This is a genomic window from Streptomyces sp. CG4, from assembly GCF_041080655.1.
Lineage (GTDB): Bacteria > Actinomycetota > Actinomycetes > Streptomycetales > Streptomycetaceae > Streptomyces.
This window is the reverse complement of the sequence record NZ_CP163525.1, coordinates 7,401,976-7,457,958: the sequence shown is the minus strand read 5'-3', so window position 1 is coordinate 7,457,958 and position 55,983 is coordinate 7,401,976. Positions and strand designations below refer to the sequence as shown.

52 protein-coding genes and 1 pseudogene (2 of these 53 cut by a window edge) are annotated in these 55,983 nt (G+C 71.5%); 18 read left to right on the top strand and 35 right to left on the bottom strand.

Features of this window, described 5'->3' with window-relative positions:
- On the top strand, positions 1-3,551 hold the 3' portion of the coding sequence (locus tag AB5L52_RS34075; RefSeq protein WP_369367537.1) for a lipopolysaccharide biosynthesis protein. It extends 301 nt beyond the left edge of the window; the window shows 3,551 of its 3,852 coding nt (coding positions 302-3,852); its start codon lies beyond the left edge, outside the window; the stop codon is at positions 3,549-3,551.
- 29 nt (positions 3,552-3,580) lie between these two features.
- Here AB5L52_RS34075 and AB5L52_RS34070 read toward each other — a convergent pair whose 3' ends face one another.
- On the bottom strand, positions 3,581-4,999 hold the full coding sequence (locus AB5L52_RS34070) for a xylan 1,4-beta-xylosidase (RefSeq protein WP_351022196.1): 1,419 nt from the start codon (positions 4,997-4,999) through the stop codon (positions 3,581-3,583).
- A gap of 127 nt (positions 5,000-5,126) precedes the next feature.
- On the opposite strand from AB5L52_RS34070, the gene AB5L52_RS34065 reads away from it, so the two are divergent.
- Positions 5,127-6,236 (top strand): DUF5925 domain-containing protein, encoded by a 1,110-nt coding sequence (locus AB5L52_RS34065; protein ID WP_369367536.1) that lies wholly within the window; start codon positions 5,127-5,129, stop codon positions 6,234-6,236.
- Between the two features lie 15 nt (positions 6,237-6,251).
- Positions 6,252-7,028: a DUF72 domain-containing protein gene (locus AB5L52_RS34060; RefSeq protein WP_369367535.1), complete on the top strand. Its 777-nt coding sequence runs from the start codon at positions 6,252-6,254 to the stop codon at positions 7,026-7,028.
- Between the two features lie 96 nt (positions 7,029-7,124).
- On the opposite strand, the gene AB5L52_RS34055 is transcribed toward AB5L52_RS34060, so the two are convergent.
- On the bottom strand, positions 7,125-7,493 hold the full coding sequence (locus AB5L52_RS34055) for a GntR family transcriptional regulator (RefSeq protein WP_351022204.1): 369 nt from the start codon (positions 7,491-7,493) through the stop codon (positions 7,125-7,127).
- Between the two features lie 70 nt (positions 7,494-7,563).
- On the opposite strand from AB5L52_RS34055, the gene AB5L52_RS34050 reads away from it, so the two are divergent.
- Entirely contained in the window at positions 7,564-8,493 is a 930-nt protein-coding gene (locus AB5L52_RS34050; RefSeq protein WP_369367534.1) for an N-acetyltransferase family protein, read from the top strand.
- Positions 8,474-8,974, top strand: coding sequence for a DUF402 domain-containing protein (locus AB5L52_RS34045; protein ID WP_351022210.1), 501 nt, complete (start codon positions 8,474-8,476; stop codon positions 8,972-8,974). The genes AB5L52_RS34050 and AB5L52_RS34045 overlap by 20 nt, the downstream gene beginning before the upstream one ends.
- A 74-nt stretch (positions 8,975-9,048) precedes the next feature.
- Here the strand turns inward: AB5L52_RS34045 and AB5L52_RS34040 are convergent, their stop codons facing one another.
- On the bottom strand, positions 9,049-9,765 hold the full coding sequence (locus tag AB5L52_RS34040; RefSeq protein ID WP_369367533.1) for a class I SAM-dependent methyltransferase: 717 nt from the start codon (positions 9,763-9,765) through the stop codon (positions 9,049-9,051).
- Positions 9,766-9,876: 111 nt separating this feature from the next.
- Here AB5L52_RS34040 and AB5L52_RS34035 point away from each other — a divergent pair, with 111 nt between their 5' ends.
- Entirely contained in the window at positions 9,877-10,011 is a 135-nt protein-coding gene (locus AB5L52_RS34035; protein ID WP_351022213.1) for a hypothetical protein, read from the top strand.
- A gap of 108 nt (positions 10,012-10,119) precedes the next feature.
- Here AB5L52_RS34035 and AB5L52_RS34030 read toward each other — a convergent pair whose 3' ends face one another.
- Complete coding sequence (locus AB5L52_RS34030; protein ID WP_351022215.1) at positions 10,120-10,794, bottom strand: helix-turn-helix domain-containing protein; 675 nt, start codon at positions 10,792-10,794, stop codon at positions 10,120-10,122.
- Positions 10,795-10,977: 183 nt separating this feature from the next.
- Between AB5L52_RS34030 and AB5L52_RS34025 the strand changes: the two genes are divergently transcribed.
- From AB5L52_RS34025 to AB5L52_RS34015, 3 genes are all read left to right on the top strand, one after another.
- The gene (locus AB5L52_RS34025) at positions 10,978-12,177 is read left to right on the top strand and encodes a cytochrome P450 (RefSeq protein WP_351022218.1); all 1,200 of its coding nucleotides are present in this window, start codon (positions 10,978-10,980) and stop codon (positions 12,175-12,177) included.
- Positions 12,174-12,413, top strand: a complete 240-nt coding sequence (locus AB5L52_RS34020) for a ferredoxin (RefSeq protein WP_351022221.1) — start codon at positions 12,174-12,176, stop codon at positions 12,411-12,413. Before AB5L52_RS34025 ends, AB5L52_RS34020 begins: the two co-directional genes overlap by 4 nt.
- 146 nt (positions 12,414-12,559) lie before the next feature.
- Positions 12,560-13,561, top strand: coding sequence for a lytic polysaccharide monooxygenase (locus tag AB5L52_RS34015; protein WP_369367532.1), 1,002 nt, complete (start codon positions 12,560-12,562; stop codon positions 13,559-13,561).
- A gap of 51 nt (positions 13,562-13,612) precedes the next feature.
- Here AB5L52_RS34015 and AB5L52_RS34010 read toward each other — a convergent pair whose 3' ends face one another.
- Positions 13,613-14,476 carry a triacylglycerol lipase gene (locus AB5L52_RS34010; protein ID WP_351022225.1) on the bottom strand — a complete coding sequence of 288 codons (864 nt, stop codon included), beginning with the start codon at positions 14,474-14,476 and terminating at the stop codon, positions 13,613-13,615.
- Positions 14,477-14,645: 169 nt separating this feature from the next.
- Positions 14,646-15,092 (bottom strand): MarR family winged helix-turn-helix transcriptional regulator, encoded by a 447-nt coding sequence (locus AB5L52_RS34005; protein ID WP_369367531.1) that lies wholly within the window; start codon positions 15,090-15,092, stop codon positions 14,646-14,648.
- Positions 15,093-15,179: 87 nt separating this feature from the next.
- Here AB5L52_RS34005 and AB5L52_RS34000 point away from each other — a divergent pair, with 87 nt between their 5' ends.
- The gene (locus AB5L52_RS34000) at positions 15,180-15,554 is read left to right on the top strand and encodes a cupin domain-containing protein (protein WP_369367530.1); all 375 of its coding nucleotides are present in this window, start codon (positions 15,180-15,182) and stop codon (positions 15,552-15,554) included.
- A 17-nt stretch (positions 15,555-15,571) separates the two neighbouring features.
- Here AB5L52_RS34000 and AB5L52_RS33995 read toward each other — a convergent pair whose 3' ends face one another.
- From AB5L52_RS33995 to AB5L52_RS33950, 10 genes are all read right to left on the bottom strand, one after another.
- Positions 15,572-16,546: a hypothetical protein gene (locus AB5L52_RS33995; RefSeq protein WP_369367529.1), complete on the bottom strand. Its 975-nt coding sequence runs from the start codon at positions 16,544-16,546 to the stop codon at positions 15,572-15,574.
- Positions 16,543-19,986, bottom strand: a complete 3,444-nt coding sequence (locus AB5L52_RS33990; RefSeq protein ID WP_369367528.1) for a DNA polymerase III subunit alpha — start codon at positions 19,984-19,986, stop codon at positions 16,543-16,545. Before AB5L52_RS33990 ends, AB5L52_RS33995 begins: the two co-directional genes overlap by 4 nt.
- A gap of 188 nt (positions 19,987-20,174) precedes the next feature.
- Positions 20,175-21,257, bottom strand: a complete 1,083-nt coding sequence (locus AB5L52_RS33985) for a S1 family peptidase (RefSeq protein WP_351022233.1) — start codon at positions 21,255-21,257, stop codon at positions 20,175-20,177.
- A gap of 314 nt (positions 21,258-21,571) precedes the next feature.
- Positions 21,572-22,468 (bottom strand): S1 family peptidase, encoded by an 897-nt coding sequence (locus AB5L52_RS33980; protein ID WP_369367527.1) that lies wholly within the window; start codon positions 22,466-22,468, stop codon positions 21,572-21,574.
- Between the two features lie 245 nt (positions 22,469-22,713).
- Positions 22,714-23,496, bottom strand: a complete 783-nt coding sequence (locus tag AB5L52_RS33975; protein ID WP_369367526.1) for a DUF1684 domain-containing protein — start codon at positions 23,494-23,496, stop codon at positions 22,714-22,716.
- The gene (locus tag AB5L52_RS33970) at positions 23,493-24,767 is read right to left on the bottom strand and encodes an NtaA/DmoA family FMN-dependent monooxygenase (RefSeq protein ID WP_369367525.1); all 1,275 of its coding nucleotides are present in this window, start codon (positions 24,765-24,767) and stop codon (positions 23,493-23,495) included. The genes AB5L52_RS33975 and AB5L52_RS33970 overlap by 4 nt, the downstream gene beginning before the upstream one ends.
- A 13-nt stretch (positions 24,768-24,780) precedes the next feature.
- A complete protein-coding gene (locus AB5L52_RS33965) occupies positions 24,781-25,860 on the bottom strand; it encodes an LLM class flavin-dependent oxidoreductase (protein ID WP_351022241.1) in 1,080 nt (359 codons plus the stop codon).
- Positions 25,861-25,903: 43 nt separating this feature from the next.
- Positions 25,904-26,665, bottom strand: coding sequence for an amino acid ABC transporter ATP-binding protein (locus tag AB5L52_RS33960; RefSeq protein ID WP_369367524.1), 762 nt, complete (start codon positions 26,663-26,665; stop codon positions 25,904-25,906).
- Complete coding sequence (locus AB5L52_RS33955; RefSeq protein WP_369367523.1) at positions 26,662-28,422, bottom strand: FAD/NAD(P)-binding protein; 1,761 nt, start codon at positions 28,420-28,422, stop codon at positions 26,662-26,664. Before AB5L52_RS33955 ends, AB5L52_RS33960 begins: the two co-directional genes overlap by 4 nt.
- The gene (locus tag AB5L52_RS33950) at positions 28,419-29,276 is read right to left on the bottom strand and encodes an amino acid ABC transporter permease (protein ID WP_369367522.1); all 858 of its coding nucleotides are present in this window, start codon (positions 29,274-29,276) and stop codon (positions 28,419-28,421) included. Before AB5L52_RS33950 ends, AB5L52_RS33955 begins: the two co-directional genes overlap by 4 nt.
- A gap of 420 nt (positions 29,277-29,696) precedes the next feature.
- Here AB5L52_RS33950 and AB5L52_RS33945 point away from each other — a divergent pair, with 420 nt between their 5' ends.
- Positions 29,697-30,635, top strand: coding sequence for an ABC transporter substrate-binding protein (locus AB5L52_RS33945; RefSeq protein ID WP_369367521.1), 939 nt, complete (start codon positions 29,697-29,699; stop codon positions 30,633-30,635).
- 9 nt (positions 30,636-30,644) lie between these two features.
- Here the strand turns inward: AB5L52_RS33945 and AB5L52_RS33940 are convergent, their stop codons facing one another.
- Complete coding sequence (locus AB5L52_RS33940) at positions 30,645-31,835, bottom strand: DUF5685 family protein (protein ID WP_351022254.1); 1,191 nt, start codon at positions 31,833-31,835, stop codon at positions 30,645-30,647.
- A 267-nt stretch (positions 31,836-32,102) separates the two neighbouring features.
- On the opposite strand from AB5L52_RS33940, the gene AB5L52_RS33935 reads away from it, so the two are divergent.
- The gene (locus AB5L52_RS33935) at positions 32,103-32,540 is read left to right on the top strand and encodes a cell division protein SepF (RefSeq protein WP_351022257.1); all 438 of its coding nucleotides are present in this window, start codon (positions 32,103-32,105) and stop codon (positions 32,538-32,540) included.
- A 36-nt stretch (positions 32,541-32,576) separates the two neighbouring features.
- On the opposite strand, the gene AB5L52_RS33930 is transcribed toward AB5L52_RS33935, so the two are convergent.
- Complete coding sequence (locus AB5L52_RS33930; protein ID WP_351022259.1) at positions 32,577-33,767, bottom strand: acyl-CoA dehydrogenase family protein; 1,191 nt, start codon at positions 33,765-33,767, stop codon at positions 32,577-32,579.
- Between the two features lie 89 nt (positions 33,768-33,856).
- On the bottom strand, positions 33,857-35,461 hold the full coding sequence (locus tag AB5L52_RS33925) for an MFS transporter (protein ID WP_369367520.1): 1,605 nt from the start codon (positions 35,459-35,461) through the stop codon (positions 33,857-33,859).
- A 259-nt stretch (positions 35,462-35,720) separates the two neighbouring features.
- On the opposite strand from AB5L52_RS33925, the gene AB5L52_RS33920 reads away from it, so the two are divergent.
- Both AB5L52_RS33920 and AB5L52_RS33915 read left to right on the top strand, forming a co-directional pair.
- A complete protein-coding gene (locus AB5L52_RS33920; protein WP_369367519.1) occupies positions 35,721-36,998 on the top strand; it encodes a glycosyltransferase family 39 protein in 1,278 nt (425 codons plus the stop codon).
- A gap of 238 nt (positions 36,999-37,236) precedes the next feature.
- On the top strand, positions 37,237-38,265 hold the full coding sequence (locus tag AB5L52_RS33915; protein ID WP_351022266.1) for a phosphatase PAP2 family protein: 1,029 nt from the start codon (positions 37,237-37,239) through the stop codon (positions 38,263-38,265).
- Between the two features lie 127 nt (positions 38,266-38,392).
- Here the strand turns inward: AB5L52_RS33915 and AB5L52_RS33910 are convergent, their stop codons facing one another.
- From AB5L52_RS33910 to AB5L52_RS33900, 3 genes and pseudogenes are all read right to left on the bottom strand, one after another.
- On the bottom strand, positions 38,393-38,608 hold the full coding sequence (locus tag AB5L52_RS33910; RefSeq protein WP_351567619.1) for an I78 family peptidase inhibitor: 216 nt from the start codon (positions 38,606-38,608) through the stop codon (positions 38,393-38,395).
- 297 nt (positions 38,609-38,905) lie between these two features.
- A pseudogene (locus AB5L52_RS33905) lies at positions 38,906-39,791 on the bottom strand (helix-turn-helix transcriptional regulator); the annotation flags it as partial.
- Positions 39,792-39,874: 83 nt separating this feature from the next.
- Entirely contained in the window at positions 39,875-40,573 is a 699-nt protein-coding gene (locus AB5L52_RS33900; RefSeq protein WP_369367518.1) for a transglycosylase family protein, read from the bottom strand.
- 539 nt (positions 40,574-41,112) lie between these two features.
- Here AB5L52_RS33900 and AB5L52_RS33895 point away from each other — a divergent pair.
- Positions 41,113-41,904: a hypothetical protein gene (locus AB5L52_RS33895; protein ID WP_351022274.1), complete on the top strand. Its 792-nt coding sequence runs from the start codon at positions 41,113-41,115 to the stop codon at positions 41,902-41,904.
- A gap of 161 nt (positions 41,905-42,065) precedes the next feature.
- Entirely contained in the window at positions 42,066-42,476 is a 411-nt protein-coding gene (locus AB5L52_RS33890; protein ID WP_351567626.1) for a hypothetical protein, read from the top strand.
- 67 nt (positions 42,477-42,543) lie between these two features.
- Here AB5L52_RS33890 and der read toward each other — a convergent pair whose 3' ends face one another.
- From der to aroH, 5 genes are all read right to left on the bottom strand, one after another.
- Positions 42,544-44,028, bottom strand: a complete 1,485-nt coding sequence (der, locus tag AB5L52_RS33885) for a ribosome biogenesis GTPase Der (protein WP_351022279.1) — start codon at positions 44,026-44,028, stop codon at positions 42,544-42,546.
- A 92-nt stretch (positions 44,029-44,120) separates the two neighbouring features.
- Complete coding sequence (locus AB5L52_RS33880; RefSeq protein WP_369369015.1) at positions 44,121-44,708, bottom strand: lysophospholipid acyltransferase family protein; 588 nt, start codon at positions 44,706-44,708, stop codon at positions 44,121-44,123.
- Between the two features lie 62 nt (positions 44,709-44,770).
- Complete coding sequence (gene cmk, locus AB5L52_RS33875; protein WP_351567632.1) at positions 44,771-45,466, bottom strand: (d)CMP kinase; 696 nt, start codon at positions 45,464-45,466, stop codon at positions 44,771-44,773.
- A gap of 103 nt (positions 45,467-45,569) precedes the next feature.
- A complete protein-coding gene (locus AB5L52_RS33870; protein WP_351022285.1) occupies positions 45,570-46,655 on the bottom strand; it encodes a prephenate dehydrogenase in 1,086 nt (361 codons plus the stop codon).
- The gene (aroH, locus tag AB5L52_RS33865; protein ID WP_351022287.1) at positions 46,652-47,014 is read right to left on the bottom strand and encodes a chorismate mutase; all 363 of its coding nucleotides are present in this window, start codon (positions 47,012-47,014) and stop codon (positions 46,652-46,654) included. The genes AB5L52_RS33870 and aroH overlap by 4 nt, the downstream gene beginning before the upstream one ends.
- Before the next feature lie 143 nt (positions 47,015-47,157).
- Between aroH and AB5L52_RS33860 the strand changes: the two genes are divergently transcribed.
- The gene (locus tag AB5L52_RS33860; protein WP_351567636.1) at positions 47,158-47,634 is read left to right on the top strand and encodes a Rieske 2Fe-2S domain-containing protein; all 477 of its coding nucleotides are present in this window, start codon (positions 47,158-47,160) and stop codon (positions 47,632-47,634) included.
- 22 nt (positions 47,635-47,656) lie between these two features.
- Entirely contained in the window at positions 47,657-48,400 is a 744-nt protein-coding gene (locus AB5L52_RS33855; RefSeq protein ID WP_369367517.1) for a nucleotidyltransferase domain-containing protein, read from the top strand.
- Here AB5L52_RS33855 and AB5L52_RS33850 read toward each other — a convergent pair.
- The 8 genes from AB5L52_RS33850 to ald all read right to left on the bottom strand — a co-directional run.
- Positions 48,326-49,069, bottom strand: a complete 744-nt coding sequence (locus tag AB5L52_RS33850) for a nucleotidyltransferase domain-containing protein (RefSeq protein ID WP_369367516.1) — start codon at positions 49,067-49,069, stop codon at positions 48,326-48,328. The genes AB5L52_RS33855 and AB5L52_RS33850 overlap by 75 nt on opposite strands.
- Before the next feature lie 4 nt (positions 49,070-49,073).
- Positions 49,074-50,081 (bottom strand): ADP-ribosylglycohydrolase family protein, encoded by a 1,008-nt coding sequence (locus AB5L52_RS33845; RefSeq protein WP_369367515.1) that lies wholly within the window; start codon positions 50,079-50,081, stop codon positions 49,074-49,076.
- A gap of 68 nt (positions 50,082-50,149) precedes the next feature.
- Positions 50,150-51,220, bottom strand: coding sequence for a pseudouridine synthase (locus AB5L52_RS33840; protein ID WP_369367514.1), 1,071 nt, complete (start codon positions 51,218-51,220; stop codon positions 50,150-50,152).
- A gap of 12 nt (positions 51,221-51,232) precedes the next feature.
- Positions 51,233-51,883 carry an SMC-Scp complex subunit ScpB gene (gene scpB, locus AB5L52_RS33835; protein ID WP_351022308.1) on the bottom strand — a complete coding sequence of 217 codons (651 nt, stop codon included), beginning with the start codon at positions 51,881-51,883 and terminating at the stop codon, positions 51,233-51,235.
- Positions 51,880-52,932: a ScpA family protein gene (locus AB5L52_RS33830; protein ID WP_369367513.1), complete on the bottom strand. Its 1,053-nt coding sequence runs from the start codon at positions 52,930-52,932 to the stop codon at positions 51,880-51,882. The genes scpB and AB5L52_RS33830 overlap by 4 nt, the downstream gene beginning before the upstream one ends.
- A gap of 18 nt (positions 52,933-52,950) precedes the next feature.
- Positions 52,951-53,496 (bottom strand): hypothetical protein, encoded by a 546-nt coding sequence (locus tag AB5L52_RS33825; protein ID WP_351022314.1) that lies wholly within the window; start codon positions 53,494-53,496, stop codon positions 52,951-52,953.
- Positions 53,481-54,614 carry a ParA family protein gene (locus tag AB5L52_RS33820; RefSeq protein WP_351022317.1) on the bottom strand — a complete coding sequence of 378 codons (1,134 nt, stop codon included), beginning with the start codon at positions 54,612-54,614 and terminating at the stop codon, positions 53,481-53,483. The genes AB5L52_RS33825 and AB5L52_RS33820 overlap by 16 nt, the downstream gene beginning before the upstream one ends.
- Before the next feature lie 424 nt (positions 54,615-55,038).
- Positions 55,039-55,983, bottom strand: the 3' portion of a protein-coding gene (gene ald / locus AB5L52_RS33815; RefSeq protein WP_351022364.1) for an alanine dehydrogenase. It continues 171 nt past the right edge of the window; only the last 945 of its 1,116 coding nucleotides appear in the window; its start codon lies beyond the right edge, outside the window — the gene reads right to left on this strand; it ends in the stop codon at positions 55,039-55,041.

Genomic DNA, 55,983 nt, shown 5'->3' with positions numbered 1-55,983 from the left:
TCATCCCGGTGTCCGGCAGACACACCGGCAGGCTCATCTTCCGTACCTACGCGGGCAGTTCACTGGTGGTCGCGGTCGCGGCGGGTGTCTTCCTGCTGACCCTGGACACCTGGGGGCCGTCGTACCGCTTCCTGCACGGCACGGTCCACGGGCTCGGCTTCATCGCGGCCGTCGTCGCCTGGAACCTGCTCACCCTGCAGGACGGGGTGCTGACCGGGCTGCGCAGCGCGACCTGGGTGCCGGTGGGCAACACCGTGTTCTCGGCCGTGAAGCTGGCCCTGCTCGTCGCGCTCGCGGTCGCCATCCCGACCGCCGGCGTCTTCGTCTCCTGGGTGGCCGCGATCGCCACTTCGGTGGTGCCGCTGGGCTGGCTGGTGTTCCGGCGGCTGGTGCCCCGGCACATCAAGGCGACCGAGGGCCGCGCGAAGCCGCCGACGCTGCACCAGGTCGGCCGGTTCCTGGCCGGGGACTACACCGGTTCGCTGTTCTCGCTCGCCGTGATCTACCTCGTGCCGGTGCTCGTCGCCTCGCAGGTCAGCTCCGCCGAGAACGCCTACTTCTACATCGCCACCACCATCGGCGGTACGACCGACCTCCTCGCCATCAACATGGGCGCCTCCCTCACGGTCGAGGGCTCGCACGACCCGGAACGCCTGGCCGCCAACACCCGTGCCGCGCTGCGGCGGATGGCGCGGATCATGCTGCCGATCGCGGCCCTGCTGATCGTCGGCGCGCCCTGGATCCTCGGCGTGTTCGGCGCGGGCTACGCGGCGGCGGCGACCCCCCTGCTGCGTTGGCTCGCGGTCGGCTCGATGCTGCGGGTCGTCATCGAGACGTACTTCGCGGTGCTGCGCGCCCGCAGCCGCACCGCCGGACTCGCCCTGTTCCAGGGCCTGTTGTGCGTGCTGACGCTGGGCCTGACCCTGCTGCTCCTGCCCCGGACGGGGCTGACCGGCGCGGGCATCGCCGAGGCCGGCAGCCTCGCGGTGATCGCGGCGATCGCCGCGCCGCGGCTCTGGAAGACGATCCGGACCGCGCCCGGCGCCGTGTCCGACGCGGCGCCACCCGACGGGGACCTCGCCGACCTGGGGGCGCGCGAGATCCCCGCCACCGGCGGCGCGGCACGGCGGCCCGGTCCGGCCTGGGCGCTGGACACCGACACCCTGGCCCTCGGCATCCACGTCGACTTCGACCATGTGGAGCGCCGGCCGGACGTCCGCCCGGGCCCCGGCACCCCGCCCGCCGGTACGCCGATGCCCCCGCCGGGACTACCGGTACGGCGCCCGGCGGGGCACCTGGCAGGGCTCCCGGCAGGGCTCCCGGCGGAGGGGCAGGAGCCCGGCAGTGAGGCCTCGTTGGGCCCGGCCGAGGCCGCGCTGCTGCGGGAGGCGGAGGAGGCGGAGGTCGACGCGCCCTTCTCGGCGGAGGAGTTGGAGGCGTCCCTGGCCAGGTCCGAAGCGCCCTCGCCCCGGTCCGCCGTGCCGGACGAGGTGGTGCCCGAAGAACCCGCGGCGCCCGTGTCACTCCGCCTGCGGCTGCTGCCCACCCGTTCCGGTGTCGTCCTCGGCTGTCTGCTGGTCGCCGCGCTGCTGCTGTACTGGGTGCCCGCGCTGCGGCTCGGCGAGGCCGATCTGAACCGGATGGGCGGGCTCGGGCTGATCTCGGTGCTGCCGCTGCCGACCCTCGTCGGGGCGGGCCTGCTGGTCGTCGTGTTCACCGCGCTGCTCTGGCTGCGCCGCGAGCACCGGGCGCTGCTGCTGCTCACCCTGCTGGCGACGGTCGTGTCGCTGCACGCGCTGCCCGCCGTGATCGAGGCCGAGCCGCGGTTCCCGACGGCCTGGCAGCATCTCGGCTTCATCGACTACATCGACCGCACCGGTTCCGCCGTACCGGACCTGGACGCCCGCTGGAGCTGGCCGGGCTTCTTCGCGGTGGCCGCGTTCGCCGGCCGGGCCTGCGGGATCACCGACTTCACCGAGGTCATCCGCTGGTGGCCGACGGCCATCCAACTCGCCTATCTGGCCCCGATGTTCCTGCTGACCCGCTCGCTGCGCGCGAGCTGGCGGGCGAAGTGGACCGGTGTCTGGCTGTTCGTGCTGTGCGGCTGGGTCGGCCAGGACTACTTCTCGCCGCAGGGCTTCACCTACCTGCTGTATCTGATGTTCGTGGCGGTCCTGCTGGTCTGGTTCCGCCCGCCGCGCGTGATCTGGACGAAGTTCCGTCCGGGCGAGGCGGAGGTGGAGCCGACGGACCGGCGCCGGCGTGCGGTTCTGCTCCTGGTGCTGATCGGCCTGTACGTGGCGAGCGTGCCCGCCCACCAGCTCACCCCGTTCATCATGCTCGGCGTGCTCACGGCCCTGGTCCTGCTCGGCCGGTCCGAACTGCGCGGGCTGCCGCTGCTGTTCGGGGTGCTGGTCGCGGTGTGGGTGGGCTTCATGGCCGAGCCGTACTGGTCCGGGCACTTCAACGATCTGTTCGGCGGGGTCGGCGGGGTCGGCAGCAATGTCTCCACGTCCGTCTCCGGCCGGATCCAGGGCGGCAGTTCGACGCACAAGCTGGTGCTGTACACCCGGGTGCTGCTGGCCGGCTCGGTGCTGGCGTTCGCCTGCTGGGGCTGGTGGCGGCGCCGCTTCCACCGCTACCGCGAGCGGTCGCTGCTGGTGCTGACCTTCGTGCCGTTCCTCGGCTTCGGCATGCAGTCGTACGGCGGTGAGATGGCGCTGCGCGTCTTCATGTTCGCGGTGCCGGGCGCGACCCTGCTCGGCGCGCTCGCCCTCTTCCCGCGCACCGGTGTCACCGCGAAGGAGCGCGAGAAGGACCGGGTGAGCCTCGCTCCGCTGGCCGCGCTGCTCGCGGGGCTGCTGCTGATGGGCGGCTTCCTGGTGGCCCGCTGGGGCAACGAGCCGTTCGAGCGCACCCGGCCCGGCGAGGTCGCCGCCATGAACTGGGTGTACGCCCATGACAGGCCGACGGTACGGCTGCTGTGGCTGACCCAGGACACGGTCAACGACGTGACCCCGGCGATGCCGTGGGGCGCCAAGGACATGGAGCGGGTGAACTATGTGCCGACGCTCGCGCCGACCGACCCGGTCCTGGTGTCGGGCCTGGTCAAGGCGTTGAAGGACGCCGGCCCGCACTCGTATCTGATGATCAACCGGAGTCAGATGACCTATCTGCGGCTGGACGCGGGCTACTCCGCGACCTGGGAGCCCCGGCTGATCGAGAACCTCGACAACCGGCAGGAGCTGACGAAGGTCCTGGTCAACGACGACGTCACGGTGTTCGCGCTGCGCCGGCAGCCGTCAGGCGCGGTGCCTCAGCCGCACCCGGGTCCGATCGGGCCGCGGGTGACCTGGACTCCCTGGTCGGTGGTCGGCGCGCTGTCCGCCGTGCTCCTGGTCCTGCTGCTGGCCGCGCGGGAGGTCGTGCGGGTCGCGGTGCGGCCGGGGGTGCGTCAACTGCGGCTGCTCCAGGGCATGTTCTGGTTCGCGCTGCCGCTGCTGGCGGTGGTGCTGGCCTCGCTGGCGCAGCGGTTCCTGACCCTGAAGTGACGATGCCGAAGTGACGGGTGTGGGGTGGCTCAGCGGTCGAGCCACTTCACCTCGTACGGCCCCATGCCGAACCGTTTGCCGTCGACCTGGGCGCTGATCGCCCGGTTCTGTGTGTTGACCACGAGGACGGTCCTGCCGCTCGCCAGGACGCGGACATCGGATACGTCGTCGGCCGCGACGGACACGTTCTGGTAGGCCGTCCCCGGCGGGAACGCCTGGGCGAACCGGGAGACCAGGTCGTACATGGGCAGGGCCCTGCCCCCGCCGGTGCCGTCGGTCGGTGTCCACAGACAGCCGGCGCAACCGGAGCCGGTCTTGTCCTCCGGGTTCCAGTAGAAGCCGGAGCCGGCGCCGCCCCTGACCATGGCGATCATGCCGGTGGCCTGGACGGCGACGCGGTGCGGCTCGGTCCAGCCGGTGCGGTTGCCGTTGCCGTCGCCGGGCTCCACGTAGTACTCGGCCCACCACAGCGGCAGGCCGTGGGTCTGCCGCCGCAGCCACTCGCTGACGGCCGTCAGCTTGTCGGTGGCCGCGAACTCGTTCGGCAGCAGGTCGTCGTCGTGGGTGTAGCTGGAGCCGTCGACGACGGTGAAGTCGGCGCCGGTCTTGTGGGCGTTCCAGTAGGAGAAGGCGTCGAGCACCCGCCGGTCCATGGCGCCCCACGGGCCCTTCAGCGCGCCGGAGGCGTTCTGGTCACGCGGGTCGACACTGTCCATCACCAGATACGGCCCGCCGACCATGATGTCCTTGTCGACCTTTTTCAGCGCCTGGTACACGAGGTTGTACAGCTTGGTGTATCCCTCGTAGTCCCAGCGGGACTCGGCGTCGTTCCAGAAGCCCTTGAACTCGTTCCAGACGATGAAGTGCCTGACGTCCGGGTAGCGGCGGGCGATGGTCGCGGCGAGGTCGGCGAAGTCCTGATAGTGGTCGGGGGTCGGGGCCTTCTCCAGAGCGGCCTGGCTCCAGTCCGTGGCGCCGGCCCCGGCCCTGCCGCCCTTCATCCAGTCCGGGGAGCAGCACAGGGTGATCACGGGGGTGGCGCGGGAGGCGCGCATGAAGTCGATACGGCGGTCGAGGGCGCCGAAGTCGTAGTGCCCCTTGACCGGTTCGGGATTGTCGGCGCCCCAGCCCATGATGTGCTGGTTCTGTGCCAGCCCGCCGTGCTGTCCGAGCAGCCGCTCCACGTTCTTGGTGGCCGCGTCGGCTCCTTCGTCGGCGCTGTACTGGGTGTGGGTGAAGCCCCAGCCGACGTACGGTTCCGGTTTCGCGCTCGGGCTCGCGGGGGTGCCGTGCACCTTGTCGCCGTCGCGTGTGGTGCCGGTGGTGCTGGCGCCGCCGGTCAGCGTGCCGAACAGGGTCACCGCGAGGGCCAGCACGGCCGCGCCGACACCGAGCAGGGCGGTGAGCCGCCACCGCCGAGTATCCGAATCCCACCCATGTCGTCCCATCGAGGACAACGGTAGGGGCGGAGGGGGCCCGTCCGGCGGGTCTTCGGAAGACCCGCGGGCATCGGACCGCCCTTCCGCCGGAGTCAAATGCCGTGCGCGGAGCGCTTGCGTGCCCGATCATGGCGGCATGTCTGCGAACCCACACGACGCTCTGCCGATCCGGCTCCACGTCGACGACTCCGACTCGCCTGCCGACGTCGTCGACGCGCTGTTCCTCGGCCGCTTCGCGACGGGCGAGCAGCCGTATTCGCACGCGGCGAACATCGACCGCGTCCGCTCCGGCGCCACCCTGCTGCCCGACGGCGCCCGCGTGCTGCGGGTCGCCCGCGACGACGACCGCAGCGCGACCCTCGCCGAGGGCGACGGCTGGACCCTGCTGGTCTCCCGCTGGAACCGCGGCGCGGACGTCACGGTGACCGCGACCAGCGCCGAACTGGCCAAGCGGGTCCTCGACCAGGCCACCGACGGCGCGGCCGACGAGCCCGAGCCCCAGCCCGAGAACGTGACGATGGGCTTCTGGTACGTCTCCCCCAGGCGCGGCCCGCACCGCACCACCCGGCAGATCTCCGCCGGCACCTGGGACGAGGTCCGGCCCAACTACACGGCACCGGTGGCGGACTCCATGGACCGCCTGATGAAGACGACCCCGCAGGACATCGCCGGCCGGCTGCTCCTGCTGCACGGCCCGCCGGGCACCGGCAAGACCTCGGCCCTGCGCACGCTGGCCCGTTCCTGGCGCGACTGGTGCCAGGTGGACTGCGTCCTGGACCCCGAGCGCCTCTTCTCCGACGTCGGCTATCTGATGGACATCGCGATCGGCGAGGAGGACGCCGCCGGAAAGGGCCGCTGGCGGCTGCTACTCCTGGAGGACTGCGACGAACTGATCCGCGGCGAGGCCAAGCACACGGCGGGCCAGGCCCTGTCCCGGCTGCTGAACCTGACCGACGGCCTGCTCGGCCAGGGCCGCAATGTGCTGGTCGGTGTCACCACCAACGAGGACCTGGAGCGGCTGCACCCGGCCGTGGTCCGCCCCGGCCGCTGTCTGGCCCGCATCGAGGTGGGCCCGCTGACCCGCCGCGAGGCGGTGAACTGGCTCGGCAACGAGGCCCAGGGCGGGGAGGATGCCATCGGCCGCGAGGGCGCGACGCTGGCCGAGCTGTTCGCGCTGCGCCGGGGCACGGCCCCGACCTCGGTGCCGGGGGCGCGGGACGGTGCGGACGCGGGCCTGTATCTGTAGTGCTTTGATGGTGCTGTGACCTTGTTCGTCGGCACCTCGGGGTGGCAGTACAAGGACTGGCGGGATCTCGTCTATCCGGCCGGGGTCCCGATGCGGCTGTGGCTGGAGGAGTACACCCGGCTGTTCGCGACGGTGGAGATCAACAACGCGTTCTACCGTCTCCCCTCCCGCGAGAACTTCGAGGCCTGGCGGGACCGCGTCCCGGCGGACTTCGTGGTCGCGGTCAAGGCCAGCCGCTATCTGACCCACATCAAGCGCCTGAAGGACCCGGCCGAACCGGTCGACCGCCTGATGACCCACGCGGCGGGCCTCGGCGACCGTCTGGGCCCGGTCCTCCTCCAGCTCCCGCCGACCCTGCGCGCCGACCCTGCCCTCCTGGACACCTGCCTGGCCTGCTTCCCGCCCGGTACGAGGGTCGCCGTGGAACCCCGCCACGACTCCTGGTGGACACCGGAAGTCCGCGAGGTGCTGTCGGCCCGGCGCGCGGCCCTGTGCTGGGCGGACGTCCAGGCCCGCCCGACCACCCCCCTCTGGCGCACCACCGACTGGGGCTACGTCCGCTTCCACGAGGGCCGCGCCACCCCCTGGCCGCGCTACGGCCGGCGCTCCCTGGAGACCTGGGTGGACCGCATCGCGACGACATGGCGGGAGGGGGCCGGGGAGGACGTGTACGCGTACTTCAACAACGACCCGGGCGGGGCGGCGGTACAGGACGCGGTGACGTTCGGGAGGGCGGCGGAGCGGGCGGGCCTACGGGTGACCCGCCTCCCGGAGCCGGTGAAGAGCCGCTGATTCCTCCGCGACCGGCTCTTCTCCGTCGCTCCGGACAGCGCCGCGAACCCTCCTCGGCCGAAGACCGAAAGCCCCCAGCCCCCAGCCCCCAGCCCCCTACCCCCCGTATGCCGCCCGCAGGGCATCCCGCACGGCAGCCCATGCGTCGTCCTCGGTGAGCCCGAGCCGCCTGACACGCTCGACGTAAGCCTGCGCGGCCAAGGACGCCTCACGCTCCGCCGCCGAGCCGGCGGCAGCCACGAACGTTCCGTTGCGCCCCCGTGTCTCGATCACCCCGTCGCTCTCCAGTGCCCGGTACGCCTTGGCCACGGTGTTCACGGCGAGGCCCAGGGACTCGGCCAGCCCCCGCACGGTCGGCAACCGGTACCCCACGGGCAGCGCCCCGGACCGGGCCTGCGCGGAGATCTGCGCCCGCACCTGCTCGTACGGAGGCGCGCTGTCATCGATGCGGATCTTCAGGCTCACGGGCCGATTGTCCCCCACGGGCGGAAAATCAGAGGCACCCCCGGCGCGTATCCCCGTACGGTGCAGCCCCATGACTGTGATCGTGCGCGACCTGCGCCCCGACGTGCCCGCGGACACCGAGGGCTTCGCCCGGGTCCGCCATCTCGCGCTTCCGTACCTCCTGTTCACCTCGGACTCGATCCGCCACGACGCCCTCCACATGCCGCCCGGGGCGCGCTATCGCCCGCTGATCGCGGAGGAGGACGGCGAGGTGATCGGCACGGCCCAGGTCCATCTGGCCCACGACAGCTCCGAGCCGGGCCAGGGCCTGCTGAACATCTACGTCCGGCCGGACCGGACCGGTCGCGGTGCCGGCGGACTCCTGCTGCGGGCGGCCGAGGAGTACCTCGCCGCCCAGGGAGCGACCAAGCTGCTCAGCTGGGTCCTCGACGGACCGGCCAACCGCGCCTTCGCGGAGCGCCACGGCTATCGCGGCAGCCGCTCCGCCCACTTCCTCCGTCTCGATCTGGCGGGCTCCGTCCTCCCGCCCGTCCCCAGGACCCCGCCGGGCGTCGAACTGCGTACGGCCGCGGACTTCGCGGACGACCCGCGCCCGCTGTTCGAGCTGGACGCGGAGACGATGCTGGACGAACCGGGGGACGTCGACTACGAGTTGACCGACTACGAGGCATGGGTCGAGCAGTACTGGAAGCATCCGCTGCTGGACCGCGACCTGACGGTGGCCGCCTGTGTCGAGGGCCGCCCGGTCGCCTTCAGCGTGGCCTACACCGACGGCGGCACCCGGTACACCACCGCGATGACCGGCACCGCCCAGTCCCATCGAGGGCAGGGTCTGGCCAAGCTGGCCAAGATCCACTCCCTGTACCGGGCCCAAGCCGCCGGTATCACCGAGGCCTTCACCGGCAACGACACCGGGAACGACCCGATGATCGCGATCAACAAGTGGCTCGGGTACGAGATCTGCGCGACGGAGGTACGCCATGTCCGTGAACTCGGCTGACGCACCGGCACGGTTGGAGGTGGTCCTGGTCAAGGCCGGCCGGACGAAGATCCGTTATCCGGCCGAGCTGCTCCAGGACGACGGCACGCGCATCGCCGTACGCGCGCCCTGGGCGGGCTCCGGCGTCCGGGACTTCGGCTTCGTCCGCTTCGAGCCGGGTGACCTGTTCACCGAGTACTACTGGCGGGACCGCTGGTACTCGGTGAAGGAGGTCCGCGCCGCGGACGGCACCGTGAAGGGCTGGTACTGCGACATCACCCGTCCCGCGGTGCGCACCGCCGGCGAACTGGTCGTGGAGGACCTCGACCTGGACCTGTGGCGCTCCGCCGACGGCACGGACGTACGGCGGCTGGACGAGGACGAGTTCGCCGAGAGCGGGCTGACGGAGACGGACCCCGAGGCCGCGTCCGCCGCGGTGGCCGCGCTGGCGGAGCTGGAGACGCTGGCCCGGGCCGACGGCTTCGCGAAGCTGCTGGCCTGACCCTCCTCGGCCACGGCATGCACGGCGTGCCCCGCCCACGCCCAGACCCAGGCCCCCGTCCGGCTACGGCCCGCTCACACGGTCGCCACCACCGCGTACCGCTCGTCGGTCACCGCCTTGCCCCACAACACCGGGTCACCGGACAGGGGCTCCACGCGCATGTCCCGGCTCAGCGGCGCCAGCAGCGCGGTGAGCCGGCCGGCGGGTATGCCGACGGGGTGGACGGTGCCCCAGACGCCCTCGACCAGCACGAATCGCCCTCCCGGGCGCAGCAGGTCCCGCCAGTGCCGCAGCACCCGGTCCGGTCCCGGCAGGGTCCAGAGCACATGCCGTACCAGGACGGCGTCGAAGCGCCGCTCCCCCACCGGCGGGGCCGCGGCCTGCCCGCACAGCACCACCGCGTCGCGCCCGGCGAGCTTGGCACGGGCCCGCCCGACCATCGCCGGGGACGCGTCGACACCGGTCACACGGTGTCCCTGGGCGGCCGCGAGGAGCGACAGGCTGCCGGTGCCGCAGCCGAGGTCCAGGACGTCGGCGGGGTGCTCGGGCAGCCAGGAGCGGAGTCTGGCCGCCCAGGCGGCACGGACCTCGGGGTCGCGCAGGCCGTGGTCCGGCTCGTCGTCGAAGCCGTCGGCCGCGGCGTCCCAGTCGATGTCGGTGACGTCCCGGTCGATGTCGGTGGCGTCCCGGTCGATGTCGGTGGCTTCCCAGCCGACGTCGGTGGCGGTCCAGTCGAACTCCAGGGCGCCTGAGGCGACCGGCGCAACCATCTGACCCTTCGCATTCGTCATGCCCACAGAGTGACACCCACCACTGACAATCCGGCTCCGATGAGGAACTCTCCCCGAAAGGGTCTACCTCCGTGACACCACGGGACACGGTAGGCACTGAAGGAGGCAGCCATGCGCCGCGCAACCGTGCAGAAGCCCCTGAAGAAGACGGACAGCCGCCGGATCCGCGAAGAGGCGGAGGAGCGCCCCACGGTCCGTCCCGAGGTGCGCAAGGACATCGCGCGCACCTGGTGGCCGGACGGCTGAGCGCCGCCGGGGCCGTCAGCCGGTCCAGCCGCTCGCGGCACTGAGCCCTCCCCCGACCGGAGCAGGGGAATTCATCCGCGCCCACGGCACTCCGGGCCAGGAGGCCCGTCACGCCAGGAGGGTGCGCCAGCGGTCGGCCGACTCCATCATGTCCAGGGTGACCCGCTCCAGGAACGCGCCCGCCCTGGCCATCCGTTGTGCCTCGGGCCTGTCGAGCCCGACCGTCTCCGTCGCCGCCATCGCGGCCTGCGCCACTTCGAGCGTCTGCCGCGCGCTGGTCATGACCGAGTGGTACCAGGCCTCGTCGTCGACCACATAGATGTCGCGGCGCCGCTGCGGATCGCGCTCGCGCCGGACAAAACCCTGCTGGACCAGGGAGTTCACGGCCACGGAGACGGAGGCCGGGCTGACCTTCAGCCTGCGGGTCAGCTCGGCCGCGGTGCGCCTGCCGTCCTCGGACAGCAACAGGTCGATGTGCACGCGCGCCGTCATCCTCGGCATGCCCGAGCTGACCGCCAGCTCGATGATCTCCTCTTCCACCGCGCCGCGCGGCGGCCCGTCCGCGCGCGGGGGTACCGGTGTGCCACGCCGCGCCCGCCGGCCCGTCGCCCGCTGCGCCTGCTCGGGCCGGTAGCCGCCGGGGCCGCCGTTGCGTCCGACCTCCCGGCTGATCGTCGAGGTCGGCCGGTCGAGCCGCCTGGCGATCTCGGCGTAGGCGAGCCCGTCGGCGAGCCCGGCCGCGATGCGCCGGCGCTCCTGCGGGGTCAACCGTCCTCCTGGCATGCCGTCAGTATTGCCTTCACCGCCCTCCATTGCAACGCCGCGTTGCATTCAATCTCAGCGTCATTGCATCAATTTTCCACCTGCCACCTGCAGATGTGCCGTATTGCAGATTGACGTCATCATGAATGCAACGTAGCTTTCGAGAGGAGTCAAACACGTCATATCGCGAAACGAGGAATGGCCATGGGTGAGTCCCTCCACACCGTGACGACGATGCCGACGGCGCGTCGGTCCGGCTGCCCCTTCGACCCGCCGGCAGAGCTGCTCGACGCCCGCCGGCACGGCCCCATCAGCCGCTTCACCCACGACGGCGGCAAACCCGGCTGGCTGATCACCGGATACGACCTGGTCAGGTCGGTCCTGGCCGACTCACGGTTCAGCTCGCGCAAGGAGCTCCTGAACGTGGGCGACTTCGAGATTCCTCCGGCGCCGCCCGGCGAGTTCCTCCTCACGGACGAGCCACAGCACGGGCGCTATCGCAAGCCTCTGGTGGGCAAGTTCACGGTGCGTCGGATGCGGCTTCTCACCGAGCGCATCGAGCAGATCACCGCCGACTGTCTGGACGCCATGGAGAAGGCCGGGCCGCCGGTGGACCTGGTGACCGCGTTCGCCAAGCCCATCCCCACCATCGTCATCTGTGAGCTGCTGGGGGTGCCGTACGAGGACAGGGGCTCCTTCCAGGAGCAGATCGACACGTTCATGGGCGGGGAGACGAGCGAAGAGGAGCTGATAGCGGCCTACACCGCGACCCAGGAGTACCTCGCGGAACTGGTGGCCGCCAAGCGCGCGAACCCGACCGACGACGTGCTCAGCGAACTCACCGACAGCGATCTGACCGATGAGGAGCTGAAGGGGATCAGCCTGGTCCTGCTGGCCGCCGGATTCGACACCACCGCGAACATGCTGGCCCTCGGCACCTTCGCGCTGCTGCAGAACCCGGCGCAACTGGCCGCGCTGCGCGCCGACCCCGCGCTCACCGACGGGGCCGTGGAGGAACTGCTGCGGTATCTGAGTGTCGCGAAGACGTTCATGAGGACGGCCCTTGTGGACGTCGAGCTGGGGGGCCGGACCATCGAGGCCGGCACGACGGTCGTCCTGTCGTACAACACCGCCAACCGCGACCCCGAGCGCTTCACCGACCCCCACGTGCTCGACCTCCGCAGGCCGTACGACGGGCACCTGGCCTTCAGCCACGGCATCCACCAGTGCCTGGGTCAGCAACTGGCCCGCGTCGAGATGCGGGTCGCGTTCCGCGCGCTGGTCGACCGCTTCCCCACGCTGCGCCTCGCCGTACCGGCGGAAGAGGTGGTCTTGCGCCCGGAGACCGCGGACATCTACGGGGTGAAGAGCCTCCCGGTGGCCTGGGACAAGGAGGGGGCATGACGACGACACGCCTGCGCGTCGACCGTGAGCGCTGCATCGGCGCCGGGATGTGCGCTCTGACCGCCCCGGAGGTCTTCGACCAGGATCCCGACGACGGTCGAGTGCTCCTGCTGCACGCCGAACCGCCCACCGCCCATCGCGCGGCCGCACGGATGGCCGCCGGTGTCTGCCCCGCCGGGGCGATCACCCTCCACGAGCCGGAATCCAGCGGCTCCTCCTCCGCCCCCTCTTCCTGAGCCCTCAATTAGTCCGGCCTTAACGGCACCATAAGGATCTCCTCCCCCCGCCCCCAGCAGGCGATTTCGCGGTTTCTTGGGGCTAGCTTCGGAGCGCCCCCACGGGATGCAGCCGTACCGAAGCACTGTCTTTCGAGGAGTTCCGCATGTCCGCTCGCGCCCGCCGCCCGGCCGCTGTCGTCGCCGTGCTCGGTCTGCCGCCGCTCGCCCTGACCGTGCTCGGCGCCGCGCCCGCCTCCGCGCACGGTTCGATGGGCGATCCGGTCAGCCGTGTCTCGCAGTGCTACGCGGAGGGGCCTCAGAGCCCGAAGTCGGCCGCGTGCAAGGCGGCCGTGGCGGCCGGCGGCGCACAGGCGCTGTACGACTGGAACGGCATCCGGATCGGCGATGCCGCCGGACAGCACCAGAAGCTGATCCCGGACGGCAAGCTGTGCAGCGCGAACAACGAGGAGTTCAAGGGCCTGGACCTGGCCCGCGCCGACTGGCCGGCGACGAGCGTGCACAGCGGGTCGTACACCTTCAAGTACCGGGTGACGGCCCAGCACAAGGGGACCTTCAACGTCTATCTCACCAAGCCCGGTTACGACCCCGCCAAGCCGTTGTCCTGGTCCGGGCTGGATCTGGCGCATCCGGTGGCGACGGCCACCGACCCGGTCGCCTCGGGCGGCTTCTACACGTTCTCCGGCACGCTTCCCGAGCGGTCCGGCAAGCAGCTGTTGTATGCGATCTGGCAGCGTTCGGACAGCCCGGAGGCGTTCTACTCCTGCTCGGACGTGGACTTCGGCGGCGCCGGCGCGGCACCCACGGGCAACGGCCCGGCCCCGTCGGCCTCCGCGCCCTCCGACCGGCAGATCGCGGCCGGTGCCGACAAGTCGACGATGACGATGCAGCACCACGGTCACGGCGGCGACGACAGCACGAGCACGCCCACCCGGCAACCGGCACGGCAGCCCGCCCAGCAGCCGGGCAACGCCGCCGTGGCCAACGCGCCGAAGGCGGCCGGTGCCGCGAAGAACCTCGCGGAGACCGGCGCCTCCACCGGCACCACGTACCTCGCGATCGGCGGCGCGGCGGCGCTGGCGCTCGGTTCGGCGGCGCTGTTCCTGTCGGTGCGGCGGCGCGCGGCGGGCGGCGCGCACCGCCGGTGAGAACTCCGGGGCCTGTCCGGCGGCTCAGGCCGGACAGGCCCCGGCGGCAGCTCAGCTGAAGGCCGACGCGCAGGTGGTGGCGGTGGCGTCGGCCGGGTCGAGCGCATTGGCCACCTCATGGAAGGCGATACGGTCGAACAGGCCGATCGCGACGTGCTCGGAGAGGTCGAGCGGGCACAGGTCCTGCAGCAGGACGTTGTGGACGTCGGAGCCGCTCAGGTACTGGCTCTGCCAAGGCGTGGCCACCTCGTCGTACTTGGTGGCGATGACCGTGTACTGCACTCCGGGGACGGTGTCGCCGCCCGCGTTGAGCTTGCCGAGGAAGTCGGAGCCGGGGATCTGGTCGGCGAGGCCGGGGGTGGTGGCCTTGATCAGGTCCGCGGCGCCGGGGAAGTACGGCAGCAGGTTGGTGAGGCCGCTCAGCGAGGCGCCGTGGTTGTCGGGGGCCAGGCCGACGAGGGCGTTCACCTTGGCCGCTCCGCCGAGGAACTTCAGGTAGTAGCGGGACATCATGCCGCCCTGGGAGTGCCCGACCAGGTCGGCCTTGGCGGCGCCGGTCGCGGCGAGCACCTTGTCCACGAAGGCCGACAGTTGCTCTGCCGACTTGTCGATGGGGCCGAGGCCGTAGAAGAGGGGGACGCCGGTCAGCTGGCCGTAGTCGAGGGAGTAGACGCAGTATCCGCGGTCCTTCAGGTACGGGGCGAGGGAAAGCCAGTTGTCGACCGAGTTGCCCAGGGTGCCGTGCACCAGGACGACGGGCCGGGGATGGTCGGCGGCGGGCTTGCAGGAGAAGTCGTTCCAGCCACTACTGGGCCCGGTGTCCGCAGCATGCGCCGCGGCGGCGGGAACGGTGGCGACGGCGGCGGCGAGGACCAGCGCGGTGAGGGGTCTGAGGGCTCGCTTCCAGGGCAGCATCGAGTGATCTCCTTGCGGCTCAAGGGAGGTACGACGGCCTTACCCTGTGATCCGGATCACGAGGATGCTGTTCACCCGTCAAGTTACGGGCGAGTAGTGCAGATGTGAAGTTACGCGCCAGTAAAAACTTCCAGTGATAACCAAGGGTCCACCAGGATCTGATGGATCGTCACCAAGCGGGCCTGATCGGACCATGGGGCGCAATCCGCGCCAACCGCTCCGCCAGCACCCGCACTTCACCCTCCCCCAGCAGCCCGGCCCACGCCCCCACGACCTCGGCCGCCGCCTCCTCCGCCGCCCGGGTACAGGCCCAGCCGCGGTCGGTCAGCACGACCAGCCGGGCCCGCGCGTCCTGCGGATGCGCGCGGCGCTCGGCGTACCCCTTGCGTACGATCTCGTCCACCAGCTGACTCGCGGCCTGCTTGGTCACCCCGAGGTGCGCCGCAAGGTCGGTGACGGTGGCCCCGTCCGGGGCGAGCCGGGCGAAGGCGAAGCCATGGGCAGGCCGCACATCGGTGAACCCACGCGCGACGACCCCCTCGTTGATGCGTTGCGTGAGGTCACCGGCGACGGCGAGCAGGGCGGCGGACAGGGCCATGGCTTCGGAGTTCTGCACGGAGGCATTGAAACACCCTTGACGTGACGGTCAAGCAGCTTGACCATATAGTCAAGCCACTTGACCACTTGAACGGAGGCCACCGCCATGCCCGTCGTCCGCTCGTCCGAGGCCACCACCCATGAGATCCACGGCGCCCGCTTCGTCTCGTACGCCACCCCGCTCACCGGGAGCAAGGAACTCTGCGCCTGGCGCGGTGAGATTCCGGCCGGCATCAAGGCGCCCGCGCACACTGTCAGCCGTGAGGAGGTCTTCCATCTGCTCGTGGGTGAACTGCTGATCACCCTCGACGGCCGGACCGAGCGCATCCGCGCCGGTGACACGGTGATCGTCAACCCCGGCGCGACCCTCGCCGTCGAGAACCCCACCGACCACACCGCGCTCTCCTGGGTCACCACCTCCGTCGGCCTGGAAGCGGAGCTGGCGGACGGCACCCGCATCACCCCGCCCTGGGCCAACTGACGTCCGGCTGAACGGAGTTACGCCGCCAAGGTCCCCGGTATCACCGCCCGGGGCCCGAACTTCGCCCGCGCGCGGTCCGCGACCTCCTCGATCCGGCGGACCTTCTCGTCCACGGGGTCGAAGGTGAGCTGGTGGGAGGCCTGGTCGGCGGGGGCCAGGCCCTCGGCGCGCAGGGTGAGCGCGCGGACCCGGGCGCGCTGCAGGCCGAGCGCCTCGTACATGCCGTAGGCCGTCTTCGTCAGGGCCGCCGAGTGCGCGGTCGGCTCCTTCAGGGTGCGGCTGCGGGTGGTGGAAGAGCGGTCGGCGTAGCGCACGGTGAGGGTCAGGGTGCGGCAGATCCTCTCCACCGCGCGCAGCCGGGCGCCCAGCTCCTCGGCGGCCGACAGCAGCGCCCTGCGGTGCCGGCCGGGATCCAGCTCGTCGATCCCGAAGGCCCGTTCGGCCGCCAGCGACCGGGAGACGGCGTTCGGTACGACCCGCTCCCGGTCGATGCCGCTCGCCTTCTCGCGCAGCTCACGGCCCGCCCGCGCGCCGATCAGCCGCTGGAGCGTGGAGAGCGGCGCGCCGGCGACCAGACCCAGGGTGTCCAGGCCGTACTCGCCCAGGGTGCGGGCGGTCGCCGCACCGACGCCGGGCAGTGCGGACACCGGCCGTTCGGCGAGAAACCCGGCGATGCCGGCCGGGTCCTCGGGCACGGCACAGGTCACCCCGGGCCGGGCGTCGCACAGTGCCACACGGGCCAGCATCGGCCCCGGACCGGCGCCGATCATGCAGTCGACGCCGTACCGCGCGAGCGCCCGCACCCGGATCACCGAGGCCAGCTCCACGGCGCCGCGCCCGAAGTACCGTTCGGCACCGCGCAGATCGGCCAGCGCCCCGTCCGGAGGCAGCGCCTCGACGACCGGGGTGAAATCCTCCAGCAACCCGAGCAGCCCCGGCAGAGCCGCCTCGTACATCGGCGGCAGCTGGAAACGTACGCAGAGAATGGTCATCCCGCACTCCCCGGACTCTGGTGCCACAACTTCTTCATCGCCGAAGGCCCTTGCGCGGCCTCCTGGCCCGCGGGCCGCAGATCGGCCCACGGATGCATCGCGTATCCGGTCGGCAGCTGGATCCGCCGCCCGCCGGTCGGATCACCGTCCGCGCCCTCGGCCACCGGCTCCGCGAGCCGCGCCGCCACTTCGTCCAGTCCGCCCGCGGCCCGCAGTTCGACGAGTTCGGCGAGGTCCCAGGCGGCGGAACCCACCACGCTCAGACTGCGCGGCCCGCGCCGCTGCACCACTCCCCGCACCAGCAGCAGCCACGAGTGGAAGACGGTGTGGGCGCAGGCATCGTGCGAGTCGTCGAAGAACGCCAGATCGACCAGCCCCGTGCCGTCGTCCAGCGTGGAGAAGATGACCCGCTTGCCGGAGCGGATCGGCGGGGTCTGGGTGGCCGCCTTGGCGCCCGCGACCAGCACGGTCTCACCGTGCCGCGCCTCGCGCAGCCGGCGCGCGGAGACCACGCCCAGCTCCCCGAGGAACTCCCGGTGGTCGTCCATCAGATTGCGCGAGGCGTCCATGGACAGCACGCCCAGCTCGGCACTGAGCCGCTCCGCCGGGGTGAGGTCGGGCAGCCCGGCCGAAGCGGTCTTCCGCCCACCGGCCAAGGGGAGTTGGCCACCGCCCCCGCCCCGGGCCCCCCGGTGCAGCTCGGCCAGATGCAGCTGCAGATCCCGCCGATTGGCACCGAACGCGTCCAACGCCCCCACCTGGGCGAGCCTTTGGGCCAGCGGACGGCTGGGCCGCCCCCGCTCCCAGAAGTCCACCAGCGAGGAGTACGGCTGCCCGCCCGCGATCCGCCGCGCCTCGGCCTCGCTGATGCCGTGCACATCGGACAGGGCAAGCCGCAGTCCCCACACCCCGGATTCAGACACCAGTTCGATCCGATGAGCGACCCCGGACACATTCACGTCCAACGGCAGGATCGGCACCCCGCGCCGCCGCGCATCGGCCAGCAACAGCCGCTTCGGATACATCCCCGGATCGTGTGTGAGCAGCCCGGCGTAGAACGCGGCCGGGTGATGGGCCTTCAGCCAGGCCGACTGATACGTCGGCACGGCGAAGGCGACGGCATGCGCCTTGCAGAACCCGTACGACCCGAAGGCCTCGATGATCTCCCAGGTCCGCTGAATCGTTTCCGCGTCGTATCCGTTCACCGCGGCACGCTGAGCGAACCAGACCCGGATCCTCCCCTGCGACTCGGGGTCGGACAGCCCGCGCCGTACCGCGTCCGCCTCGGCCCGCCCGCAACCGGTCATGATGTCGACGATGTGAATGATCTGCTCGTGGAAGACGACGACGCCGTACGTCTCCTTCAGCGGACGCTCCAGATCCGGGTGCGGATAACGCACCGGCGCCCGCCCGTGCCGCGCCTCGATGAACGGCCGCACCATGTCGGCGGCGACGGGCCCCGGCCGGAACAGCGAGATGTCGACGACCAGATCATGGAACGTACTCGGCTGCAGCCGCCCCACCAGATCCCGCTGCCCGGGCGACTCGATCTGGAAGCACCCCAGCGTCTCGGCGGACCGGATCAGCTCATAGGTCCCCGCGTCCCCCGGCGGCACCGCGTCCAGATCGATCCGCTCCCCCGTCGCCCGCTCCACTTCGGCGACCGCGTGCGCCATCGCCGACTGCATCCGCACGCCCAGCACATCGAGCTTGAGCAGGCCGAGATCCTCCACGTCCTCCTTGTCGAACTGCGACATGGGGAAGCCCTCGCCACTGGTCGGTACGACCGGCGTACGCCCGAGCAGCGAGGCATCGGACAGCAGCACCCCACACGGATGCATGGCAACCCCGCGCGGCAGCGCGTCCAGTGCCTCGACCAGGTCCCACAACCGCCCGAACTTCTCCTTCTCCCCCGCCAGTTGCCGCAGCTCGGGCAGTTCCTCCAGCGCGGCCCGCGCATCCCGCGCCCGGATGTGCGGAAAGGACTTGGCGACCCGGTCGATCTCACTCGGGTCCATGGACAGGGCGGCGCCCACGTCCCGGATGGCATGCCGCACCCGATAGGTCTCCGGCATCGCGACCGTCGCGACCCGTTCGGTGCCGAACCGGTCGATGATCGCGCGGTAGACCTCCAGCCGGCGCGCGGACTCCACATCGATGTCGATATCGGGCAGCGCGACCCGGCGCTTGGACAGGAAGCGCTCCATCAGCAGCCCGTGCTCGACCGGATCGGCATGCGCGATCCCCAGAAGATGATTGACCAGGGACCCGGCCCCGGACCCCCGGGCGGCCACCCGGATCCCCATCTTCCGTACGTCATCGACCACTTGGGCCACCGTCAGGAAGTAGGAGGCATAGCCGTAGTAGGCGATGACGTCCAGTTCCTCGTGCATCCGCGCCCAGTAGTCCCGGCGGCCGTCATAGCCGCGCAGCACCATGCCCGCCGCCGCCCGCGAGGCGAGCACGCGCTGGGCGGTGCGCCGCCCGGCACCGACGAGATACGCCTCGGGAAAATGAACCGTCCCGATCCCGAGGTCGTCCTCGGGATCCACCAGACACTCGGCGGCGGTCGCCCGGGTCTGCTCCAGCAGCCGATGCGCGACATCCCGCCGATAGCCGGCAGCCTCCACGACCCGCTCGGCGACCCGCGCCATGTCACCCGCGCCCTTGAGCCAGGCCTCGCCCGAGTCCAGCTCCCTGGCGGGGTCGATGGGCACCAGCCGGCGGGCGGCGTCCAGGACGTCGGCGACAGGCCCCGCCCCGGGGTCGGCATACCGGACGGCGTTGCTGAGCACGGGCCGCACCCTCTGCTCGGCGGCGAAGCCGACGGTACGGGCGGCCAGCCGCAGGGACCCGGGCCCCGCGCCCGTACGCCCGTGCCACACGGCTTCGAGCCTCAGCGCGTCGCCGTAGACCTCCCGCCAGGGGACGAGGAGCTTCGCGGCCCGGTCGGGGCGGCCCGCGGCAAGGGCGCGGCCCACGTCGGAGCCGGGGCCGAGCAGCACGGTCAGGCCGTCGGCATGGTTGTCGGGCCAGGTCAGCCGGGGGGTGTCCGGAGCGGTATGGGCGGCGGTGACCAGCCGGCACAGATCGGCCCAGCCCCGGGCGCCGTCCCGGGCGAGGAAGGTCACACGGGGTGTCGACTCGTCGATGAAGGCACCGCCGCGCACCGGGGTGCCGCGCCGTTCCCGGCGTACCGGATCGCCCTCACGTACCCGCGCGGCCCCCTCCACCGCCAGATCGGCACCGAACAGCGGACGGACGCCGGCCTTCGCGCAGGCCTTGACGAAGCGCACCACCCCCGCGACGGTGTCGCGGTCGGTCAGGGCAAGGGCATCCATGCCCCGCTCACCGGCGCGCTCGGCCAGCCGCTCCGGATGGGATGCCCCATACCTCAGGGAAAACCCGGAGACGGTGTGCAGATGCACGAAGCCCGGCACACCCACCTCCCGCACTCGAACATCAGTTCCCTACTGCCACCCCCACCATACCCCTATTCCCGAACATGTGTACGACATCCATTCGGCCGTCTCCCACCTGCGCAAACACCCGCTCACCAGGGCCGCCGCGGACACGACGAAGCCCCGCCCCCACACACCGGGGGACGGGGCTTCGCGGATCAAACGATTCAGCCGATCTGCGCCCCCGTGGCGGACAGCGCAGCGGTGACCGGCTGGAAGAACGTCTCCCCGCCGGAGGTGCAGTCGCCGCTGCCACCGGAGGTCAGCCCGATCGCATTGCTCCCCGAGAACAGCGAACCACCGCTGTCACCGGGCTCGGCGCACACATTGGTCTGGATGAGGCCGCTGACGCTGCCCTCCTGGTAGTTCACCGTGGCGTTCAGCCCGGTGACCGTACCGTCGTGCACATGGGTCGTCGACCCGCTGCGCGTCACCTTCATCCCCACCGTCGCCTCGGCGGCCCCGGTGATCTTCTGGGTGGATCCGTTGTACAGGTCGACCTCGCTCGGGTGGTCCACGCCCGCCGTGTACTTCACGAGCCCGAAGTCCGTCCCCGGGAAGTGCGACTCCGCGTTCTGCCCGATCTCCTTGCCGCTGGAGTCCGACCAGCTGGAGATGTCCGCGGTGCAGTGCCCGGCGGTCAGGAAGTACGGCTGCCCGTCCTTGACCACGTTGAAGCCGAGCGAGCAGCGCCCACCGGAACCGCTGATCGCGTCGCCGCCGGCGATGAAGGGCTTGAACTCCGCCTTCGACCGCTTCAGTTCGGCCTTGCCGCCGAGCCCGTCGACCACCTTGCTGAGCTTGGCCCACTCCGCGCCGGAGACCGTCTTGTCGGCGGTGACGACGACCTTGTTGCTGATCGGGTCGGTCGCCCACGACGTCCCCGGTATGGTCGCGTCCTTCTTCAGCGTCGTCCGCGCCCCGTCGAGCGCGGCGAGCGAGTTGGTGACGAGTCTCGCCTTGGCCCCGGCCGCCTCGACGGCCTTCGCGGCGCCCTGGCCGAGCACGTTGACGACGAGGCTCTTGGCCTGGGCGTCGTAGTAGCTGCCGGCGGCGTCGGAGCCGAGGTTCTTCAGCAGCGTGGAGGCGAGGTTTCCAGCCGCCGGAGCGGACAGAACCTTCACCTGGGGAGCGGACTTCACCGGCTCGCTGGCGTTCGCGTTCTGCAAGGTGACACCCGCTGCGACCAGTGCGGCGATGCCCGCACCGGCCAGGGCGGCCCGCCGCCTGGGTATGCGTCGGTGCTTCAACTCACGTCCTCCTGTGGGGGGATGGTCCGCCGGTTTGTGGGGGTGGCGGACCGGAAGGCTGGTTGGCGAGGGACCACTCTTCCGAACGACACAGGGGGCACACAAGGTTGACTTCAGGACGCGCGTAGAAGGGACTTGCGCACCCCTCCAAACCTTGACTGACCACGGTCACTCCGGGAAATTAACACTGCAAATACAACGTGCAAGGAGCCCTCTGCGGAACGTGACGACAGCGCATGGCTTGTTTTCACCCATCCCCGCAAAGGAAGAGCCCCGCACGGCCCAGGGCGTACGGGGACTCGGCAAACCGGCCGTCAGGGCAGCGTGACCCCGTAGTAGCTCAACGCCTCGGTGACCGGCTGGAAGAACGTCGTACCACCGGAGGTGCAGTCACCGCTGCCCCCGGACGTCAGCCCGTAGGCCACCGACCCCGCGTACAGCGAACCGCCGCTGTCGCCGGCCTCGGCGCACACCGTGGTCTGGATCAGGCCGCTGACGGTCTCACCGCTGTCGTAGTGGACAGTGGCGTTCAGCGCCGTGACCTGCCCGCTGTGCGTACCGGTGGTGGAGCCGCGCCGGTAGACCGTCTGGCCCACGCGCGGCGTGCCCGCACTGGTGATGCTCTGGCTGCCGACCCTACTCGGGTGCGCGATCGAGGAGTTGGTGTACCGCACCAGCGCGAAGTCGTTGCCCGGGAAGCTGTAGTCGACGTTGGTGCCCAGCACCGTGGTGTGGCCGGAGTTGCTGTACCAGGTGGAGGCGGCCTGGCCGCAGTGCCCGGCGGTGAGGAAGTAGTACGTGCTGCCCTTGTGCACGTTGAAGCCGAGCGAGCAGCGGTACTGGCCGCCGTAGATGGCGTCGCCGCCGCTGATGAGCTTGCTGAACCTGCCGGAGGTGTGCTTGATGGTCAGCGCCCGTGCGCCGGCGCCGGCCTGCCGCTCGATCTCGGCGATCGCGGCCTTGGACACCGTGCTGTCGACGGTGACGACGACACGGTTGGTCCTGCTGTCGACCGCCCAGGCCATACCGGCTACGTCGGCCCTGCCGACGGAGTCGCTCGCCTTGGTGAGCTGGGCAGTGGTGAAGTGGTCGTCGCTCGCGTTCGCGGTGGGGGCGGCGAACGCGGCGGCGGCCAGGAAGCCGGTGGCCACGGCGATCAGCCGGGTCCGTCTCGCAGCGCCGTGGTGGGGAGTAGTGCGCTTGATCCTCACTTTTCGTTCCCTCCCAGGGGAAGTCGGGGGCCCGCGTGGGGGACGGGGCCCGTGAGGCGCAGCCAGTGGGGGCGGGACCGGATTCCGAACGCGCTTACCCCTGACAAGCGCTGAGGGGGAGTATTCGGCCGAATGACCGGTCGCCACAAGAGTGCCTTTCGGCCGTAGGACTTTAAACCACTCTTACGCGGCAGCCCTTGACACCGACTCGGCACACTCCTGCACCGACCCGGCACACCCCGCCCTCAGCCCAGCGCACGCTCCCCCGCCCCGATCGCCACGTCCAGCGCATTGCCGGGCGGCGGGAACGGGCAGACGAAGTGGTCGGCGAAGGCGCACGGCGGGAGTTGGGCGCGGTTGAAGTCGACGGTCGTACGCCCCTCGGCGTCCGGCGTCGCCGGATGGAGGAAGCGGAACGGGAAGCCGCTGTCGCCGCTGGTGGCGTCGGTGAACACGGCCCACAGCGACCCGTCACCCTGCTGCGCGACCTGAAGGGTCAGCTCCCGCCCGTCCAGGGTGAAGGCGAGCTCACCGGCGAGGGTGAGCCCGCGCTCGCGCCCGTCCGCGTTGCCCACCCGCACGGTGCGCGGACCGTCGTACGGCGTGAAACGCCCCGGCACCGACCAGCGGGGGTCGTACTCGGTCGCCACGATGCCCTTGAAGGCACGGCGGGCCTCGGCCCCGGGGTCGTAGACCCGCACCCCCCACACGCCCTCCCGGACCAGTACGAACAGCCGCTTCTCACCGAGCGCGACCCGCGCCTGAGCCTCCGGGCCGCGGTCGGCGGCGAGCCGGACCGCACCCGCGAAGGGCCGCCCGTCCAGGGTCAGGCCGTCGGCCTCGACGGCGGTGAGCACCACGCCCTCCCCATCGGCCACCCAAATCCCGGGAATGTCCGGAAGCCGCCCCGCCAGATGATCCTCGACCCAGTGGGTGGCGGTCAGCGCGAGCGGCCCGTAGGGCGCCGAGACCCTCTCGACACGCTCCTCGTGCCACCGCTGCCATGCGTCGGCTGCGTCCGTCGTCATGCCGTGTTTCCTTTCCTCCGCGATCGGCCTTCCCCCACCGGGTGGGACAGCCCGAGATGGGAGCGAAGGGTGACACCCTGGTATTCCGTGCGGAACACGCCGCGTTCCTGGAGCAGTGGCACCACCCGGTCCACGAACTCCTCCAGCCCGCCGGCCGCCAGCAGGAAACCGTCGGCGGCCCCCTCGCGGACCAGGGCGTGCAGGTCGGAGGCGACCGAGTCGGGCGTGCCGACGAAGGACTGCCGGCCGCTCGCCTCGATCACGGTCTCCCGGCTGGACAGCCCCTTCTCCTCCGCCAGCGCCCGCCACCTCTCGACGCGTGCCAGGGTGTCGCCGTCCCGGCGCCGAGGGGCGAGCGCGGGCAGCGGGCCGTCGAGGTCGTGGCCGGAGAGGTCCACACCCCAGAGCCGCTCCAGCGCGTACCGCGCATACCGCGGGGTGACCCGTCGCCGTCTGATGCCGACGGCCCGCTCCTGCGCCTCGGCGGCGGTGTCCCCGAGGACGACGGTGACGCCGGCCATGACCCTCAGGTCCTGCGGAGCCCGGCCGGCCGCGGCGAGCCGTCGTCCGATGCCGGCACGGCGGGCGCGGGCCGCCTCGGGCGAGCCGTACGGGACGAGGAGGACGTCGGCCGAGGCGGCGGCCGGCTCCCGCGCCGCCTCGGACTCCCCCGCCTGGATGATCACCGGCTGCCCCTGCGGGGAGCGGGGCAGTGCGAACTCGCCCGCGATGTCGAAGTGGCGCCCGCGGTGCGCGAACGGCCGCGGCGTCCCGTCGGACGTCCAGGAGCTCCACAACTTCCGTGCGACGGCGAGGAGTTCGGCGGACCGGGCTTCGGGATCCGGCCGGCCGCCGGAGCGGAAGTTCGCGCCGGCCCGGGCGTCCGGCGCGGGTACCGCGTGCCAGCCCGCCCGGCCGGCGCTGAGCTGGTCCAGGGTGGCGAGCCGGCGGGCGAGTTCGTACGGCTCGCCGAAGGTGGTGTGCACGGTGGCGGCGAGCCCGAGCCGTTCGGTGACCCCGGCGAGCGCGTTCAGCACGGCGACCGGCTCCGGTCCGCCCGCCGGGTCGAGGTCGTGCAGGCGCCCCCGGTGCTCGGGCAGCCGCAGCTCCTCGCCGAGCAGCAGGAAGTCGAACCGCCCGCGTTCGGCGGTGCGGGCGAGTCGTTCGTAGGAGGGGAAGGCGAGCCGTGCGCCGGCGCACGGCTCAGCCCACCCGGCGGCGTCCTCGGCCACCGGGAACCGGACCGCCAGATGCATCTGCCGCGGTGTCATGACGCGCCCCCGGTCACAGCGCTCCCCCGGTCCCGGCGTACTGATGGGCGGGCCGGCCGAGCCCCAGGTGCTCGCGCAGCGTGCTGCCCGGGTAGAAGGTGCGGAACAGGCCCCGGTGCTGGAGCAGTGCCACCGTGCCGTTGACCAGCCGCTCCAGGTCGCGGCGCGGCTCGACGGGGACGAGGTGGAAGCCGTCGGTGGCACCGTCGGCGTGCCAGCCGGCGACCAGTTCGGCGAGGTCGACCGGGCCGCCCCGGTACAGCGGGCCCCGCACGGTGGGCCGTGGGCCCCCGCCGCCGTGGCCGGGCTCGGCGGCGCGTTCTCCGTCGCCGAGGTCGACCAGCAGGCTCACCAGGACCCGTACGCCGTCCGGATCCCGCCCGGACCGGGCGGCCAGAGCACGCAGTTCGTCGCGTACGGCGGTGGCCTGCGCCGGGGTCGCGGCGCGGACCAGGGCCACGTCCGCGTGCCGCGCGGCGACGGTACGGGCGTGGCGCTCGGTGGCGTCGACCACGCGGACGGGGTGGCCCTGCGGCGGCCGGGGCATGGTCGAGGGGCCCCGGACGGAGAAGGCGGTGCCGGTGAAGTCGACGCGGTGCAGCTTGTCCCGGTCCAGGAAGCGGCCCCTCGGCACGTCCCGGATCTCGGCGCCGTCCTCCCAGCTGTCCCACAACTTCGCGGCCACATCGGCGACCTCACCCGCCTCCCGCCACAGCGCATCGGGCGGCGCGGCCGGACGGCGGCCGAAGAGCCGGGCCTCGTCCTCGCCGGCGGACACGTCGATCCGCCAGCCGGCCCGGCCGCGGCTGATCCAGTCCAGGGTCGCCACGGCGGCCTGCACCCGGAAGGGCTCGGTGTGGGTGGTGGTGACGGTCGGGACCAGGCCGATGCGCCGGGTCGCGGGCGCCACCCGGGACAGCACGCCGAGGGCGTCGGGCCCGGGCCGGCCGAAGGAGTCGTCCAGTGTCACGAAGTCCAGCCCGCCGCGCTCGGCGAGCCGGACCAGCTCGGCGTACGGCTCCGCGCCGAAACAGCCGGCGAGATCGACGGCGGCGGCGAGATGCAGCAGCCCCCGGCCGTGGCGCGCGCTCACCTCGACGCTCCCGGCACGGCGCGACCGACGGCGATGCCCACCCTCACAGCACCTTCGCCAGGAACGCCCGGGTCCGCTCCTGCCGCGGCCGGTCCAGGACCTCGCCCGGCGGACCCTGTTCGACGATCCTTCCGTCGGCCATGAACACCACCGTGTCGGCGACCTCACGGGCGAACGCGATCTCGTGGGTGACGACGATCATCGTCGTGCCCCGGGCGGCCAAGTCCCGGATGACGTCGAGGACTTCGCCGACCAGCTCGGGATCGAGCGCCGAGGTCGGCTCGTCGAAGAGCAGCAGCTTCGGCTCCAGCGCGAGGGCCCGGGCGATGGCCACCCGCTGTTGCTGCCCACCCGACAGCTGCCGCGGATAGGCGTCGGCCTTGTCGCCGAGTCCCACCCGCTCCAGCAGCCGGCGCGCGCCCGCCACCGCCTCCTTCCGGGGCCGTTTCAGCGCGGAGACCGGCGCCTCGACGACGTTGTCCAGGACCGTGAGGTGCGGAAAGAGGTGGAAGTTCTGGAACACGAAGCCGATCCGGGTGCGCTGCCGGAGCACCTCGCGCTCGGGCAGCTCGTACAGCTTGTTCCCGACGCGCCGGTACCCCACCAGCGCGCCGTCCACGCTGATCTCGCCCCGGTCCACCTTCTCCAGGTGGTTGACGGTGCGCAGCAGCGTGGACTTGCCGGAGCCGGAGGGGCCGAGCACGACGGTCACCTCACCGGCGCGCACCTGGAGGTCGATGCCGTTGAGGACGTCGAGCGAGCCGAAGCTCTTGTGCACCGACCTGATGTCGACCATGACTGTCATCGAGCGAGTTCCTTCATCTGTGAGGTGCTCAGGAAGGCCAGTACCGCGCGGGCGGTGGCGTCGTTCTGCCGGAACGCGGCCCCTCCGGTGCGCGGCCGGGTGAAGGCGCCGGGGGTACGGGCGTCGGTGTACGGGCCGAGGGCGAAGCGGCGGGGATGCGGGCGTCCGGCGCCGTCGAGGATCCGGCCGTCGCCGGGGTCGGTGCGGAGCAGTCCGTCGGGGGTCTCGGCGGCGCCGTCGGCGTGCAGTTCGCGCAGCAGGCTGTCGCGGGCCCGGCCGACGGTGGGCTCGGGCAGCCGGGCCTCGACCAGCGCCCGGGCCTCGACCGAGAAGCCCGGCACGGTGGGACTGGCGGCCCGGAACACCCCGTTCTCGGCGCTGACGGTCATGCCGGCGCCGACGAACCTGAGCAGGCCGGCCCGGGACAGCGCGAGCATCTGCCGCAGCCGGGGTCCGGGCGGCCCCGATGCCAGGTAGCTGAAGAAGCCGTGCCACCAGGGGCCGGTGTTCCCGAGCCGCACGAGCTGGCCGTAGACGGAGAGCAGTCCGAGGAAGACGCCCAGATCCGCGCTGTGGGCCGGGTCGTGCCGACGGTCCAGGTCGGCCTCGATGTAGGCCCGCAGGCCGTCCTGGAACGCCTCGTGCGAGGCGTAGCGGACCCCGTCCAGCGGGTGGTCGAGCGCGGCGAGGTCGAGGCGGTCGGCCGGGTCGGGTACGGCGGCGGCGACGAGCGCCCGGATCTCGGCGGGGTCGTCGGCGGCCGCGTACTTCTCCTCGAAGTCGGCCCAGGCCGTCGCCGTGCGCTCGGTGTGGGCGGTGAACAGCCGGTGGTAGTGGGCGAAGCCCAGCTCCTTCGCCACCAGTGGCCACACATCGCGCCGGAAGTCGAAACCCTCCGGCCGGGCCAGCAGGTCCTCGATCGCGGCCGGCCCGAGGAAGCGGGGCAGCGGGGGCCGGTCACCGGTCCAGCCGTAGCCGATCTTCGCGTGGTACGGCACTCCGCGCCGCGAGCCGACGTAGAGCACCGGCTCCCGTCCGGAGGGCACGTAGGTGTCGCCGTCGTACCGCCCGCCGCGGCCCTCGGTGAGCAGCACCATCAGGTCGACGAAGGCCAGCCCGAAGCCCCGGACGAGGACGGGTTCGCCGGGCCGCAGCGGGGACAGGTCGCTGTCGGCGGTGAAGTCGGGCGGCAGGTGCACCAGGCCGTGCTCACGGGCGTAGGCGGCCAACTCGTCCTGTTCCACGTCGAGTTCGGCATCGAGGTGGCCGAGGGCGAGGATCACCAGGTCGGCGAGGAGGGGGCGCGGGCGGTCCTCCAGCCACACCTGCTGGCGGCCGTCGCGCGGGCCGCGGATGCGCAGGGCGCGCCGGGGATGGTGGTGGACGGTGATCTCCGGCGGCAGATCGGCGCGGGCCCGCTCGTACACCCAGCGCAGATAGCGGCCCTGGAGCTGCCGGTCGGCGAAGGTGCCGCCGTCCACTGCGGCCCATTCGTGCAGGGTGGGGCCCTCGCGCACGGGTCCGTCCATGGTCACCGTCTCGTCGGTGAACATGGTGACGTCCTCGGCGTGCGAGTTCATCCAGAGCAGCGGCGACTGTGCCTGGCGCCAGATGCGGCCGCCGCCCGGCGGATGCGGGTCGACCAGATGGATGTCGAGTCCCGAACCGGCATACAGCTCCGGGACGTTGGCGGCGATACGTTCCAGCAGTCCGGTCCCCCGCGGCCCGGCTCCCACGATCACCAGCTGCGGCCTCATCGGGCGTGCCCCGTGCCGCGCGCGTAGTACTTCTCCACGAAGTGCTGGCCGAGGCCGAGCAGTGAGGTGACGACCGCGTACCAGAGGGTCGCGACCATCAGCAGCGGGATGACCTGGTAGGTGCGGTGGTAGATCAACTGGGCGGAGAACAGCAGGTCGTTGACGGCGATGACGCTGACGATCGAGGTGCCCTTGAGGGTGCCGATGAGCATGTTGCCGGCGGGCGGCACGATGGCGCGCATGGCCTGCGGCAGCACGATCCGCCACCAGCGCCGTGACCGGCTCAGGCCCAGCGCCTGGGCGGCCTCGATCTGGCCGCGGTCCACGGAGAGGATGCCGGCCCGGACGACCTCGGCGGCGAAGGCGGCCTCGTGCAGGGTGAGTCCGACGATCGCGACGGCGACCGGGGTGAACAGGTCGACGGTCCGCACCCCGAACACCTGCGGGTACAGCGCCCCGATGTTGAACCACAGCAGCAGCTGTACCAGGATCGGGATCGACCGGAACAGCCAGACGTAGCCCCAACTTACCGCTCTCAGCAGCGGGTTGGCGGACAGCCGGAAGGCGGCGAGCAGGGTGCCGAGGGCGAAGCCGAGGACCATCACGACGGCGGTCAGCCACAGCGTGAGCCAGAGCCCGCGCAGGATGGAGTCCGAGGTGACGTAGCCGGCGACGACGTCCCACTGGAACGCCCGGTTGCGCAGGACGGAGTCGACTGCGAGGACGAGCAGGGCGAGGACGACGACGGCGGCCGCCCACTGGCCGTACCGGCGCTGCGGGACGATCCGCGGGGCGTTTGCCGGCCCGGGTTTCTCCGGCGCGGTGGGGGCTTGGGCGAGGGTGTCGGATGACATGCGAAGGCTCCGTGACGCGTGGGTCGTCAGAACGGGGTGGTGCCTTCACACGGGCGCGCCGAGCGGCGCGGATACGGCCGAGCCCCTCAGCAGGGCCGTACCCCGAGAGTACGTGGGCGTTTCCGCGCGCTGTCAAGGCTGTCCGGACTGTGAGCCGTACGTCTCACGTCAGTTGACGCGGAACCGGATGCCTGTTCCACTTGGCCTATGCATCCACAGCAGTGGCTGGTCACCCGCTCCCACATCGACTTCGGTCGCGTGTGGTCCTGTTCCTGTTGAGCTGACCCCCTGCGTATGCCGGCCCGTCGGCCGGCGTCATCGCGTTCTCCCTTCTTTCGGCACGCCTTTCACCACGCCTTCACACGCGCACCCCTCCCCTCGCGCTTCCGCACACCGCTGCTCACAGGAGACCGCTTCCCGATGCGTACGCGTCTTTTGCTGCCCTTTGTCACGATCACCTCGGCCACGCTGTTCCTCACCGCCTGCGGCTCCGGTTCCGGGGGCCCGGGCGGGACGGCCGCCTCCGGAGTGGCGGCCGGGTCCGACGACGTGCCCACCACGGACGTCGTCTCGGCCGAGAAGAAGGACGCGGCGGCGGCGAGGCTGCTGCCCGCCGGCACCACGCGCCTCACCGTCGCCATCAGCGTCGGCGGCACCCCGCCCGGCACCACCTATCTGTCCGACGGCAAGACGCTGACCGGCCAGGACGTCGACTTCGCCAAGGCGGTCGCCCGGGTGCTCGGCATCGAACTGAAGGTGGAGCAGGCGAGTTTCGAGGCGATCCTGCCCGCGCTGGACAGCGGCAAGTACGACTTCGGCGCGAGCAATTTCGGCGTCACGGACGAGCGCCGCAGGACGATCGACTTCGTCACCTACATCAACGACGGCCAGGGCTTCGCCACCCGCAAGGACAGCACACTCTCCAAGATCACCGACCTTCGGCAGCTGTGCGGTCTGAATGTCGCGACCGGCGCCGGAACGACCTTCGAGGCCACGCTGGAGGAGAACAAGCACGTCTGCACCGACGCGGGCAAGAAGCCGTACCAGGTGCAGACGTACGCCGATCCGAGCGCGATCTGGTCGTCCGTCCAGCAGGGCCGCAGCGACATCGTGATGTCCACGATCAACGGCCTGCGTTACGCCGTGGCTCACCAGCCGGGGCTGAAGTTCCTCGACGAATACCACCGCCTGGACGTGGGCTTCGCCTTCAAGAAGGGCACCAGGCTGGCCCCCGCCTTCCAGGGGGCGGTGAACAAGCTGCTGTCCGACGGCACTTACGGCAAGATCCTGAAGAAGTGGGGGACGACGGGCTCGGCCATCACCACGTCGCGGATCAGCCCGCCGGAACTGAAGAGCTGAACGGCATCGTCACAGCCCGCAGTCACAGCCCGAGCAGCATTCACAGCACTCGCAGCACTCGCAGCACTGACAGGCCTCGCAGCACGACGTGTCGCAGTCGCAGTCGCAGTTGGCGCAGCAGCCCTCGCGCCTCTTCCGCGACCAGGGGCCCTCGAACTCGTCGGCGCAGCACACCTTGCAGGTGCAGCACAGGCCGAGGGCGGCCGCGCAACCCGCCCAGAAGCCCCGCTTGTCCGGGCCCGGCGGCTGCCCGCCGAAGGGATGGCCGTACGGGTGCCCCGGCGCGTCGGGCGTGTAGTGGCCCGGCGGCGGTCCGAAGGCGGCCTCGGGCGCGTGTCCGCACGAGGAGGTGCCGAACGCCCGGTCCACCGACCGCCCCAGCTCGTGCACGAGCAGCAGATGGACGAGCTTGCCGTCGGTGAACTCGGCCTCGCGCAGGGCGAGCCGGATGCCGTGCAGGGCGTCGTCGGCGAGCCGGCGGGCCTCGGCCCGTGAAGTGCCCGTGGCGGTGAGGGGGTTCCAGGCGCCCGACAACGCGTCGGTGTGCTGGTCCTCCACGGCGTCCAGCAGATGCGCGAGCCGCCCGAAGAGACGTCCGGCCTCGGCGAGCGGCTGTGCGTTGCCCGGCCGTCCGGCCAGTACCGCGGTGTGGGCGAAGGCGGCGGCGGTCGCGGTCTCGGTCGGCTCGGTGACGGAAAGGATCGGTGTGCCGTACCCGGCGAGGGTCTCCAGGCCGAGCTGCCGGTCGACCGCCTCGACGAGGACACCGGTGTCGAAGCCGACCGCGGCGCCGCTGCGGGCACCGGCGTTGCCCCAGCCCGCGGCGACCCGGCGCGCGGCGGCGGCCACCGGTCTGCGGGCCAGCAGCCCGTCCCCGTCGGCGACATGGTCGCGGACCTTGGCCGCGGCGAGCACCAGCGAGACGGCCGCGGCGAGCCGCGCGCCCTCGCCCTGGGCGACGGACGCGGTACGCATGCCACGCAGCGCACACGGCCCGGCCGTACGGCGGCCGTCGAGGGTCGGACCGGTCTGAGCATCCGTCAGAACCGATATGAGCAGGCCGTCATAGTTCGTCACGATGCGTGCGAACTGCCCGTGGTCGCGGCGCAGTGCGAGACAGAGCCCGCACAAATGCGCCATCCATTCGGTCTTGAGACGTTCACCGAGCCGATGAGCGCACGGTCTGACGATTCCGAACACGACGATCCCCCGTGGTGTGGTACGACGTTGGCATTCACCCGTACGCGCCGGTGATCACCCATCCGCCGCCGACAATCATATTTCACTCTCAGTCAGCAGCCGTACGAGTCTGGACCCTTGGGATACAAGGACTCTCGACGGATCGGTTGTGCACCAGTACCGTCACAAACCCCCCGGGCGGCGCCTATCCACTTGGCGCACCGTCCGCATCATGGATGACCATAGGGATGCGGAAAGCACGAAAGCCCGCTGCGAGAGGAGGCGTCCATGGGATCGGTACGCAAGGCGAGTGCGTGGCTCGGCCTCGTCGACGACAACGATGACGAGCGTTACTACGACGACGAGTACTCCGAGGGCTCCGAGTCCGGGGACGCCTGGGTCACGGACCCCCGGGTGAAGGTGGCCACGGACACGGCCGAGGAGAAGGGCCGCCGGATCGGCACGGTCACCCCGGACAGCTTCCGGGACGCCCGCGCCATCGGCGAGCTGTTCCGGGACGGGGTCCCGGTCATCATGAACCTCACGGCGATGGAGCCCGCCGACGCCAAGCGCGTGGTCGACTTCGCGGCGGGGCTCATCTTCGGTCTGCGCGGCTCGATCGACCGCGTGTCCAACCGGGTGTTCCTGCTGACGCCCGCCGACACGGAGATCATCAGCGGTGAGGCGTCCGGCCAGCGCGACGACGGCTTCTTCAACCAGAGCTGAGGCAGGGCCGCTCGCCGGCCCTGCCCGCCCGGGGCCTCACCGGAAGGCGTCGAGACCGGTGAGCGCCTTGCCCAGCACGAGCTGGTGCATCTCGACGGTGCCCTCGTAGGTGAGCACCGACTCGAGGTTGGTCGCGTGCCGCATCACGGGGTATTCGAGGGAGATCCCGTTGGCGCCGAGGATCGTCCGCGCCGTACGGCAGATCTCGATCGCCTCGCGGACGTTGTTGAGCTTGCCGAAGCTGACCTGCTCGGGGCGCAGGCGGCCGGCGTCCATCCGCCGCCCCAGATGGTGGGCGAGCAGGATGCCCTTGTGCAGTTCGACCGCCATGTCGGCGAGCTTGGCCTGGGTGAGCTGGAAGCCGCCGATGGGCCGCCCGAACTGCTCCCGGGTCTTCGCGTAGTCCAGCGCCGACTCGAAGCTGCTGCGCGCCGCGCCCATCGCGCCCCAGACGATGCCGTACCGGGCGTGGGACAGACAGCTGAGCGGGCCGCGCAGTCCGGTGACCTCCGGGAGTACGGCGTTCGCGGGCAGTCGTACGTCGTCCATCACCAATTCGCTGGTGACCGAGGCGCGCAGGGACCACTTGTGCTTGATCTCGGGCGCCGTGAAGCCGGGGCTGTCGGTGGGCACGACGAAGCCGCGGATGCCGTCCTCGGTCTGCGCCCAGACGACGGCCACCCCGGCGACCGACCCGTTGGTGATCCACATCTTGCGGCCGCTGAGCACCCAGTCGTCGCCGTCCCGCTTGGCGTGGGTGCGCATCGCGGCCGGGTCGGAGCCGTGGTCGGGCTCGGTCAGCCCGAAGCAGCCGATCACCTCGCCGGCCGCCATGCGCGGCAGCCACTGGAGCTTCTGCTCCTCGCTGCCGAACCGGTGGATCGCGTACATGGCGAGGGAGCCCTGCACCGAGACGAGGGACCGGATGCCCGAGTCGGCCGCCTCCAGCTCCAGGCAGGCCAGGCCGTACTGCACGGCCGTGGCACCGGCGCAGCCGTACCCGGTCAGGGACATGCCGAGGGCGCCGAGGGAGCCGAGTTCGCGGGCGAGGTCCCGGATACCGGGCAGCTCCCCCTTCTCGTACCAGTCGGCGACATACGGCAGCACGCGGTCCGCGGCCCAGTCGCGGACGGTGTCCCGGATGGCCAGGTCCTCCGGTTCCAGCAGGTCGTCGATGCCGAGCGGGTCGGCGGGATCGAAGGGGGGCAACTTCGCGGACGCGGACATGGGACACCCTCCGGCACACAAGAAAACTAGCACCGCTAGTCACGGATCGACGCCGACGTTACGGTGCGGTGTCGCGTACGTCCAGTGCGTCAGGCCGTGACGCGGGAGTCCACCACTTCGCGCGGCGCGGGCAGCTCCACCGCCGTCACCGGTTCCGCGCCGCACTGCATGACCCGCGGCAGCCGCAGCGCCATCACCGCGCCCAGCAGCAACAGGCCCGCGCTCACCAGCAGCGTCACATGCAGCCCGTGCACGAAGGAGTCCCGCGCGGCCCGGCGCAGTGCCGCTCCGGCGGACCCGCCGAGGCGTCCGGCGACGGCGTAGGCCTCGCCGAGGGAGTGCCCCGCCGCGTCCGACGCGTGCCGCGGAACGCCCGGCACCGAGCGCAGGTTGGGGGCGTAGGCCGCGTTCATCACGGTACCGAGCAGGGCGATGCCGATGCCGGCGCCGAGCTGGTACGAGGTCTCGCCGATCGCCGCCGCGCCGCCGGCCTGCTCGGCCGGGGCCTCGCTGAGCATCGACTCGTAGGCCCCGAAGAGCGTGGTCTCAAGACCGAAGCCGAGCAGGACGAACCCGCCCAGCAGCAGCTGCGCGTTGTCGGCGGTGCCCATCGCGGTGAGCGTCAGGACCGCGGCGGCGGTCAGCACGAAACCGGCGCACACCATCCGGCGCGGCCCGAAGCGGCGCACCATCCGCGCGCCCGCGAGGCCGGCCGCCATCGCCGCGACGGTCAGGGGCAGCAGGCGCAGGCCGGTCTGCAGCGGGGAGAGCCCGAGGACCAGTTGCAGATACTGGGCGGCGATCAGCTCCAGGCCGACGAGCGCGAGCATCGCCAGCACGATGCAGCCCACCGACGTGCTGAACGCGGGCCGGCGGAACATCCTGAGGTCCACCAGCGGATGCGGGTGCCGCCGCTGCCGCCGTACGAAGAGGACGAGGAGGACCACGCCGGCCAGCAGCGGCAGCACGGTGAAGGGGCTCAGCGGGGCCGCTCCGCCGCCCAGCTGCTTCACACCGAGGACGACACCGAAGAGACCGCCGGCCGCCATCAGGGCGCCGACGACGTCCCAGGGGCCGCTGCGGTCGCCGCGGGACTCGGGCAGCAGGATCCGGCCGACCGGCAGACTGACCAGCATCAGTGGGATGTTGACGAGGAAGACCGCGCCCCACCAGAAGTGCTCCAGCAGAAAGCCGCCGAGCAGCGGGCCGACGGCCGCGCCGACGGCGGCCACCGCGCTCCAGATGCCGATGGCGAGCGCGCGCTCGCGCCGGTCGGGGAAGACCTGCCGCAGGATCGACAGGGTCGCCGGCATGATCATGGCGCCGCCCACGCCGAGCAGGGCGCGGGCGAGGATCAGCGCCTCGGCCGTCGGCGCGAGGGCGGCCAGGGCGGAGGCGACCCCGAACAGGCCGTAGCCGAGCAGCAGCACGCGTCTGCGGCCGATGCGGTCGCCGAGGGTGCCGAAGAGGATCAGCAGCGAGGCGCAGACCAGCGGATAGACGTCGACGATCCACAGCAGTTCCAGGGCACCGGGCTTGAGGTCCTCGGTGACGGCGGGGACCGCCACGTGCAGCACGGTCGCGTCGACGGCGACGAGCAGCAGGCTGACGCAGAGGACGACGAGCACGACCCAGCGGTTCGCGCCGGCCGGCCGACGGCGCGGCCGAACGGCAGCCGTGGTCGTCCCGGACATGCGCGTACCTCCCAGATGTGCCGCGCGCGGGGCGGAGCGACGGGGTGGGGACTCCCTGTCGTACGGCCGGAGAGGAGCGGGGTCTCCGGCCCGCGCAAACCCACGCGGGTGACTCGTCAGCGTACGCGAGTCCGCCTCGGGGTCACGTGGCGGACCTCTCACACGCACGACGGAACCCTTGTGGCGTACCCCACACCGCCCCCTCTTGACCACGCCCCGGGGGACGGTCCGGTTCCCTCCCCCGTCGATAATCGAGTCCGTGACCGATCTTGAAACGCGCGTGGACCCACGCCGCGCCCCACTTCTGCGCCGGGCGGCGCCGGCCCTGCTGGGCTATGCGGCCGTCCGCGCGCTGGGGCTGGTCGTGCTGGCGGTGTGGAGCGCCGCGCGCGGCAAGAGCGCGTACACCTTGCTCACCGCCCGCTGGGACTCGCTCTGGTACACCCGGGTCGCCGAGCTGGGGTACGGCTACGAGGTACGGCTGCCGAACGGCGACGTGCACTCCAACCTGGCGTTCTTCCCGCTGCTGCCGTGGCTGGAGCGGTCGCTGCACGCGGTCACGCCGCTGTCGTACGCCGACGCCGGATTCGTGGTCAGCCTGCTCGCCTCGCTCGCCGCGGCCTGCGGGATCTTCGCGGTCGCCGACCGGGTGTACGGCTCCCGGGCGGGGCTCTGCGCCGTACTGCTGTGGGCCGTGCTGCCGGTCGGGATCGTGCAGTCGATGGCGTACAGCGAGTCGCTGTTCACGGCGCTGGCGGCCTGGGCGCTGTACGCGCTGCTGACCGGCCGCTGGGTGTGGGCGGGCACGCTGGCCGCGCTGGCGGGGCTGACCCGGCCGGTGGGGGCGGCGGTGATCGCGGCGGTGTGGGTGACGGGTGTGCTCTCGTTCGTGCGAGACCGGAGCGTGACGCCCGCACCCGGCGCGCACCATGCAGAACGCACCCCGGCGCGCACGCTCGGCGCCCCTGACGGCACGCACGCCCGGGCTCTCACTCCCGGCGCACAGACCCCGATCGCACCGTTCGCCCCATCCGCCCCCGGCCGGCGCCGCGCGCTGGGCATGGTCATCGCACCGCTCGGGGCCGCCGGTTACGTGCTCTGGGTCGGCCGGCGGACCGGGAAGGGACTTTTCGGATATCTGGACGTGCAGGCCGGCTGGCGCAACGGGTTCGACGGCGGCTACGCATTCGCCCGCTTCGTGGCCGACAAGTTCACGTCATTTCCGTCCGCCCTCGCGGGTGCCGGCCTGATCATCGGGGTCGCCCTGCTGCTGTGGCTGTACGTGACCGGCATCCGGCGGCGCCAGCCGGTCGCACTGCTGGTGTACACGGGTGTCGTCCTCGCGCTCGCCCTGTGCGCGTCGAGCTACTTCGGCTCCAAGCCACGGCTGCTGATGCCCGCCTTCCCGGTGCTGCTGCCGCTCGCCTGCGCCCTCGCCCGGCTGCGGATGACCCGATCCGTGCTGGTCACGGCCCTGTTGGCGAGCGCGGCAGCGATCTACGGAGCATTCTGGCTGAACGGCTCCGGTCCCCCATGATCGACATCGGCGGCCCGATGACGCTGCGGAAAATTCCGCGCCAGGGCGAGGTTAACGTAATCATAAGGGCCATATAAACAACACCCGGCATGATCAAAGGAATTGAACGGAACAACCTCGCGGGATTGCGGAATCCCTGGAATTCAGCCCGCCCTTGAGAGGTTTGCCACATCACATCGTCATCACAAACCCGCTGTTTCGACGGGGTTCACAGCTCACTCGCTGTAACGTCGATTGGGTGCGTACCGAACGAAACATCACCCGGCGTCTGGACCGGGTGTTCGCCAGACTCGACCGTGAGCCGGAACGACCGGCCCACATCGATGTGCCAAGGATGAGCCGGCACCGGGTCGTTCTCTTCACCGCGACCCTGGCTTTCTACCTGGCGATCGTGTGGGCCGTGGTGATCACGTCCTGGCTGGTCCGGCTCGACTGGCAGGTCATGTTCTTCCGGCCGTACCAGCAGTGGCCGCAGATCCATGCCCTCCTCGACTACTACGTGGTGCTCGGCCAGCGCGGCCCCACCGCGGTCATGGTCGCGGCCTGGCTCGGCTGGCGCTCCTGGCGGCAGCACACCCTGCGCCCGCTGCTCACCCTCGCCGCATCGCTGCTCCTGCTGAACATCACGGTCGGCGCCGCCAAGTACGGCATGGGGCGCCTCGGTCCGCACTACGCGACCGTGATCGGCTCGAACGAGATGATGCGGGGCGGCGATATATTTCCCAGCGGCCACACCGCCAACGCGGTCGTGACCTGGGGCATCCTGGCCTATCTGGCCTCCACCCCGAGAGCGCGCCGCTGGCTGTCGGCGCTGTCCGCGATCACGGCGCTGGGCGTCGGCCTCACCACCGTCTATCTCGGTACGCACTGGCTGAGCGACGTCCTGCTGGGCTGGGCCGCGGGCCTGCTGATCCTGCTCGCCCTGCCCTGGTTCGAGCCGCTGATCGCCAGGACCGAGACCGCGCTGTTCGATCTGCGCGACCGCTGGCGCGACCGCCGTGGCCGGCCCGTGCCCGAACCGGTCGTCCCGGTCACGCCGGTGGTGCTCAGACCCCGCGGCGCACCGGCCGAGCAGCCGGCCCCGGCGCGCGAGCCGGTCACCTCGGCCCGCGCCGCCCGGGCGATGGCGCATCTGGCCCCGGGACCGCACACGACCCGTTCGGAACGCACCCCGGTCACCCCGGCGGGCAGCCGCCGTCCGCCGCACACCGACCACCGCCTCCCGCGCGGCACCACCCAGCCGGCCCGGCCCGTGACGGGCGGCTGACCCTCCTGGCCGACGGCGGGGCCCGGTACGCACAACCGCCCCGCCCTTACGACGAAGGCCCCGCTTCCCGAAAGAGGGAGACGGGGCCTTCGTCGTACGGACGCCGGAAGCGCCCTGAGGCGGAGCGTCAGCCCTTCCAGGCGCGGGCCACCCGGCCGTCGCGCACCTCGAAGTTCAGGCGTCCCGCCCGGTACTCCATGGTGATGATCGCGTCCGGCGGCAGCGACCGCACCGTCGACCAGCCGCGCTGCCGGGCGAGCCGCTCGGCGTTCGTGGCGTCGAGACCGACGTACCCGTCCGGACTGTCCTGGGGCTCCGCTGGCGGAGTGGGAATCGGTGCCATGCCGCCACGCTAGGCCGCAACCGGAGGTGACGGAAGCCGGGCACGGCCGGGTAAGAGTCGTATCCACCTACGGTCACACTTCTGTCACAGCTTCCCGGTCCCGTTTCCCTCGTGCCGAGTCACACGTACGGGGGTTTCCGTTGGGCTCACCGGTGGAATCGAGCAGAATTCACGGGCCGCGAACCGCCACTCGAAATTGCCCGGCGAAAAAGGGCGGCAGGGACCCGGGCACGCCGAGGAAGAGATTCCCCGCACAATCCGGCGCGATGCCGGAGCGGCTGACGTCGCATAGGAATTTCACGGATTCTGCACACGGCCGGCGTGGGCCCCTGGCGCGCCGGCGGGACCGGGCGCCGCGCCCCGCGCCGGCGCCGCGTCGAGGCGGTCCCGGTTCGTGCTGATCGCCTCGGTCAGCCCGGCGGGCTCGATCACCTCGAACAGGAAGCCCGGCATCATGAGGTGAACGACCATCACCTCCAGGTTCGCCGCGCCGGAGCGCAGGACGCAGGCGTCCGCGCCGTCGGCCTCCAGCGTCCCCGCGGACGGCGAGATCCGCTCGGCGGCCTCGTGCAGCGGCACCAGCAGCCGTACGGCGGAGCGCACGGCGTAGGCACGCGTGGAGACGCCCTTCGAGACATAGGCGGCCAGATCCTCGGCGGGCGGCTCGCGCGGGGTGCAGCGGGGCCCGTGCGGCGGTCTGGGGGTGATGCGGTCGACGCGGAAGGTCCGCCAGTCCGCCCGGTCGACGCCCCAGGCGACCAGATACCAGCGCCGCTCGGTGCACACCAGCCGGAGCGGCTCGACGGTACGGCGGCTGTCCACGCCGTCGTGCGTGCGGTACTCGAAGCGCAGCCGCTCGGAGTCCCGGCACAGGTGCGCGAGTTCGGTGAGGAGTGCCGGGTCCACGGCGTCGGCCGGCGGGCCGCCGCGCAGCATCGGCACGGTGAAGGCGCCCAGGGCGCCCACCCGGCGGCGCAGCCGGTTCGGCAGCACCTGTTCGAGCTTGGCGAGGGCGCGTACGGAGGTCTCGCCTGGGGGCACCTCCCACGCCTTTCGGGCAGTGGGGGACCTCGATGCTCTGGCCCGTGGCGGTGCCGGGGCTGGCGTTGACCGGAGAGCCCAGCTCGCGCAGCCGGTCCACGTCCCGGCGGACGGTGCGCGGGGTGACGCCGAGCCGTTCGGCGTGCGGACAGCCGCTGTCCTCGACGGACAGCGGCTGTTCTGCGCGGGTGCGCGGCGCTCAGAGCGCGCGCGGGTGCTCAGCGCTCAGAGCGCGAGGCGCTGGCCGGGCAGGATCAGGTTCGGGTCGTCGCCGATGACCTTCTTGTTGGCGGCGTAGATCCGCTGCCAGCTGGTCCCGTGCCGGGCGGCGATGGCGCTCAGGGTGTCGCCCTCGCGCACCGTGTAGTCACCACCGCGGGCGTCACCCCGGCCGGAGTGGCTCGCCGGGCGTTCCGGCGCCTTCGCCGGAGCGGAGTCCGACGGCGCGGACTTCGTCGGGGCGGACTTCGTCGTCTCGCCGCCCGTCGAAGCCGTCGTACCGGAGGATCCGGTGTGGTCCGCCACGGGGGCGGCGCCGGAGGCTCCTGCCTGGGCCGAACAGACCGGCCAGGCGCCCCAGCCCTGAGCCTGCTGAACCCTGGCGGCGACGGCGATCTGCGCGCTCCTGGAGGCCTGGTCGGCCGTCGAGGCGTAGGCGGTGCCGCCGTACGCGCGCCAGGTGCCGGCGGAGAACTGGAGCCCGCCGTAGTAGCCGTTGCCGGTGTTGATGTGCCAGTTGCCGCCGCTCTCGCACTGGGCGATGCGGTCCCACACCCCGTTGTCCGCCGCGGCGGCGTTGCCGGTGGCGGCCAGCAGTCCCAGCGGGGCCAGCAGGGCGGCTCCGGCGAGCGCGGCCGTCGTACGGCCCTTGCGGGCGCCGACCGGACGGGCGGTGTTGCGGGTGGTATCGGCACACTCGGACATGTAATTCCCTCTCCACGAACCCGGGCTCCCCCAGGCGGTGCACGTCTCGCCGCGCAGGACCGCGGTTCCTCGTGCCCACCCCGTCCGCGTGGCCGGTACCGGCGTTGCTGCTCTGCCGGTGCCGGGCGTCGGACGCACCCGAGCGGTGCTCGTTGCACACGGCGGAGGAATGTAGGGAGGACGGGCGCCCGGAATCAACCAACTCACCGTCATTCCAGGCCAGTTGCCTGTTACCGCGAGTATCGGCGATTTTCGGCCACCCACTACATCCCTGAATTTCTGGATTTATCGACCAGCGACCGAAGCGGCCTGTGAGCCACTTCACCCCGTCAAGTTCCTTGACTCGATGCGGAGTTGACCGTGAGTAACACATTCCGCACATGATGTGACCGTGTGCGCCGGTTGATGCGAACCGGTTGTCCCCAGAGCGTGACTCCCACCACAGGACGTCCGTTGTCTTCTTCATGAGCCCGGAGTCCCGGGACTCATCGGCCGGGAGCCACCCGGCCGACCCAGCACCGCATCCCGAGGGAGCCACCGTGCCGCGCATGCTCGACGTCAGCGACGCCGTACGCGCCGAGATCGGCGACGAAGAAGCCGACCGGCTGCTCGCCGGAGAGAACGCCCCGGGCAGTTACGACTGCACCTCCTGCCGCACCCCGGGCGACTCCGAGCAGGAGCGCACCAGCACCGTTCTGTTCGTCGGCGACGAGACCGCCGTGCTCGCCTTCGCCCACGCCAGCTGCCTGCCCTCGCAGGTCGTGCAGGTCACCGAGGAGCAGTTGCAGGGAGCCGTCCGGTCCATCGACGGCGTGGCGGGCGGGGCCGCCGCGGGTGCGGCGCGGCACACCACGCCGGAGCAGGCGGTGCTGGGCGTGACCAGCGGACTCGTCCTGATCGAGGGCGAGTTGCACCCCGCGCTCGTCGTCGAGCCGACCTCGGCGATCGTGCGCCCCGGCTCCACCGGGACCGACGACGACTTCCTTCCGCTCCTCATCGAGCAGGGGTTCATGCCGGTGACCGAGCTGTCGTCCGTGCCGGGGGTGCTGCACGGCTGGTCGGTGCTGCTCGCCATGGGGCAGTTGCATGCGGTGCTGCAGCCCTCGGCGGGCGGCGGGCAGCCGGTCGCCTGGTGGCAGGCGCATCAGCCGCTGCAGGTGACGGACGGGTGGCGGGCCGCGGCGAACAAGCATCAGCAGGTGCTGATGTTCGCGGCGCCGGTGGGGTCGATCGGGCGGCAGCCGCGCGAGGACCTCCTGCGGGGGTCTCTCGACAAGTCGGCGGCGCGGGGGAAGTTGGTGGGGGCGGCGCTTCCTCTTGCCGGTACGTGACTTTTGCACCCTAGGGGCAGCGGGCTGCTGCACAGGGGCGGGGGCGGGCGCGCTCCGGCTTCTCGCGCCCGCGCGGAAGAGCCGCACAGTGATGCAGCCTCGCGCCCCCAAAGGCATGCGGCGAACCGCATCTCTTTGAGGGTGCCGTCGTTTGGACATACGTGCACGGATACGACACTCCTCCCCGCCGGTCATCGTTCTCCCCCATCACGTCGCCCATTCCGTCCGCGCGGACGGGGCAGGAAGGAGCTGCTGGAGCCTCGGCCACGCCGATCTACGACATGCTGTACACGGAGTGGGTCAAGGCCTTCCGCACGCTGCCGGGGGACCGGAGCGGGGAGGAGGGGCTGCGGTTCAGCCCATTCGGTCAGCTCTCGGAGCGCACGGGCACCTACGGCGGGCATCGGCCGGGGTCGTTCAGCAGCTCCTACAGCGCCTACAGCGCCGGGGCGTACAGCGCGCGGCAGCAGTCGCAGTGGCAGCGGATCGGCACGCTGGGGCGGCAGCACGAGGACACCGGGATGCACCACGTGCCGGCGGCGCTGCCGCCGGGACCGCGCCGGGGCATGTGACCGGCGAACGTGAAGGGCGGCCCCTGGGCGTCGGGCTCCAGGGGCCGCCCTTCATGTCGTCACGCCGTTACTTCTTCTTCGCGCCGCGCTTCTCGCGCACCCGTACCGAGATATGGATCGGGGTGCCGTCGAAGCCGAACTCCTCGCGCAGTCGGCGCTCGATGAAGCGGCGGTAGCCCGCCTCGATGAAGCCGGACGCGAAGAGGACGAACCGCGGGGGCTTGGTGCCGGCCTGGGTGCCGAAGAGGATGCGCGGCTGCTTGCCGCCCCGGACCGGGTGCGGGTGGGCCGAGACCAGCTCGCCGAGGAAGGCGTTGAGGCGGCCGGTGGGGACGCGGGTCTCCCAGCCGGCGAGGGCGGTCTCGATGGCGGGGACCAGCTTCTCCATGTGCCGCCCTGTGCGCGCCGAGACGTTCACCCGCGGGGCCCAGGTGACCTGGCCCAGCTCGGTCTCGATCTCCCGCTCCAGGTAGTAGCGGCGCTCCTCGTCGAGGGTGTCCCACTTGTTGTAGGCGATGACCATCGCGCGGCCCGCCTCGACGGCCATGGTGATGATCCGCTGGTCCTGCACGGAGATGTTCTCGGAGGCGTCGATCAGGACGACCGCGACCTCGGCCTTCTCCACGGCGGCCGCGGTGCGCAGCGAGGCGTAGTAGTCGGCGCCCTGCTGGAGGTGGACGCGCTTGCGGATACCGGCCGTGTCGACGAACTTCCAGGTGATACCGCCCAGTTCGATCAGCTCGTCGACCGGGTCGCGGGTGGTGCCCGCCATTTCGTTGACGACGACGCGCTCCTCGCCGGCGACCTGGTTCAGCAGGGAGGACTTGCCGACGTTCGGGCGGCCGATCAGGGCGATGCGGCGCGGACCGCCGATGCCGCTGCCGCCGAAGCTCTCGCGCGGGGCGTCCGGCAGGACCTCCAGGACGGCGTCCAGCATGTCGCCGGTGCCGCGGCCGTGCAGGGCGGAGACGGGGTGCGGCTCGCCGAGGCCGAGGTTCCACAGGTAGGCCGCGTCGGCCTCGCCGCTCGGGCCGTCGACCTTGTTGGCGCACAGCACGACCGGCTTGCCGGCCTTGCGCAGCAGCCGGACGACCGCCTCGTCGGTGTCGGTGGCGCCGACCTTGGCGTCCACGACGAAGACGACGGCGTCGGCCGCCTCGATCGCGTACTCGGCCTGGGCGGCCACGGAGGCGTCGATACCGAGGACGTCCTGCTCCCAGCCGCCCGTGTCGACGACCTTGAAGCGGCGGCCGGCCCACTCGGCCTCGTAGGTGACGCGGTCGCGGGTGACGCCGGGCTTGTCCTCGACGACCGCCTCACGGCGGCCGATCATCCGGTTCACCAGGGTCGACTTGCCGACATTGGGGCGGCCGACGACGGCGAGCACGGGCAGCGGACCGTGGCCCGCCGCCTCGATGGCGCCCTCGACGTCCTCGATGTCGAAGCCCTCTTCCGCGGCGAGCTCCATGAACTCCGCGTACTCGGCGTCGCCGAGCGCCCCGTGGTCGTACTCGTGCTCAGCCGAGTCGCCGGGCTGGATGTCGTCGTTCATGTAGTCCGTACCTCGTCGTTCATCGTGGTGATCGGTGGAACAGGCCCTGATGGGATGAACCCCGGTGGGCTGATCCACTACTCAAGTGTCGCCTAGCGCCCGGTCAGGCGCCTGGCGTTTTCCAGGTGGCTGGTGAGCTGCTTCTGGATGCGCTCGGTCGCCTCGTCCAGCGCCCTGCGCGTACGCCGCCCGGTGCCGTCGCCCGCGTCGAAGGGGTCGCCGAAGACGACGTCGACACGGGAGCGCAGCGGGGGCAGCGCCTTTATCAACCGGCCCGGCCTGTCGGTGCTTCCCAGTACGGCGATGGGCACGATCGGTGCCCCGCTCCGTACCGCGAAGTAGGCGAGCCCGGCGCGCAGGGAGGCGAAATCGCCCTCGCCGCGGGTGCCCTCCGGGAAGATACCCAGCACGCCGCCGTTCTCCAGCACGCCGAGCGCCTGGGTGATGGCGGTGCGGTCGGCGGTCGTCCGGTCCACCTTCAGCTGACCGATGCCGGTCAGGAAGGGGCCCAGCGGGCCGACGTACGCCTCCTTCTTGATCAGGAAGTGCGTCGGCCGGGGTGCCACGCCCATGACCATCGGGCCGTCGATGTTGTGGGAGTGGTTCACCGCGAAGATCACCGGGCCGTCGGCGGGCACCTTCCAGGCGCCGAGCACGCGCGGCTTCCACAGTCCGTACATCAGGCCGACGCCGATGCGCCGGCCGACCTCGGCACCCTTCAGGGAGGGCTCGGAGGGCTGGCTCACTTCCCCGCTCGCTTCTCCTCGACCAGGGTGACGACGCACTCGATGACCTGGGCGAGGGTGAGCTCGGTGGTGTCCACCTCGACCGCGTCGTCGGCCTTGGCGAGCGGCGAGGTCTTGCGGGAGGAGTCGGCCGCGTCCCGCTTGATCAGCGCCTCGCGGGTGGTGTGCACGTCGGCGCCCTTCAGCTCGCCGCTGCGGCGGGCCGCGCGGGCCTCCGGGGAGGCGGTGAGGAAGATCTTCAGGTCGGCGTCCGGCAGCACCGTCGTACCGATGTCACGGCCCTCGACCACGATGCCCTGCTCCGCGCCGGCGGCGATCGAGCGCTGCAGCTCGGTGATCAGGGAGCGCACCTCGGGGACCGCGCTGACCGCGCTGACCTTGGCGGTGACCTCCTGGGTGCGGATGGGGCCGGCCACGTCGGTGCCGTCGACCGTGATGGTCGGGCCCGCCGGGTCGGTGCCGGAGACGATCTCCGGCTTGCCCGCGACGGCGGCGATGGCGGTCGGGTCCTCCAGGTCGATGCCGTTGGTCACCATCCACCAGGTGATCGCCCGGTACTGGGCGCCGGTGTCCAGGTAGCTCAGGCCGAGCTGCGCGGCGACGGCCTTCGACGTGCTCGACTTGCCCGTGCCGGAGGGGCCGTCGATCGCGACGATCACGGGCTGGGCGGTCGGGGCGGCGCCGTTTTCCACGGAGGGACACCTTCCTGGTGCGGTGTGGGCGGGTACGGGGAGCGAGAGCGCCCTGCACAAGGTTACTGGGTGCGGGTCACTCGTCCGGACGCCTGTGGATGGTCTACTGCCGCAGCGCCCAGCCCCGCTCCCGCAGTGCGTCCTTCAGGACGGCCGCCGACTTCGGTTCGACCATGAGCTGGACCAGGCCGGCCTGCTGCCCGGTGGCGTGCTCGATGCGGACGTCCTCGATGTTGACCCCGGCCCGTCCCGCGTCGGCGAAGATGCGGGCCAGCTGGCCGGGCTGGTCGTCGATGAGGACGACGACGGTCTCGTACACGCGCGGCGCGCTGCCGTGCTTGCCGGGCACCCGTACCTGGCCGGCGTTCCCGCGGCGCAGTACGTCCTCGATGCCCGCGGTGCCCTCGCGCCGCTTGGCGTCGTCGGAGGACTGCAGGCCGCGCAGCGCCTCGACGGTCTCGCCCAGGTCGGCGGCGACGTCGGAGAGCAGGTCGGCGACCGGGCCCGGGTTCGCGGACAGGATGTCGATCCACATGCGCGGATCGGAGGCGGCGATCCGGGTCACGTCCCGGATGCCCTGCCCGCACAGCCGTACGGCGGCCTCCTCGGCGTGCTCCAGGCGCGCGGCGACCATGCTGGACACCAGGTGGGGCATGTGGGAGACGAGGGCGACGGCGCGGTCGTGGGCGTCGGCGTCCATGACGACCGGTACGGCCCGGCAGTGCGAGACCAGCTCCAGGGCGAGGTTCAGCACCTCGGTGTCGGTGTCCCGGGTCGGGGTGAGCACCCAGGGGCGGCCCTCGAAGAGGTCGGCGGTCGCGGCCAGCGGGCCGGACTTCTCGCGCCCGGACATCGGGTGGGTGCCGATGTACGCCGACAGGTCCAGGCCGAGCGCCTCCAGCTCGCGGCGCGGGCCGCCCTTGACGCTGGCCACGTCGGCATAGCCGCGGGCCACGCCCCGGCGCATGGCGTCGGCGAGCACGCCGGCCACGTGCGCGGGCGGGGCGGCCACGATCGCGAGGTCGACGGGGCCCGCGGGGGTGTCGTCGGTGCCGGCGCCCAGCACGGCGGCGGTACGGGCCTGCTCGGGGTCGTGGTCGGCGAGGTGGACGGTGACGCCGCGCTGGACGAGGGCCAGGGCGGCGGAGGTGCCGATGAGGCCGGTGCCGATGACGAGTGCGGTTCTCACTGGGCGATGTCCTTGCGCAGGGCGGCCGCGGCGCCGAGGTAGACGTGGTTGATGTCGGCGCGGGAGCGGTCCGACTCGATGTGCGCGAGGAGCCGTACGACCCGGGGCATGGCGCCCTCGATCGCCAGTTCCTGGGCGCAGATCAGCGGCACGTCGACGATGCCGAGCCCCCGCGCGGCGGCCGCCGGGAAGTCGCTGTGCAGGTCGGGTGTGGCCGTGAACCAGATGCTGATCAGGTCGTCGGTGCTCAGCCCGTTCCGCTCCAGGACCGCGGTGAGCAGGGCTCCGACCTGCTCGTCCATGTGCCCGGCCTCGTCCCGCTCCAGTTGGACGGCCCCCCGGACCGCTCGTACCGCCACGACGCTGCTCCCTGCTGACGTGCGATCTGTTCTTGGTCCGTCCAGGGTAGTCAGCCTGCGCGCGCGAGGTACGGGTCGCCCGATCGCTGAGACGATGCGAGGCATCCGATTTCTGGCGATTTCGACCTTGTACGGAGGCAGACATGACCGAGGACGTGAAGCGGCGCACGGTTCTGGCGACGGGTGCGGCTGCGGCGATCGTGACACCCGTCGCGGCATGCGGCGGCGGCACCAAGAGCAGCGGCAGCGCCAGCAGCGCCGAGACCGGCGGCAGCACCAGCGGCGCCGGCCACAGCACCGAGAGCGCGAGCGGCATCAAGACCGCGGCCACCGGCGCGGAGCTGGGCAGGACCAGTGACATCCCGGAGGGCGGCGGCAAGATCTTCAAGGATCAGAAGGTCGTCGTGACCCAGCCGACGAAGGGCCACTTCAAGGCCTTCTCGGCCATCTGCACGCACCTGGGCTGCACGGTGAACACGGTCGCGAACGGCACGATCGACTGCCCGTGTCACGGCAGCAAGTTCCACATCGCCGACGGCTCGGTGGCGCACGGCCCGGCGACCAAGCCGCTCCCCGCGAAGTCGATCAAGGTGGAGAAGAAATCGATCCGTCTGACGTGACGGGTCCGCGTACGCTCCCGGCATGCAGCCCGAGAGCCTGGTACGCGACCACACCGTTTACGCCTGTGTCATGGGCTCGCGGGCCTTCGGTCTGGCGACGGACACCAGCGACACCGACCGTCGGGGTGTCTTCCTCGCCCCCACTCCCCTGTTCTGGCGGTTCGAGAAGCCGCCGACCCATGTCGAGGGGCCGGGCGAGGAGCAGTTCTCCTGGGAGCTGGAGCGGTTCTGCGAACTGGCGCTGCGTGGCAATCCGAACATCCTGGAGTGCCTGCACTCCCCGCTGGTGGAGCACTTGGACGACACCGGCCGGGAGCTGCTGTCCCTGCGCGGCGCCTTCCTCTCCCGCCGGGCCTACGACACCTTCACGCGCTATGCGCTCGGCCAGCGCAGGAAGCTCGACGCCGGCGTCCGTACGACGGGCGTCCCGCGCTGGAAGCACGCCATGCATCTGCTGCGTCTGCTGACGAGCGCCCGCGACCTGCTCCGCACCGGTGAGCTGCGGATCGACGTCGGCGACCGGCGCGAGGCGCTGCTCGCGGTGAAGCGCGGCGAGGTCCCCTGGGCCGAGGTGGAGGCGTGGATGGCCCGGCTGGGGGCGGAGACGGAGCAGGCCCTGCTCCGCACCCCGCTCCCGCCCGAGCCGGATCACGCGCGCGTGGCCGACTTCCTGTTCCGGGTACGCCGGGACTCAGCCCTGCAGACGGACGCGTATCACGAAGTCGTGCAGGGCGTCGTACGCGCTGGGGGCGTCGGGCAGCGCTGAGGCGGACTGGGCCTCGTCCAGTACGGCGTGCAGGCGCTCCACGTCGGCCTCCACGCGCGCGTGCGGGACATCGGCCGTGCCGTGTTCCCGCTCGCCCTTGGCGGCTATCAGCTCGGGCAGATAGCCGGGTGCGTCGATCTGCTCAAGGAGCGTGGGCAGGTGGGCCTGGACCTCGCCGCTGCGCATGAGGTGGATGCCGGTGAGCAGCACCCGGAACGTGTAGAGCAGCGGCTTGAGTTCGCCGGTCTTCTCGAACAGCCGCCACTGGGTCACCGCGAACCCCCGGTAGTGGTGGGCGTGGTGGCTGGTGAGAACGCCCGGGGCGAGCGCGGCCAGCTCCCGGTGCGGGTCGCCGCTGTGCACGACCAGCGGGGAGAGCAGCTGCTCCAGGACATAGCCGTTGCGGCGCAGCATCAGCCGGACGAACTTGCGCAGATCGTGGGTGACGAGGTCCAGCTCGACGCCGTAGCGCACCCAGGTACGCGAACGGGTCTCCTCCGGCTCGGCCAGCCCGACGAGGTCGGCCACCGGGAGCAGATGGACGCCCCGCAGGTCCACGTCCGAGTCCTGCGAGGGGAAGCCGTACAGGTGGGCTCCGGAGACGGTCGCGAACAGCAGCGGGTCGGGCTGTTCCGCGACCACGGGCGCGAGGTCGAGGTCTTCGATCATGGTCCTAAGCGTCCCAGAGCGCCCCGAGGGCCAAAAGGCCGCCTCGGTACTCGATCCGCTCGGCCCAGTCGGCCGGCCAGGCCTGTGCGCCCACCCAGGCGCCTGCGAACGCGCCGGTCAGGCAGGCGATGGAGTCGGAGTCGCCGACGGTGCAGGCGGCCCGGCGCAGGGCGGTGACGGGCTCGTCGGGGAAGAGCAGGAAACACAGCAGCCCGGTGGCGAGGGCCTCTTCGGCGATCCAGCCCTCGCCGGTGGCCAGGCACGGGTCGGTCTCCGGGGAGACACTCCGCACGGCCTCCTGGAGCCGGTCCAGGATCGCCAGGCACTCGTCCCAGCCGCGCGCGATGAAGTGCTCGGGGCTGGGGTCCTGGGACCGGGTCCACAGGTCGCCGAGCCAGGTGTGGTCGTAGTGCGTGCGGTGGTCGAGGGCGTACGAGCGCAGCTGTCCGACCAGTCCGGTCGGGTCGGTGCCCCGGGCGAGGAGGTGGACCGCGTGGGCGGTGAGGTCGGAGGCGGCGAGGGCGGTGGGGTGGCCGTGGGTGAGCGCGGACTGCAACTGGGCGGCGCCGGCGCGCTGTTCGTCGCTCAGGCCGGGGGCGAGCCCGACGGGGGCGACCCGCATGTTGGCGCCGCAGCCCTTGGAGCCGACCTGGCTGGCGTCCTGCCAGGCCCGGCCCTCCTCCTTCAGCAGGCGGCACGCGGTCAGGCAGGTGCGGCCCGGGGCGCGGTTGTTCTCCGGCGAGTCGTACCAGTCCACGAACTCCTCGCGCAGCGGCCGCTCCAGCCGCTTCGGTGCGAGGAAGCCGCGGTCCATGGCCGTCCTGAGCGCGCGGCCGACCGCGAGGGTCATCTGGGTGTCGTCGGAGACGTAGGCGTGCCGCGGCAGCTCCATCTCCCGCCAGGGCCCGCACTTGGCGAGGATCGACGGCACGTCGTTGAACTCGGTCGGGAAGCCGAGGGCGTCCCCGAGGGCGAGGCCCAGCAGCGTTCCGGTGGCCGCGCGCTTGGACATAGGATCACCATCCCCCTTTATCGTCACCCTGACAATAAAGGGGGATGGTGATCAGACGCAAGCGACGATCAGAGATCGACTTCCTTCATCAGCATCCCGACCTCGGTGTTGGACAGGCGGCGCAGCCAGCCCGACTTCTGGTCGCCGAGGGTGATGGGGCCGAAGGCGGTGCGGACCAGCTTCTCGACCGGGAAGCCGGCCTCCGCCAGCATGCGCCGCACGATGTGCTTGCGGCCCTCGTGCAGGGTCACCTCGACCAGGTAGTTCTTGCCGGTCTGCTCCACGACCCGGAAGTGGTCCGCGCGGGCGTAGCCGTCCTCCAGCTGGATGCCGTCCTTGAGGCGCTTGCCGAGGTCGCGCGGGATCGGGCCGACGATGGCGGCGAGATAGGTCTTCTTCACGCCGTACTTGGGGTGGGTGAGACGGTGCGCCAGCTCGCCGTGGTTGGTGAGCAGGATGACGCCCTCGGTCTCGGTGTCCAGCCGGCCGACGTGGAAGAGCCGCGTCTCACGGTTGGTGACGTAGTCCCCGAGGCACTGCCGGCCCTCCGGGTCCTCCATCGTCGAGACGACACCGGCGGGCTTGTTCAGCGAGAAGAACTGGTACGACTGCGTCGCGACCGTCAGGCCGTCGACCTTGACCTCGTCCTTCTCCGGGTCGACCCGGCGGCCCTGCTCCAGGACGATCTCGCCGTTGATCTCGACCCGCGCCTGCTCGATCAGCTCCTCGCAGGCCCGCCGCGAGCCGTAGCCGGCGCGCGCGAGGACCTTCTGCAGCCGCTCGCCCTCCTGCTCGGCGCCCGGGAAGGTCTTGGGCGGCTTGACGTCCTTCTTGCCGGCGTAGCGCTCGCGGTTGCGCTCCTCGGCCTGCGCCTCGTACTCACGCGAGCGCCCGGGGGCCGTACGGCCGCGCCCGCCGCCCTGCTGGGACTGCTTGGGGCCGCCCTTGGCGCCGCCGCGGGCCGCGCCGCCGCGGCCGGACTTGGGGCCTTCCGGGGAGGCGCCGGGGCCCACGTCGTAGCGGCGCTCCTCGGGGCGGGGCTTGCGGGGACGGCCCTGCCCCTGCCGCTCGTCCCGGTTGTTGCCGGCGCCGCGGTAGTTACCGCGCCCGCCACTCTTGCCGCTGCCGCTGCTTCGCATCAAAGTTCCGTCTTAGTCGTCTGCGTCCTCTGCACCGGGCGCGTCGGGCGCGTCCGGGTCGAACGACGGGACCCCTTCCTGGGTCTCGGCCTCGATCGCCTCCGCCTCCGGGAGGAAGGGCGCGAGCTCCGGAAGCTCGTCCAGGCCGCGCAGGCCCATCCGCTCCAGGAAGTAGTTCGTCGTCCTGTACAGGATCGCACCTGTTTCGGGTTCCGTGCCCGCCTCCTCGACCAGACCGCGCTGCAGCAGGGTGCGCATCACGCCGTCGCAGTTGACCCCGCGCACGGCGGAGACGCGGCTGCGGCTGACCGGCTGGCGGTAGGCGACCACCGCGAGGGTCTCCAGTGCCGCCTGGGTGAGCCGGGCGGTCTGGCCGTCCAGGACGAGCCGCTCGACGGCCGGGGCGTACTCGGCGCGGGTGTAGAAGCGCCAGCCGCCCGCGACGTGGCGCAGCTCGAAACCGCGGCCCTGCACGGTGTACTCGTCGGCCAGCTCCCGCAGCGCGTCCGCGACCTGCCGTTTCGGCCGCTCCAGCAGCTTCGCCAGATGCTCCTCGGTCGCGGGCTCGTCGACGACCATGAGCATGGCCTCCAGGGCGGGCTTGAGAGCAAGGCCGGCGACGGCCGGCAGTCCGGCGGGCACCTCCGTGGTCTGCTCACTCACGGCTTCTTCTCCTCCTTGGGCTGCTCGGGCGGCCGGTCGAACTCGTCGGTGACCATCGGCGCCGCGTCGGTGTCCCCGCCGGTCCAGCGCACCAGCAGCTCCCCGAGCGCGGCCTCCTGCTCCAGGGCGACGGCCTTCTCGCGGTACAGCTCCAGCAGGGCGAGGAACCGCGCCACGACGGTGAGCGTGTCCTCGGTGTCCTCGATCAGCGCCCGGAAGCTGGCCTCGCCCAGCTCCTTCAGCCGGGCGACCACGATTCCGGCCTGCTCCTGCACGCTGACCAGCGGGGCGTGGATGTGGTCGACGTAGACCTGCGGCTTGGGCTTGGGCTGCATCGCCTTGACCGCGAGCCGGGCGAAGCCCTCGGGGCCGATGCTGATGACGACCTCGGGCAGCAGCTCGGCGTGGTGCGGTTCCAGGCCGACGGTACGGGGCCGGCGGCGGGCCTCGTCGTCCAGGCGCCGGTTGAAGATGTCCGCGATCTGTTTGTACGCGCGGTACTGCAGCAGCCGCGCGAACAGCAGGTCCCGCGCCTCCAGCAGCGCCAGGTCGCCCTCGTCCTCGACCTCGGCGGCGGGCAGCAGCCGGGCGGCTTTCAGATCGAGCAGCGTCGCGGCGACCACCAGGAACTCGGTCGTCTGGTCCAGGTCCCAGTCCGGCCCCATGGCCCGGATGTGCGCCATGAACTCGTCGGTGACCTTCGACAGGGCGACCTCGGTGACGTCCAGCTTGTGCTTGGAGATCAGCTGGAGGAGGAGGTCGAAGGGGCCCTCGAAGTTCGCGAGCCGGACCTTGAAGACACCGTCACGGATTTGTTCGGGCTCGGCGGACGCGAGTTCCTCGGGTACGGCGGCCGCGAGTTCTCCGGGTGCGGCAGGCTCGGGCTCCTCGGCCACGACGGCTCCGGGCGCCTCTTCCGGTTCCGCGCCGTCGTGCCCACCGGACTCGGCCGGAACCACCGCCTCGGCCACAGACGTGCCCGGACCTCGGCCCAGGACACGCCTGCGACCGGCGTTTGTGCCGGGGGCGGGAACGTCGGACGAGGTCATGGCCCCCGCAGGCTACCCCTACCGGCCGCGCAACCGGCGTACGAGGATGCTCGCGTCCCCGCGTGACTCCAGGTCGGCCAGGACCACGGCCACCGCCTCACGGACGATCCGCCCGCGATCCACCGCCAGCCCGTGCTCGCCCCGGAGCACCAGACGGGCGTGTTCGAGGTCCATCAGCTCCTCGGCCGACACGTACACCGTGATCTTCTCGTCGTGCCGCTCGCGCCCGCTGGGCCGGCGGTTCGCCGCCCGCCCCTTCTTGCGCGGCTGCGCGGCGCCAGAACCTTCCTGCTGCGCCTGCCGACGCGCCGGGCGGGTGCGGGACTCGCCGGCCCCGTCCTGCTCGGCCTCCGCGGCGACATGTTCCGCGCCCGCTCCGTCACCGCCCTGGACGGGCACCGACTGCGGTGCGTCCTCGGTGGCGGCCACGTCGTCGCTCTCCCCCGCGGGAGCCGGCACCCGGGCCTCACCGTTGGCGCGCCGGGGCGTGGACGGCTGGAGCGCAGTCCCCCCTGTCGTACGGAAGAGTTCGTCGGCCCCGGGCAGACTCACTCGGCGTGACACCGGGCGAGCACCTCCCTGGCGAGCTGGCGATAGGCGGCGGCACCGACGGAGTTGGAGGCGTACGTGGTGATCGGCTCACCGGCGACCGTGGTCTCCGGGAAGCGGACCGTGCGGCCGATGACCGTGTGGTAGACGTGGTCGTCGAAGGCCTCGACCACCCGGGCCAGGACCTCACGGCTGTGGACCGTGCGCGAGTCGTACATCGTGGCGAGGATGCCGTCCAGTTCGAGCTCGGGGTTGAGCCGCTCCTGGACCTTCTCGATGGTCTCCGTCAGCAGGGCCACACCGCGCAGGGCGAAGAACTCGCACTCCAGCGGCACGATCACCTTGTGAGCGGCCGTCAGGGCGTTGACGGTGAGCAGGCCGAGCGAGGGCTGACAGTCGATCACGATGTAGTCGTAGTCGGACATCAGCGGCTTCAGGGCGCGCTGCAGCGTCGATTCGCGGGCGACCTCGGAGACCAGCTGGACCTCGGCGGCCGACAGGTCGATGTTGGAGGGCAGCAGGTCCATGTTGGGGACCGCCGTCTTCAGCAGGACCTCGTCCGCGGACATGCCCCGCTCCATGAGCAGGTTGTAGACCGTCAGGTCGAGTTCCATCGGGTTGACGCCGAGGCCCACCGACAGCGCGCCCTGCGGGTCGAAGTCCACGAGCAGTACGCGCCGGCCGTACTCCGCGAGCGCGGCACCCAGGTTGATGGTCGACGTCGTCTTGCCGACGCCGCCCTTCTGGTTGCACATCGCGATGATCTTCGCGGGGCCGTGGTCGGTCAGCGGGCCCGGGATCGGGAAGTACGGCAGCGGGCGTCCGGTCGGGCCGATGCGCTCACGGCGCTGGCGGGCCGCGTCGGGCGCGAGCGTGGCCGCGTACTCCGGATCGGGCTCGTACTCGGCGTCGGGGTCGTAGAAGTGCCCCTCGGGCAGTTCGTCGTAGTCGGCGAATTGGTTGTGGGGCGCGCCACTTCCGTCGCCGGCCATGGCGTTCACGTGATGGCCATCCATGCTCTGGTGTGCTGTCCGGGCGGTCTGTGGACCCGGACTCTGGTGGGCTGCGAAGGTGCGCACAGCTACGGAGCCGACAGCCTCGAATCCCGCGGAGCCCTGGCCCCGTGCAGGCATTCCTGGTTGACCACCCCCGGGAGAAAATGTCGACTCATTCACAAGTCGTCTTACCTCCTTGGTGACCAGGAAACTTCTAGACAAGGTCAGCGTGGCACCATGCCGACGGTTGGCGACTCTATGGCGTGTCGGCGGTCCGCAGCAACACAATCCGCCGGACCCGGCAGGATGTGTCGGCAATGAAACATCCCGCTGTCAAGGGCGTACGGCCGTCGCACAGCAGGTTTCACCGGTGTGCGAATCGGTCGAAGGGTTACGTTCGAGGCGAGTTGACCGAGAGTCGCAAAGTGACCATACACACATCCGGCCGGACCTTGTCGGGCAAGGTCCGGCCGGGCGCGCGGTGTTGACGATGTGTGTTGACGAATCGCCTTTTACCTCCTGGTGACTTAGCGACTCACCAGGTCACAGGGTCGGCCGGGCGTCAGCCGAGCAGGGTCTCCAGCTCGACGTGCTCCAGGCCGTGGGCCTCGGCGACCTCCCGGTACACGACCTTGCCCTCGTGGGTGTTCAGACCCTTGGCGAGCGCGGCGTCGCGGCGCAGCGCCTCGACCCAGCCGTTGTTGGCGAGCGAGACGATGTAGGGCAGCGTCGCGTTGGTGAGGGCGTTGGTGGAGGTGTTGGGCACCGCGCCGGGCATGTTGGCGACGCAGTAGAAGACCGAGTTGTGCACCTTGAAGGTCGGCTCGGCGTGCGTCGTCGGGTGGGAGTCCTCGAAGCAGCCGCCCTGGTCGATCGCGATGTCGACAAGGACACTGCCGGGCTTCATGCGGGCCACCAGCTCGTTGGTGACGAGCTTCGGGGCCTTGGCGCCCGGGATGAGGACCGCGCCGATGACGAGGTCGGCGTCGAGGACGGCCTTCTCCAGCTCGAAGGAGTTGGACATGATCGCCTTGACCTTCGTGCCGAAGATCTTGTCGGCCTCGCGCAGCTTGTTGATGTCGCGGTCGAGCAGGGTCACCTCGAAGCCCATGCCGACGGCGACCTGGGTGGCGTTCCAGCCGGAGACACCGCCGCCGATGACCACGCACTTGGCCGGGGTCACGCCCGGCACGCCGCCCGGCAGCACACCGCGGCCGCCGGCCGCGCGCATCAGGTGGTAGGCGCCGACCTGCGGGGCCAGCCGGCCCGCGACCTCGGACATCGGGGCGAGCAGCGGCAGCGCGCGGCTGGGCAGCTCGACGGTCTCGTAGGCGATGGCCGTGGTGCCGGACTCGACGAGCGCGTCCGTGCACTCCTTGGAGGCGGCCAGGTGCAGGTAGGTGAAGAGGATCTGGTCCTTGCGGAGGCGGTGGTACTCCTCCGCGATGGGCTCCTTGACCTTCAGCAGCAGGTCGGCGGCGGCCCAGACCTCGTCGGCGGTGTCCAG

Excerpts from the sequence above, each read along its gene's own strand:
- AB5L52_RS34070 (WP_351022196.1), bottom strand. The coding sequence starts at position 4,999 with ATGGGACGACATGGGTGGGATTCGGATACTCGGCGGTGGCGGCTCACC.
- AB5L52_RS34065 (WP_369367536.1), top strand. The coding sequence starts at position 5,127 with ATGTCTGCGAACCCACACGACGCTCTGCCGATCCGGCTCCACGTCGAC.
- AB5L52_RS34050 (WP_369367534.1), top strand. The coding sequence starts at position 7,564 with ATGACTGTGATCGTGCGCGACCTGCGCCCCGACGTGCCCGCGGACACC.
- AB5L52_RS34045 (WP_351022210.1), top strand. The coding sequence starts at position 8,474 with ATGTCCGTGAACTCGGCTGACGCACCGGCACGGTTGGAGGTGGTCCTG.
- AB5L52_RS34040 (WP_369367533.1), bottom strand. The coding sequence starts at position 9,765 with ATGACGAATGCGAAGGGTCAGATGGTTGCGCCGGTCGCCTCAGGCGCC.
- AB5L52_RS34035 (WP_351022213.1), top strand. The coding sequence starts at position 9,877 with ATGCGCCGCGCAACCGTGCAGAAGCCCCTGAAGAAGACGGACAGCCGC.
- AB5L52_RS34030 (WP_351022215.1), bottom strand. The coding sequence starts at position 10,794 with ATGCCAGGAGGACGGTTGACCCCGCAGGAGCGCCGGCGCATCGCGGCC.
- AB5L52_RS34025 (WP_351022218.1), top strand. The coding sequence starts at position 10,978 with ATGGGTGAGTCCCTCCACACCGTGACGACGATGCCGACGGCGCGTCGG.
- AB5L52_RS34020 (WP_351022221.1), top strand. The coding sequence starts at position 12,174 with ATGACGACGACACGCCTGCGCGTCGACCGTGAGCGCTGCATCGGCGCC.
- AB5L52_RS34015 (WP_369367532.1), top strand. The coding sequence starts at position 12,560 with ATGTCCGCTCGCGCCCGCCGCCCGGCCGCTGTCGTCGCCGTGCTCGGT.
- AB5L52_RS34010 (WP_351022225.1), bottom strand. The coding sequence starts at position 14,476 with ATGCTGCCCTGGAAGCGAGCCCTCAGACCCCTCACCGCGCTGGTCCTC.
- AB5L52_RS34000 (WP_369367530.1), top strand. The coding sequence starts at position 15,180 with ATGCCCGTCGTCCGCTCGTCCGAGGCCACCACCCATGAGATCCACGGC.
- AB5L52_RS33995 (WP_369367529.1), bottom strand. The coding sequence starts at position 16,546 with ATGACCATTCTCTGCGTACGTTTCCAGCTGCCGCCGATGTACGAGGCG.
- AB5L52_RS33975 (WP_369367526.1), bottom strand. The coding sequence starts at position 23,496 with ATGACGACGGACGCAGCCGACGCATGGCAGCGGTGGCACGAGGAGCGT.
- AB5L52_RS33970 (WP_369367525.1), bottom strand. The coding sequence starts at position 24,767 with ATGACACCGCGGCAGATGCATCTGGCGGTCCGGTTCCCGGTGGCCGAG.
- AB5L52_RS33960 (WP_369367524.1), bottom strand. The coding sequence starts at position 26,665 with ATGACAGTCATGGTCGACATCAGGTCGGTGCACAAGAGCTTCGGCTCG.
- AB5L52_RS33955 (WP_369367523.1), bottom strand. The coding sequence starts at position 28,422 with ATGAGGCCGCAGCTGGTGATCGTGGGAGCCGGGCCGCGGGGGACCGGA.
- AB5L52_RS33950 (WP_369367522.1), bottom strand. The coding sequence starts at position 29,276 with ATGTCATCCGACACCCTCGCCCAAGCCCCCACCGCGCCGGAGAAACCC.
- AB5L52_RS33945 (WP_369367521.1), top strand. The coding sequence starts at position 29,697 with ATGCGTACGCGTCTTTTGCTGCCCTTTGTCACGATCACCTCGGCCACG.
- AB5L52_RS33935 (WP_351022257.1), top strand. The coding sequence starts at position 32,103 with ATGGGATCGGTACGCAAGGCGAGTGCGTGGCTCGGCCTCGTCGACGAC.
- AB5L52_RS33930 (WP_351022259.1), bottom strand. The coding sequence starts at position 33,767 with ATGTCCGCGTCCGCGAAGTTGCCCCCCTTCGATCCCGCCGACCCGCTC.
- AB5L52_RS33925 (WP_369367520.1), bottom strand. The coding sequence starts at position 35,461 with ATGTCCGGGACGACCACGGCTGCCGTTCGGCCGCGCCGTCGGCCGGCC.
- AB5L52_RS33910 (WP_351567619.1), bottom strand. The coding sequence starts at position 38,608 with ATGGCACCGATTCCCACTCCGCCAGCGGAGCCCCAGGACAGTCCGGAC.
- AB5L52_RS33900 (WP_369367518.1), bottom strand. The coding sequence starts at position 40,573 with ATGTCCGAGTGTGCCGATACCACCCGCAACACCGCCCGTCCGGTCGGC.
- der (WP_351022279.1), bottom strand. The coding sequence starts at position 44,028 with ATGAACGACGACATCCAGCCCGGCGACTCGGCTGAGCACGAGTACGAC.
- AB5L52_RS33880 (WP_369369015.1), bottom strand. The coding sequence starts at position 44,708 with ATGTACGGACTGTGGAAGCCGCGCGTGCTCGGCGCCTGGAAGGTGCCC.
- AB5L52_RS33860 (WP_351567636.1), top strand. The coding sequence starts at position 47,158 with ATGACCGAGGACGTGAAGCGGCGCACGGTTCTGGCGACGGGTGCGGCT.
- AB5L52_RS33855 (WP_369367517.1), top strand. The coding sequence starts at position 47,657 with ATGCAGCCCGAGAGCCTGGTACGCGACCACACCGTTTACGCCTGTGTC.
- AB5L52_RS33850 (WP_369367516.1), bottom strand. The coding sequence starts at position 49,069 with ATGATCGAAGACCTCGACCTCGCGCCCGTGGTCGCGGAACAGCCCGAC.
- AB5L52_RS33845 (WP_369367515.1), bottom strand. The coding sequence starts at position 50,081 with ATGTCCAAGCGCGCGGCCACCGGAACGCTGCTGGGCCTCGCCCTCGGG.
- AB5L52_RS33840 (WP_369367514.1), bottom strand. The coding sequence starts at position 51,220 with ATGCGAAGCAGCGGCAGCGGCAAGAGTGGCGGGCGCGGTAACTACCGC.
- AB5L52_RS33830 (WP_369367513.1), bottom strand. The coding sequence starts at position 52,932 with ATGACCTCGTCCGACGTTCCCGCCCCCGGCACAAACGCCGGTCGCAGG.
- AB5L52_RS33820 (WP_351022317.1), bottom strand. The coding sequence starts at position 54,614 with ATGCCTGCACGGGGCCAGGGCTCCGCGGGATTCGAGGCTGTCGGCTCC.